At 55.6% G+C, this 57,671-nt stretch carries 56 protein-coding genes and 3 tRNA genes; 39 read left to right on the forward strand and 20 right to left on the reverse strand.

The genetic code is table 11. The features are described 5' to 3' along the window. The 7 genes from H5T64_09695 to H5T64_09725 all read left to right on the forward strand — a co-directional run. The coding region (locus tag H5T64_09695; protein MBC7264608.1) for a hypothetical protein at positions 1–1,238 on the forward strand (1,238 nt) is incomplete at its 5' end. Between the two features lie 133 nt (positions 1,239–1,371). Continuing rightward, positions 1,372–1,560, forward strand: coding sequence for a hypothetical protein (locus H5T64_09700; GenBank protein MBC7264609.1), 189 nt, complete (start codon positions 1,372–1,374; stop codon positions 1,558–1,560). 199 nt (positions 1,561–1,759) lie between these two features. Continuing rightward, on the forward strand, positions 1,760–3,082 hold the full coding sequence (locus H5T64_09705; protein MBC7264610.1) for a hypothetical protein: 1,323 nt from the start codon (positions 1,760–1,762) through the stop codon (positions 3,080–3,082). A 53-nt stretch (positions 3,083–3,135) separates the two neighbouring features. Beyond that, entirely contained in the window at positions 3,136–4,938 is a 1,803-nt protein-coding gene (locus H5T64_09710; GenBank protein MBC7264611.1) for a hypothetical protein, read from the forward strand. After that, the gene (locus H5T64_09715; protein MBC7264612.1) at positions 4,935–5,375 is read left to right on the forward strand and encodes a hypothetical protein; all 441 of its coding nucleotides are present in this window, start codon (positions 4,935–4,937) and stop codon (positions 5,373–5,375) included. Before H5T64_09710 ends, H5T64_09715 begins: the two co-directional genes overlap by 4 nt. 123 nt (positions 5,376–5,498) lie before the next feature. Then, a complete protein-coding gene (locus tag H5T64_09720; GenBank protein ID MBC7264613.1) occupies positions 5,499–6,824 on the forward strand; it encodes a nodulation protein NfeD in 1,326 nt (441 codons plus the stop codon). Positions 6,825–6,852: 28 nt separating this feature from the next. Then, positions 6,853–7,920 (forward strand): GNAT family N-acetyltransferase, encoded by a 1,068-nt coding sequence (locus H5T64_09725; GenBank protein ID MBC7264614.1) that lies wholly within the window; start codon positions 6,853–6,855, stop codon positions 7,918–7,920. A 36-nt stretch (positions 7,921–7,956) separates the two neighbouring features. Here H5T64_09725 and H5T64_09730 read toward each other — a convergent pair whose 3' ends face one another. Both H5T64_09730 and H5T64_09735 read right to left on the reverse strand, forming a co-directional pair. Further along, positions 7,957–9,786 carry a VanW family protein gene (locus H5T64_09730; protein MBC7264615.1) on the reverse strand — a complete coding sequence of 610 codons (1,830 nt, stop codon included), beginning with the start codon at positions 9,784–9,786 and terminating at the stop codon, positions 7,957–7,959. Positions 9,787–9,810: 24 nt separating this feature from the next. Then, positions 9,811–10,719 (reverse strand): 2-hydroxy-3-oxopropionate reductase, encoded by a 909-nt coding sequence (locus H5T64_09735; protein MBC7264616.1) that lies wholly within the window; start codon positions 10,717–10,719, stop codon positions 9,811–9,813. 201 nt (positions 10,720–10,920) lie between these two features. On the opposite strand from H5T64_09735, the gene H5T64_09740 reads away from it, so the two are divergent. The 7 genes from H5T64_09740 to H5T64_09770 all read left to right on the forward strand — a co-directional run bounded on the left by H5T64_09740 (position 10,921) and on the right by H5T64_09770 (position 15,201). Continuing rightward, positions 10,921–11,337, forward strand: coding sequence for an Rrf2 family transcriptional regulator (locus H5T64_09740; protein ID MBC7264617.1), 417 nt, complete (start codon positions 10,921–10,923; stop codon positions 11,335–11,337). Positions 11,338–11,425: 88 nt separating this feature from the next. Then, positions 11,426–12,613 (forward strand): cysteine desulfurase NifS, encoded by a 1,188-nt coding sequence (gene nifS / locus H5T64_09745; GenBank protein MBC7264618.1) that lies wholly within the window; start codon positions 11,426–11,428, stop codon positions 12,611–12,613. A gap of 76 nt (positions 12,614–12,689) precedes the next feature. Further along, positions 12,690–13,124 carry a Fe-S cluster assembly scaffold protein NifU gene (gene nifU, locus H5T64_09750; GenBank protein ID MBC7264619.1) on the forward strand — a complete coding sequence of 145 codons (435 nt, stop codon included), beginning with the start codon at positions 12,690–12,692 and terminating at the stop codon, positions 13,122–13,124. Between the two features lie 99 nt (positions 13,125–13,223). Further along, positions 13,224–14,276: a tRNA 2-thiouridine(34) synthase MnmA gene (gene mnmA / locus H5T64_09755; protein ID MBC7264620.1), complete on the forward strand. Its 1,053-nt coding sequence runs from the start codon at positions 13,224–13,226 to the stop codon at positions 14,274–14,276. Positions 14,277–14,279: 3 nt separating this feature from the next. Next, positions 14,280–14,543, forward strand: a complete 264-nt coding sequence (locus H5T64_09760; GenBank protein MBC7264621.1) for a hypothetical protein — start codon at positions 14,280–14,282, stop codon at positions 14,541–14,543. Between the two features lie 26 nt (positions 14,544–14,569). Then, a complete protein-coding gene (locus H5T64_09765; GenBank protein ID MBC7264622.1) occupies positions 14,570–14,857 on the forward strand; it encodes a hypothetical protein in 288 nt (95 codons plus the stop codon). A gap of 32 nt (positions 14,858–14,889) precedes the next feature. After that, on the forward strand, positions 14,890–15,201 hold the full coding sequence (locus H5T64_09770; GenBank protein MBC7264623.1) for a YtxH domain-containing protein: 312 nt from the start codon (positions 14,890–14,892) through the stop codon (positions 15,199–15,201). Positions 15,202–15,282: 81 nt separating this feature from the next. On the opposite strand, the gene H5T64_09775 is transcribed toward H5T64_09770, so the two are convergent. The 3 genes from H5T64_09775 to H5T64_09785 all read right to left on the reverse strand — a co-directional run bounded on the left by H5T64_09775 (position 15,283) and on the right by H5T64_09785 (position 16,189). Then, positions 15,283–15,792 (reverse strand): HNH endonuclease, encoded by a 510-nt coding sequence (locus H5T64_09775; protein ID MBC7264624.1) that lies wholly within the window; start codon positions 15,790–15,792, stop codon positions 15,283–15,285. A gap of 130 nt (positions 15,793–15,922) precedes the next feature. Beyond that, positions 15,923–15,993, reverse strand: a tRNA-Gln gene (locus H5T64_09780). A gap of 123 nt (positions 15,994–16,116) precedes the next feature. After that, positions 16,117–16,189: transfer RNA gene (locus H5T64_09785), tRNA-Lys, on the reverse strand. Between the two features lie 267 nt (positions 16,190–16,456). Between H5T64_09785 and H5T64_09790 the strand changes: the two genes are divergently transcribed. From H5T64_09790 to H5T64_09810, 5 genes are read left to right on the forward strand one after another with little or no spacing between them, the layout of a single operon-like run. Then, positions 16,457–16,819 carry a divalent-cation tolerance protein CutA gene (locus H5T64_09790; protein ID MBC7264625.1) on the forward strand — a complete coding sequence of 121 codons (363 nt, stop codon included), beginning with the start codon at positions 16,457–16,459 and terminating at the stop codon, positions 16,817–16,819. Between the two features lie 25 nt (positions 16,820–16,844). Next, a complete protein-coding gene (tilS, locus tag H5T64_09795; GenBank protein ID MBC7264626.1) occupies positions 16,845–18,302 on the forward strand; it encodes a tRNA lysidine(34) synthetase TilS in 1,458 nt (485 codons plus the stop codon). Next, positions 18,299–19,495: a class I SAM-dependent methyltransferase gene (locus tag H5T64_09800; protein ID MBC7264627.1), complete on the forward strand. Its 1,197-nt coding sequence runs from the start codon at positions 18,299–18,301 to the stop codon at positions 19,493–19,495. Before tilS ends, H5T64_09800 begins: the two co-directional genes overlap by 4 nt. 52 nt (positions 19,496–19,547) lie before the next feature. Continuing rightward, positions 19,548–20,105 carry a hypoxanthine phosphoribosyltransferase gene (gene hpt, locus H5T64_09805; protein MBC7264628.1) on the forward strand — a complete coding sequence of 186 codons (558 nt, stop codon included), beginning with the start codon at positions 19,548–19,550 and terminating at the stop codon, positions 20,103–20,105. Positions 20,106–20,137: 32 nt separating this feature from the next. Further along, on the forward strand, positions 20,138–21,268 hold the full coding sequence (locus tag H5T64_09810) for a DNRLRE domain-containing protein (protein ID MBC7264629.1): 1,131 nt from the start codon (positions 20,138–20,140) through the stop codon (positions 21,266–21,268). Positions 21,269–21,385: 117 nt separating this feature from the next. On the opposite strand, the gene H5T64_09815 is transcribed toward H5T64_09810, so the two are convergent. From H5T64_09815 to H5T64_09855, 9 genes are all read right to left on the reverse strand, one after another. Next, positions 21,386–22,558 (reverse strand): pyridoxal phosphate-dependent aminotransferase, encoded by a 1,173-nt coding sequence (locus H5T64_09815; GenBank protein ID MBC7264630.1) that lies wholly within the window; start codon positions 22,556–22,558, stop codon positions 21,386–21,388. Positions 22,559–22,646: 88 nt separating this feature from the next. Further along, positions 22,647–23,774 (reverse strand): glycosyltransferase family 4 protein, encoded by a 1,128-nt coding sequence (locus H5T64_09820; protein ID MBC7264631.1) that lies wholly within the window; start codon positions 23,772–23,774, stop codon positions 22,647–22,649. A 174-nt stretch (positions 23,775–23,948) separates the two neighbouring features. After that, positions 23,949–25,376, reverse strand: a complete 1,428-nt coding sequence (locus H5T64_09825) for an O-antigen ligase family protein (protein MBC7264632.1) — start codon at positions 25,374–25,376, stop codon at positions 23,949–23,951. Between the two features lie 76 nt (positions 25,377–25,452). Continuing rightward, complete coding sequence (locus H5T64_09830) at positions 25,453–26,673, reverse strand: 2,3-bisphosphoglycerate-independent phosphoglycerate mutase (protein ID MBC7264633.1); 1,221 nt, start codon at positions 26,671–26,673, stop codon at positions 25,453–25,455. A 28-nt stretch (positions 26,674–26,701) separates the two neighbouring features. Further along, positions 26,702–27,679 (reverse strand): 6-phosphofructokinase, encoded by a 978-nt coding sequence (pfkA, locus tag H5T64_09835; protein ID MBC7264634.1) that lies wholly within the window; start codon positions 27,677–27,679, stop codon positions 26,702–26,704. Between the two features lie 29 nt (positions 27,680–27,708). Then, the gene (locus H5T64_09840) at positions 27,709–28,884 is read right to left on the reverse strand and encodes a phosphoglycerate kinase (protein MBC7264635.1); all 1,176 of its coding nucleotides are present in this window, start codon (positions 28,882–28,884) and stop codon (positions 27,709–27,711) included. 133 nt (positions 28,885–29,017) lie between these two features. Then, entirely contained in the window at positions 29,018–30,778 is a 1,761-nt protein-coding gene (pyk, locus tag H5T64_09845; GenBank protein ID MBC7264636.1) for a pyruvate kinase, read from the reverse strand. Positions 30,779–30,836: 58 nt separating this feature from the next. Beyond that, complete coding sequence (locus H5T64_09850) at positions 30,837–32,225, reverse strand: glycerate kinase (GenBank protein ID MBC7264637.1); 1,389 nt, start codon at positions 32,223–32,225, stop codon at positions 30,837–30,839. Then, on the reverse strand, positions 32,207–33,427 hold the full coding sequence (locus tag H5T64_09855) for an acyl-CoA dehydrogenase family protein (GenBank protein ID MBC7264638.1): 1,221 nt from the start codon (positions 33,425–33,427) through the stop codon (positions 32,207–32,209). The genes H5T64_09850 and H5T64_09855 overlap by 19 nt, the downstream gene beginning before the upstream one ends. A 317-nt stretch (positions 33,428–33,744) precedes the next feature. Here H5T64_09855 and H5T64_09860 point away from each other — a divergent pair, with 317 nt between their 5' ends. After that, positions 33,745–34,359 carry an MBL fold metallo-hydrolase gene (locus H5T64_09860; GenBank protein MBC7264639.1) on the forward strand — a complete coding sequence of 205 codons (615 nt, stop codon included), beginning with the start codon at positions 33,745–33,747 and terminating at the stop codon, positions 34,357–34,359. A gap of 40 nt (positions 34,360–34,399) precedes the next feature. Here the strand turns inward: H5T64_09860 and amrA are convergent, their stop codons facing one another. Genes amrA through H5T64_09875 form a run of 3 tightly spaced genes read right to left on the reverse strand, consistent with a single transcriptional unit; the run spans position 34,400 to position 36,871 of the window. Then, positions 34,400–34,930, reverse strand: a complete 531-nt coding sequence (gene amrA, locus H5T64_09865; protein MBC7264640.1) for an AmmeMemoRadiSam system protein A — start codon at positions 34,928–34,930, stop codon at positions 34,400–34,402. Between the two features lie 46 nt (positions 34,931–34,976). Further along, the gene (locus tag H5T64_09870; GenBank protein ID MBC7264641.1) at positions 34,977–36,116 is read right to left on the reverse strand and encodes a M28 family peptidase; all 1,140 of its coding nucleotides are present in this window, start codon (positions 36,114–36,116) and stop codon (positions 34,977–34,979) included. Continuing rightward, complete coding sequence (locus H5T64_09875) at positions 36,113–36,871, reverse strand: glycerophosphodiester phosphodiesterase (GenBank protein MBC7264642.1); 759 nt, start codon at positions 36,869–36,871, stop codon at positions 36,113–36,115. The genes H5T64_09870 and H5T64_09875 overlap by 4 nt, the downstream gene beginning before the upstream one ends. A 137-nt stretch (positions 36,872–37,008) precedes the next feature. Here H5T64_09875 and H5T64_09880 point away from each other — a divergent pair, with 137 nt between their 5' ends. The 9 genes from H5T64_09880 to vanZ all read left to right on the forward strand — a co-directional run bounded on the left by H5T64_09880 (position 37,009) and on the right by vanZ (position 46,133). Beyond that, a complete protein-coding gene (locus tag H5T64_09880; protein MBC7264643.1) occupies positions 37,009–38,076 on the forward strand; it encodes a D-alanyl-D-alanine carboxypeptidase in 1,068 nt (355 codons plus the stop codon). A gap of 22 nt (positions 38,077–38,098) precedes the next feature. Then, positions 38,099–38,887, forward strand: coding sequence for an rRNA pseudouridine synthase (locus H5T64_09885; protein ID MBC7264644.1), 789 nt, complete (start codon positions 38,099–38,101; stop codon positions 38,885–38,887). After that, positions 38,880–39,587, forward strand: coding sequence for a (d)CMP kinase (locus H5T64_09890; GenBank protein MBC7264645.1), 708 nt, complete (start codon positions 38,880–38,882; stop codon positions 39,585–39,587). Before H5T64_09885 ends, H5T64_09890 begins: the two co-directional genes overlap by 8 nt. Continuing rightward, entirely contained in the window at positions 39,548–40,195 is a 648-nt protein-coding gene (locus tag H5T64_09895; GenBank protein MBC7264646.1) for a 1-acyl-sn-glycerol-3-phosphate acyltransferase, read from the forward strand. The genes H5T64_09890 and H5T64_09895 overlap by 40 nt, the downstream gene beginning before the upstream one ends. Before the next feature lie 56 nt (positions 40,196–40,251). After that, positions 40,252–40,950, forward strand: a complete 699-nt coding sequence (locus tag H5T64_09900) for a 1-acyl-sn-glycerol-3-phosphate acyltransferase (protein ID MBC7264647.1) — start codon at positions 40,252–40,254, stop codon at positions 40,948–40,950. Continuing rightward, positions 40,947–42,239: a DUF512 domain-containing protein gene (locus H5T64_09905; protein ID MBC7264648.1), complete on the forward strand. Its 1,293-nt coding sequence runs from the start codon at positions 40,947–40,949 to the stop codon at positions 42,237–42,239. The genes H5T64_09900 and H5T64_09905 overlap by 4 nt, the downstream gene beginning before the upstream one ends. Positions 42,240–42,578: 339 nt before the next feature. After that, on the forward strand, positions 42,579–44,420 hold the full coding sequence (gene glmS, locus H5T64_09910) for a glutamine--fructose-6-phosphate transaminase (isomerizing) (GenBank protein MBC7264649.1): 1,842 nt from the start codon (positions 42,579–42,581) through the stop codon (positions 44,418–44,420). A 143-nt stretch (positions 44,421–44,563) separates the two neighbouring features. After that, entirely contained in the window at positions 44,564–45,745 is a 1,182-nt protein-coding gene (locus tag H5T64_09915; protein ID MBC7264650.1) for a glycosyltransferase family 4 protein, read from the forward strand. Continuing rightward, positions 45,735–46,133 carry a VanZ family protein gene (vanZ, locus tag H5T64_09920; GenBank protein ID MBC7264651.1) on the forward strand — a complete coding sequence of 133 codons (399 nt, stop codon included), beginning with the start codon at positions 45,735–45,737 and terminating at the stop codon, positions 46,131–46,133. The genes H5T64_09915 and vanZ overlap by 11 nt, the downstream gene beginning before the upstream one ends. On the opposite strand, the gene H5T64_09925 is transcribed toward vanZ, so the two are convergent. After that, positions 46,080–46,832 carry a segregation/condensation protein A gene (locus H5T64_09925; GenBank protein ID MBC7264652.1) on the reverse strand — a complete coding sequence of 251 codons (753 nt, stop codon included), beginning with the start codon at positions 46,830–46,832 and terminating at the stop codon, positions 46,080–46,082. The two genes, vanZ and H5T64_09925, sit on opposite strands and share 54 nt — an antisense overlap. 82 nt (positions 46,833–46,914) lie before the next feature. On the opposite strand from H5T64_09925, the gene H5T64_09930 reads away from it, so the two are divergent. The 8 genes from H5T64_09930 to H5T64_09965 all read left to right on the forward strand — a co-directional run bounded on the left by H5T64_09930 (position 46,915) and on the right by H5T64_09965 (position 54,071). Continuing rightward, positions 46,915–47,643: an ABC transporter ATP-binding protein gene (locus tag H5T64_09930; GenBank protein MBC7264653.1), complete on the forward strand. Its 729-nt coding sequence runs from the start codon at positions 46,915–46,917 to the stop codon at positions 47,641–47,643. Between the two features lie 21 nt (positions 47,644–47,664). Beyond that, entirely contained in the window at positions 47,665–48,657 is a 993-nt protein-coding gene (locus H5T64_09935) for a peptidylprolyl isomerase (GenBank protein MBC7264654.1), read from the forward strand. A gap of 13 nt (positions 48,658–48,670) precedes the next feature. Beyond that, on the forward strand, positions 48,671–49,447 hold the full coding sequence (locus H5T64_09940; protein MBC7264655.1) for an AAA family ATPase: 777 nt from the start codon (positions 48,671–48,673) through the stop codon (positions 49,445–49,447). Between the two features lie 18 nt (positions 49,448–49,465). Beyond that, positions 49,466–50,104: an MBL fold metallo-hydrolase gene (locus H5T64_09945; GenBank protein ID MBC7264656.1), complete on the forward strand. Its 639-nt coding sequence runs from the start codon at positions 49,466–49,468 to the stop codon at positions 50,102–50,104. 44 nt (positions 50,105–50,148) lie between these two features. Then, the gene (locus tag H5T64_09950) at positions 50,149–50,802 is read left to right on the forward strand and encodes a tetratricopeptide repeat protein (protein MBC7264657.1); all 654 of its coding nucleotides are present in this window, start codon (positions 50,149–50,151) and stop codon (positions 50,800–50,802) included. Between the two features lie 122 nt (positions 50,803–50,924). Further along, positions 50,925–52,139, forward strand: a complete 1,215-nt coding sequence (locus H5T64_09955; protein ID MBC7264658.1) for an insulinase family protein — start codon at positions 50,925–50,927, stop codon at positions 52,137–52,139. 68 nt (positions 52,140–52,207) lie between these two features. Next, a tRNA-Val gene (locus H5T64_09960) sits at positions 52,208–52,281 on the forward strand. A gap of 107 nt (positions 52,282–52,388) precedes the next feature. Further along, positions 52,389–54,071, forward strand: coding sequence for a cyclic nucleotide-binding domain-containing protein (locus H5T64_09965; GenBank protein ID MBC7264659.1), 1,683 nt, complete (start codon positions 52,389–52,391; stop codon positions 54,069–54,071). A gap of 42 nt (positions 54,072–54,113) precedes the next feature. Here H5T64_09965 and H5T64_09970 read toward each other — a convergent pair whose 3' ends face one another. Together H5T64_09970 and H5T64_09975 are read right to left on the reverse strand one after the other, a co-directional pair. After that, a complete protein-coding gene (locus H5T64_09970; GenBank protein ID MBC7264660.1) occupies positions 54,114–55,013 on the reverse strand; it encodes a DUF4349 domain-containing protein in 900 nt (299 codons plus the stop codon). Between the two features lie 88 nt (positions 55,014–55,101). Beyond that, positions 55,102–55,830 (reverse strand): metallophosphoesterase family protein, encoded by a 729-nt coding sequence (locus H5T64_09975; protein ID MBC7264661.1) that lies wholly within the window; start codon positions 55,828–55,830, stop codon positions 55,102–55,104. Positions 55,831–56,103: 273 nt separating this feature from the next. Here H5T64_09975 and H5T64_09980 point away from each other — a divergent pair, with 273 nt between their 5' ends. Both H5T64_09980 and H5T64_09985 read left to right on the forward strand, forming a co-directional pair. After that, on the forward strand, positions 56,104–56,445 hold the full coding sequence (locus H5T64_09980) for a hypothetical protein (protein ID MBC7264662.1): 342 nt from the start codon (positions 56,104–56,106) through the stop codon (positions 56,443–56,445). Positions 56,446–56,688: 243 nt separating this feature from the next. Beyond that, positions 56,689–57,666, forward strand: coding sequence for a branched-chain amino acid ABC transporter permease (locus H5T64_09985; protein ID MBC7264663.1), 978 nt, complete (start codon positions 56,689–56,691; stop codon positions 57,664–57,666). The last annotated feature ends 5 nt before the right edge of the window (positions 57,667–57,671 follow it).

Genomic DNA, 57,671 nt, shown 5'->3' on the forward strand with positions numbered 1-57,671 from the left:
TTCTCCTGGTGTTTGGCAGCGTGGCGCAGCGTGCTCAACAGCAGATGGCGCTGGCACCCACCCCCTTATTGCCTGTGCCCACTTTGACATCGGAGCCATACCCGCCGCCGATACGAACGCGTCCGCCCACTATAACGCCCCAGCCCTATCCCCCACCCCAAACCCCGACGGTGATCCCACCTGCTACGCCAACAACTGAGCCTCCCACTCCGATTGTTACACCACCGGTGCCCATTACCTCCACTCTTGAGATCATCTGGGCCGAGACGACCTGGATTCGCGAGGAAAACCGGCCGGTGAGCATCACCTTCTGGCGGGCCAACGTGGCTGACCTGGCCAACCGGACCGAGATTGGCACTTTGCCTATAGCCGAGTGGTTAGGGAATGCCAAACTATCACCTGATGGAGACAAGATCGCTTTCACAACATGCTCTGGAAGCTGTGGCCCTTGGGACGGGAGCCTTTGGGTGATGAATACCGATGGGAGTGGGCTTAGAAAGATAGCCCAGGGCATAGAGGCAGTGGATGCCCGAGGGCATTCACCAGCCTGGTCTCGCGATGCTCAAAACTTGATCTACCTCAGAGTGGTGCCAAAGGAACCCCTGGAATCTAAGGAGTCAGCCGATATATGTGAGTTGCACTCTATTTCAGCCGATGGTGCTAAAGACAAAACCCTGGTAACGGAAGCCATGGTCAGTATTTATCCCCTTGGCTGGTCTGCTGATGGGAAACTAATCTATTATGACCGTATTAGTCGGGGGCATGAGCTTTGGGCCGTGGATGCCAATGGTGAAAGGCCACCGCAACATATAATGCCCTTACCTGATCAATACAAATTCTCGCCAGATGGTACAAAGCTCATCATATACACTCCGGAAGAGGGCCTTGTCATTCTCTCTACCGATGGGAGGGAGAGAAGGACGTTCGTGCCACCAGAACAAGCTTTTGGCGGGATTTGGTCCTCAGATGGCACTGAATTTATTGGGCGTCGAGGATGGGAACTGCAACTTCGAGCAGCCAATGTCGCCACGGGAGCAACTAGAGTTCTTGTAACGGCACAGCTAACGGATATATCTGACGACCTCCTTGCCATCTCTCCCGACCATCAATGGTTAGCCATTCAAGGTTACGGGAAGGGCGAGATTTATCTTCTGTGGATCGGCACCGATCTGCGTCTCGAGGTGCCTAAGATGGGTATCGCCACCTTCGTGGGCTGGATAGCTCGTAGACCATATTAAGAGAGGATGACCAGTAAAGTTCTGGTTAGGAACCTGATCATCAGGTTTTTATGTTTGTTCCTCGTCCTCGCTACTCCTGCCCAGCCGGCCTGGGCTCAATGTTTCAGACCATCTCTTTGAAAAGGAGGCATCTATGGAGGAGTGTTCGCCTGCGAGCGAGAAGTGGGCAACGGCCCTCTCTGGTCTGATAATTGCTTTTGCGGTTTTCGCCTTGTTGGCCAATTCTCTCACTTTCCTGCCATCGGTTTCGGCCTATCCTCAGGCCCAGGCCACGCCAACAACTGTGCTCTGCGCCGATCACCTGAGCCCACAAGAATTCTGAAACTGCCTTGACGCGAGGCTTCTTCAGTGGTATTAATATAATTGCAGGGCGATGGCGTGGTGAAGTTGCAGGCAGATCACTCTAGTCCTTCTTCTAATGCCTGCTCCGGAACGATGGGCTCACAGCCCAAGGATAACGTGGGGGATCGGTCGACTCTATCCTTCTGAGTTTTGACTGAACCCCCAAGGAGGGATCAGTGATGGAGGAAAAGAAGGACCTTTTTGAGCAGGTGGAGCGATGGCTCGTGGTGGGCCTATTGACGTTGGCCATTCTCCTGGTGTTTGGCAGCGTGGCGCAGCGTGCTCAACAGCAGATGGCGCTGGCACCCACCCCCTTATTGCCTGTGCCCACTTTGACATCGGAGCCATACCCGCCGCCGATACGAACGCGTCCGCCCACTATAACGCCCCAGCCCAATCCCCCCCCCCAAACCCCGACGGTGCCCCCACCTGCTACGCCAACAACTGAGCCTCCCACTCCGATTGTTACACCACCGGTGCCCATTACCTCCACTCTTGAGATCATCTGGGCCGAGACGGCCTGGATTCGCGAGGAAAACCGGCCGGTGAGCATCACCTTCTGGCGGGCTAACGTGGCTGATTTGGCCAACCGGACTGAGTTGGCCACTTTATCCATAGGCCACATGATATGCCGTGCGAGTATATCCCCTAATGGTAATCATGTTGCTTTCACCACCTGCCCAAGCATTGGTGGTTGTGGTCAGGGGGACGATGTTCTGTGGGTGATGAATATTGATGGCAGTAGGTTGAAGCAATTGGCTCAAGGCCTTGTTGGAGGTACCCACTGGTCGCGCGATAGCAAAACGGTGACTTACAAGAAAGAAGTGCTCAAGCAACCACCTCCGGCCAGCACTGACGTTTCTCCTTTCATTTACGAAATCCATACCATTGCCACCGATGGCACTGATGATAAGGCCCTGGTTGTAGATGATACTGCTGACAGCGTCGCTCCATTGGGCTGGTCACCGGATGGCAGACAGCTTTTTTACCAGCGTAGTACGCCAGGCATAGGCTATGAGCTTTGGGCCGTGGATGCCAATGGTGAAACGCCTCCGCAGTTCGTGAGCTTTTTGTTCCCTGGCTGGGGCGTGGTGAGATTCTCCCCAGACGGCGCCAAGCTAACGATTTACACTCAGGAAGAAGGGCTCGTTCTGCTTTCCAGTGATGGAAAGGAAAGAAGAGTCCTGTCGCCGCCGTCAGAACCTTTCGGTGGCATCTGGTCTGCAGATAGCACAGAAATCATTGGTAGCTACGTGTACAAGAATGAGCTCCAGCTTCGAGCTCTCAACGTGAACACAGGAGCAACCAGAGTTCTCGTAACAGCCCAGCTAACGGACATATCTGATGACCTCCTTGCTATCTCTCCCGACCACCAATGGTTAGCCCTTAAAGGCTACAGGAGGGGCGAGATTGATCTTCTGTGGATCGGCACCAACCTGCGGGTCGAGGTGCCTGCGAAAGGCATCGCATCCTTCGTGGGCTGGATAGCTCGTAGACCTTGAATGCTCCTCTGCAAAGCTTTGCATAAGAGACCACATCATTGGAGGTCATAAACATGGCTATGAAAGTTCTGGTTAGGAGCCTGACCATCGGCCTTTTATGCTCGTTCCTCGTTCTTACAACTCCTGCCCAGCCAGCTTGGGCCCAGTGTTCCGGATCATGTCCCACCAGTTGCGCTCAGGCAGCCAGGTGTGGCCAGCAGCCAAATCGCATCACGATGGGCCCGACTTTTGACAATGCGGCGACCAACAGCTTGGGCAGCGCTGGCCCTACCTATAGTCAAATACGCCGAGGTATTTGCCCCAATACCTACAACGTGACCGTATCTACCTCCAATCCCATCCCGAGCGTCATCTTGAAGGCTATCGGGCTAGTGGAATCCAGTTGGCGACAGTTCGACTGCGACGGCGATTTTGCCAGCGAGTGGGATTGGACTCTTATCACTGGAGACTGTGGTTATGGGGTAATGCAGGTAACCTCCTGTATGGATACCGGCTGTGGGTGGTTCACTCCCAGCCGCGTGGCGGGGGAGATCGCCTACAACATCGGCACAGGCACCAACTTTCTCATCCGGGATAAGTGGAACTGGCTGAGCACACCGACCTGCCGGCAGATCGGAGGGAACAACCACACCTACGGTGAAGACTGGTACTACTCAGTCATTGCATACCATAGCTGGAGCAACGTGAACGATCCTAATCGCAATGATCCCGCGAATCCACCATATTATAATCCGGAGCGTCCACCATACCTTGAGAGCAATTATACGGAGTTCAGTTATCCCTACCAGGAGCGGGTTTGGGGATACGTGGCCCACCCAGTCAATATAGGTGGGCTGTGGTGGCAGCCGCAGCGAATTCCCTGGGTCCCCAGGGGCATCTTCGGCACCTGGCAACCGGGAAATTGGCGACCGCCCGAATGGACGCCTCGCCCGACCTTTTACTACCTGCCCGACATCAAGGCCAACTATAACGGTTGGAACTCCTACATCACCCTCTTTAACCCTCGCAGTGACCTCACTCTGGCTGTGGACATCGCCCTGTACAATCAGGACGGCACCTTCAACAAATGGTGGTTGGACCCCCCTCCTAGCAATCCACCTCCTTACATCCGCCTTGCCCCACGTGCCTCCCGCACCATTGCCGTGGCTGATCGTTTCCCTGGCAGCAGTTTCAGCGGCTCCGCCGTGATTGCCGCCAGCCAGGACATCGCTGTCTCCGTGATCCGTGTCTATCAAGGAACACCTTACACCTGCGCCATCTACAACGCCGTCGAGACTGTTTCGAACAAGGTCTACGTTCCCCTCCTGCACCGCAACAACAACTATTGGAACTCCGAGATCATCATCCAAAACGCCGGCAGCCAGTCCGCCCAGGTCACCGTGTATTACCACGCCCGCACTGGCTACAGTTGTAGTACCAGCGTGACCATTACAACGCGGGGTTCATACACATTCGACCTGAAAAATAACCCCGGCTGTGACATTGGCTCGCCCTTCGTGGGCGCGGCTACCATCTCGAGTACTCAGCCCATCGCGGTGGTGGCCAATCAACTGCGCGACGACGGCGCTAACGGCACTGTCGAATCTCTGATGAACTACGAAGGCTTCGCCACCGGGGCCGTGTACTTGTTTGCCCCTATGCTGATGAGGGGCAACAACGACTGGGATTCGGGGCTGGCCATCTACAATCATAACGCCAGTTCAAACTCCATTCAGATTGGGTACAACGCACAGCAAGGTGAATCGTGGTCGGGTAGCCAGACGATTGCTTCTGGGGCCAACGGGATCGTAACCATTCACCCCGCCCCGCCGGACAGTGTGAGCCCCCCATCCCCTTTGTGGGATCGGCCGTTTTGAGTGCGCAGGTTGGGAAGCCCATCTCGGCTATTGTCAACGAGATCAGGTCCACTGCTAACAGTTACCCGGCCATGTGCTATCGGATGGCCACGGAAGGGGGCAGGAAGTTCGTTGTGCCCCTGGCCTTCAAGGACAAGTTGAACTGGATGGGGCGGAGTTACTGGTCCACCGGGCTCATGGTACAGAACCTGAACACTACTTCCAACGCCAGCGTGACCGTGACGTGTTACGCTGCCGATGGCACTCAGGCGGGGAGCGCCAGTTATACAGTCTCGCCACAGAGATCCAAGGTAGTGTTCCCGTTACCTATTACGACCACCGACTTCCTCGGCTCGGTGGTGGTGACAGCGGATCAGGATGTGGCCGTGGCGGTGAACCATATTGTGTCGGGCAGCACGGAAGACACGGCGATGAGCCACACTGGCATCAAACGCTGAGATCATGGCAAGACCAGGCCCAAGAGCCCTGCACTAACGTAGCGGGTCAGGCGGTGGGCGATGCAGCCCGCCGCTTTCCATTGCCCGCAAACCCGCTTATAATAGAGGCACGAGGTGATCAGTATGCGCAAACGAAAGTTCTTGCGCGCTCTACTGTGGCTGGCACTCGCCTGCACCGTGCTGGCAGGGACAGCCCGCGGTCAGACACCGACGATCCATCTGCTCGATATCAAGGGTCCCGTCACCCCCATTATGCAAAGCTACATTGACCGGGGCATTCAGGCCAGCGTCGAGTCGGGCGCGGTGTGCCTGATCGTGCAACTGGATACCCTGGGCGGTTCGGTCAATGTAACGGGTGAGGTGGTCAAGGAAATCCAAAATGCCGATATACCGGTGGTGATTTACATCGCCCCCGCCGGAGCGACGGCCGCCTCTGCCGGGACATTGGTTACACTGGCCGGACACGTCGCAGCCATGGCTCCCGGCACAACCATCGGCGCTCTCAGCCCGGTGGGACCACAAGGCGAAGAACTGCCTGAGACCGCGAAGACCAAGGAGGTCGAGTGGCTGGTGGCCAATGCCCGCAACCTGGCGGCGCGGCGCGGGGAATCGGCGTTAGCCTGGGTCGAGAAGGCCATTCGCGAGAGCGCCGTGGCCACAGCCAACGAGGCTCTGAAACTGGGCGTAGTGGACATCGTGGCCACTGATCTCAACAACCTGGTAGCACAATTAGACGGGCGCGAGATCCAACTGGCTTACCGAAAGGTTACACTACGCACTTCCGGAGCGCAGATCAACCGGCTACCGATGAACCTCATCGAGAGTTTCCTTCACGTCATCACCGACCCCAACATTGCCTTCATTCTCATGACCATTGGCATCAATGCCGTCATCTTCGAACTCTCCAGCCCGGGCGGCTATGTACTGGGTATTATCGGCGTCATCTGTCTGGTGCTGGCCTTTTATGCTTTCGGCGTGCTCTCCGTTAACTACACGGGCCTGGCCTTTATTGCCTTGTCATTTGTGTTGTTTGCTCTGGATGTGATAACACCCGGCCTGGGCGTCCTGACAGTCGGGGGTGTAGTCGCTTTGGTGCTGGGAGCGATGGTGCTTTTCAACACTAGCATATATCCTGTCTCCCGACCTCTGATATTTACGGTGGCCTTAGCCACAGGCATGTTCTTCGCCTTCGTGGTCTCCAAGGCCATCCGCGCCCAATCGCGGCCTGTGGCGGTCGGCGCCGAGACGCTCGTCGGTCAAATTGCCACGGCCCGTTCGCGGCTCGATCCACAGGGTAGGGTGTGGGTAGAAGGCGAACTGTGGGACGCAATCGCCACTGACGGGCCCATCGCTCCAGGCGAAAAGGTGAAGATAGTGGGTGTCGAGGGCCTGCACCTACACGTACAGTCGCTTACCCACGAGAGTCCTACACGGGCTGCCCAAAATTGAGGGCTAGGGACCCAGAGGTGTATCCACCATGCGGATTGAGGTTCACGACGGTGTCACCGGCTTCGACACGCTGAAGGAAGAGTGGGGAGCGTTATTGCCGCGTTGTCCCAAACCGACCATCTTCTTGACACCAGAATGGCAGCGTGCCTGGTGGGAAACCTTTGGGATGGGACGCGAGTTACACCTCTTGGCCATACGCGATGAGGATGGGAAACTGACCGCAGTTGCACCGCTCTTCAGGCAACAGACCGTAGTCGATGAGAGCCCTTGGCCTACGATCAGCATCGAACGCCCAGCATTGCCCGCAAAGGGGCAAAAGATGTGGACAGTGCACTTCGTGGGCGGCACAGAGGTTTCAGACTATCTAGACCTCATCGTGGACTGTGAACGGGTGGACCAGGCCTGCGCCGCAATGATGGATTACCTGTCGGGCGAGCAGTGGGAGATCCTAGACCTGCATAACATCCCAGGTGATTCGCCAACCATAGAGGCCTTGATTTCAGAGGCGCGCAAACGAGGCTACGAATTTAGTGTGGCGAGAGAAGATGTTTGTCCTTTCATAGATCTGCCGCCTACCTGGGAACAGTACCTTGCTGCTTTGACCAAAAAGCAGCGGCATGAACTACGCCGAAAAAGGCGAAAGGCTGTGCGTGAGGCGCTGGTAGATTGGGATTTAGTGCGTGATTCGTCAGACTGCGAGGCGAACTTAGCCGTATTCTTCGACCTTCACATCCGCAGCGATCCTGATAAGGCGGACTTCCTCGACGCTCAGATGCAAGACTTCTTTCGACGTGTGGCAACCTTTGCCTTACAACATGGCTGGCTGTGGTTGGCATTCATTCACATAAACGGTCAGCCAGATGCCAGCATTCTCTGCTTCGATTACAATCACGAGATTCTGGTCTACAATTCTGGCTACGACCCCCACACTTATCCCATGCTGAGTTCTGGCATGGTGCTAATGGGCTATCTCATCCAGCGGGCCATTGAGACAGGCCATCGGCGTTTCGATTTTATGCAGGGTGGCGAGCGCTATAAATACGATTTTGGGGCTAAAGATGCGGAAGTAAAACGGCTGTGCATACGCCGCCCGTAACTGGAAAAGGGGTTTCGATGAAGATGGCCTGCCTTTTTATGGGTTGCTGCCGCCCGTTCCCACTTTATAACGTGCTGGCCAGGGCACAAAGCGGCTGAAGAAGCGTTCGCGGGCGATGATTTCACCATCACGGCGAATGATGCGGTAGATGGTCACGTCCGCGCCGTCATGGGCCAAATCAGTCTGCACCGTTTTACCAGTGGGCAGAGAGGGGTCATTCTCATAGATTGGCGGGCCAGCGGGCACGACATTCTCCACGATGGGCCCTTCTATTTCCACTGTGCGGTTGGGCTTGCGTCCATAGAATCGGAATGTCAGTTTCCCGGAGACCTGATCTACCTCGGTCTGTATTAAGATAGGGGTGTCCGTGTCATTCTCGAAGCGGAAATCCACGTCTGGCACGAAGACGGTGGCGTCCAACCCCATCGGTGGCTCGTACCATCCAACGCGGTAGGTATGAGCATGGCGTTCCACGATGGGGAATCCGCCCCAGAAAGCGGCGCGGAAGCAGGTGGTGGAAACCTGACAAATACCACCCCCAGGGCCTAATACCGTCCGATCACCGAAAATAACATAAGCCTCAGCGTATCCGGCTTCTGCGCTTACCTCTCCTAGGTGCTCGTTGAATGAGAAAATGGTGTGTGGCATCACCACAACACCGTGGAAACGTGCGGCAGCGATGCGGATATTCTGTGCCCGCGCTGCAGATGAGCCGGTAAAGTAACTGACGCCCTCCGAGATCAGGTCTAATGGCAATGTTATGCGACTGGTGAAATCTTCCATGGAGACCGTTGGCGCCTGCACAGATATAGGCAGGGTTACTATACGTTCGGTTCCCATAGCCGCCTGTTTGATGAGTTGTATTGACTGCTCGATGTCCAGGGTAAGTCCTTTTTGATCTTCGAGTATGTAAGAAAGGCTGCCATCGAGAGGGTCGTATTTGAGTAGGGCGTCCCGAGAGGGTCGGTTGATCTGCGCTGCAATAGGTGTTAGGAACGCACGCAGGGGAGATCCATCCAGGTCAACAGCCAGTTGCACCGCTGATGCGTCAGATTTTACTTGGCTGAGCAAGATCGCTTCAGCCAATTGAGACGGTTCTAACATCCAGGTTGGGTCGGAATGGAGAATGGCACTGACCTCCGGAGGCAACTTCACGTGTATTGGAGCAGAGAGGATGTGCTGTACCAAAGTCGCCGCTTCGCCCACCTCGGAGATGGAGGGGTGCACCTCTTTCACTATCAGGTTTACATTTAGGGGACCCTGATTGGCTACCGCTGTGCGGATGGCGGCGATGGAGGCCGGGACATCCAATTCGCACCCCATCACCGCTGGTGTGGTGATGACCTGGGTGCCGGAGATTTCCACGCTGGCATTGCGCACCGCGATGTTGATATCACGGGCTATGCGCCCTAAGAGCAAGGCACAAGCACCTTCATCCAGACTTGGCTGTAGCGGAACGTCTACGTGGTAAACCAGGGCGCTGATACGCGAGCGCCAGGCGTCTACCCATGAGCCCATCCGCCCGATCCGATAGGCCTCCGAGACCGCCTTGGACACATCTAAACCGATACCCAATTCCCTTCCAGAAACCGTCCAGGTTCGATCACCATAGTAGAGGTACACTTGTGCGGGCAGGAGGAGGGGGCGGACGGCATTCACCCGCGCGGTAGCCTCTTGTGGCGTCAGCCCACCGACATCTATGCCGCGGATAGTCACGCCACGATAGATTCGGCCTGCGTATCGCGCTTGGTAATCAGAAGCAATCGTGGCAAAGGCTAGGATGAGCATGAAAAGCAGGATTTCGATAACCACGAAGGGGGCCAGTGAAATTCTCGTTTTGCTCCTAACCTCAGGGTGGTCCGTCATTTATGCATCTGCATTCTCTGCCTTTTACTCTGCTTTGCTCCTCGTGCGTGCCTCAACCCTGGCCAAATCCTCTATCACCGTGATGATGGCAGAGTGATCCAATTCCCCGCCTCCCTTCGCCAGTAGTGCAGCGAAGAACTCGCGCACGAGGCTGGTCACTGGCAGCGGCACCTTATAATCCCGGCCCGTCTGCATGGCAATGCCAAGGTCCTTGTAGTGCAATTTGCTCTTGAACCCTGGTACGAAGGCACCCCGAATCACATGGGGTGCCCGTACTTCCAGTGCCCAGCAACGTGCAGCACCCCCGCTGATGGCTTGCACAATCACCGCCGGATCCACGCCCGCCTTCGTCCCCAATACCAACGCCTCGCTCATGGCCGCTAACGTTCCGGCTACTACAATCTGGTTGCACGCTTTTACCGTCTGGCCTGCACCGCTTTCACCCACGTAAATGATGGTCTTGCCCATTGCTTGGAAAATGGGTAGGCAACGCTGGAAAACTTCTTCTTTGCCTCCCACCATGATCGAAAGCGTCCCCTGAATGGCACCTACGTCCCCGCCACTGACTGGGGCATCAAGCATCTCTACACCCTGCGCGGCGGCCTTTTGAGCCAGAGAAACGGCGACTGCCGGAGCAATCGTGCTCATGTCAATCAGGATCAGACCCTCGTGTGCGCCAGAAAGCACGCCGTCTGGCCCGGCTACCACAAGTTCTACATCGGGTGAGTCGGGGAGCATCGTAATCACTACTTCGCTTTTGGTCGCAACCTCTTTTGGAGTGCGTGCCGCGATGGCTCCCTCTGCCGCGAGTTCATCCACCGGGCCTCGACTGCGGTTATGGACTACCAGCGGGTAGCCGGCTTTCATGAGATTGCGAGCCATTGGCTTGCCCATGATGCCCAGGCCAATAAAGCCAATCATTGTCTTTGACATGATCCAACCTCCTGCAGGAAGAGTTTCGTTGCACTGATGACATTTTACCCCCTCTCACGCGTAGGGGCAATTGGGAGAACACCGGTCGTGCACACCCGTCATCGATGAATGAAAGTGTCTCAGTGTCTCGACTCGCCTTGACAAGAATCTCGTTCTATGCTATGATAATTCCGAATTTTTAGTAGGAATTCTGGATTTGCCATGAAATTATCGGCGCGTGAAAGATATGGCCTGCGGGCTATGGTGGAATTTGCCAAGCGTTACGGGTCGGGTCCTGTGACTTTGGGCGAAGTCGCTGCAGCGCAGGATATGTCATTGTCCTATTTGGAGCAGATTGTGGCACCATTGCGCCGGGCAGGATTGCTGGATAGCGCTCGCGGTGCACGTGGTGGCTATGTTCTAGCCCGGGCACCCGAAGAAATCACAGTTGCCGACGTGCTGCGTGTTTTAGAGGGCACCATCTTCCCTCTTAGTTGTGTGGGTGAAGAGGAAACCTGTGCACCGTGTGCCCGGGAGGCAGTCTGCACGGCGCGCACGGTGTGGCAGAAAGTGCGAGATGATCTCTTGCTCACACTAGATTCAACCACCTTGGCCGATCTCGCAGCACGACCTGTTTAGAAGCAGCGATTTCAGATCACTATTGCTCTGTATGAATGGGGAGCTACTTGCTCTCCGTAACAAATGACTTGTTGCGAGGAGAAGAAGGATGTCGAGACCGAACAAGACCATCTATATGGATCACGCTGCCACTACACCCGTTGACCCACGGGTAGTGGAGGCAATGCTGCCTTACTTCACCCAGAAATATGGCAATGCGTCCAGCATTTATGCACTAGGCCGCGAGGCTCATGCGGCGATGGAGGAGGCGCGAAGCCGGATCGCCGCCATCCTGAATGCCGACCCGAAAGAGATTATCTTTACCAGTTGCGGCACGGAGAGCGACAACTTGGCCATCCGCGGTGTGGCCTGGGCCAATCGGGATAAGGGCAACCATATCATCAGTTCGCCCATCGAGCATCACGCTGTTGGGCACACTCTGGAACAATTACACAAACTGTGGGGCTATGAGATCACCTATGTGCCTGTGGACAGGTACGGCGTAGTGGACCCAGACGATGTAGGCCGTGCCATCACTGACAAGACCGTACTTATTACCATTATGTACGCCAATAATGAAATAGGCACTATTGAGCCCATCGCGGAAATAGCGAAAGTTGCCCAGGCCAAAAAAATCCCCTTTCACACCGATGCCGTACAGGCTGGTGGGGCGCTGGACCTCGACGTCAAAAAGTTGGGCGTGGATCTTATGTCTCTCTCCGCTCATAAGTTCTATGGACCTAAAGGGATCGGCCTGCTCTACGCTAAGCGCTTCACCAAGCTCGTCCCCACTCAGACTGGCGGATCGCACGAGCGGAACCGCCGAGCAGGAACGGAGAACATACCGTACATTGTCGGTATGGCCAAGGCGCTGGAACTTGCCCAGAACGCGCGTGAGGAGATCAACCGGCATGTCCAGGCGCTGCGCGACAGACTCATCCAAGGTGTACTTTCGACGATACCAGATGTGCTGCTCACCGGGCATCCAACACAGCGCTTGCCCAACAGTGCCAGTTTTGTGTTCAAAGGCGTTGAGGGCGAGTCAATCCTGTTGAATCTGGATTTGCAGGGCGTTGCGGCGAGCAGTGGGTCGGCTTGCACCTCCGCATCACTGGAGCCCTCACATGTACTGTTGGCCTTGGGCTTACCACCGGAGATTTGCCACGGCAGTCTGCGCCTAACACTGGGCAAAGATAATACGGAGGCAGACGTGGAATATGTCCTCTCGATCTTGCCCGGCATCGTGGAAAAGTTACGGGCTATGTCGCCGGTATACCAGCAGATGAGGAGCCAATGATAAATGAACGGCACTCGCGCCCCTGTTGGGGCGCGCTGTGTATGTTGATAATTAAGGTGGCAGAGGATGCACATTCATGTATAGCGAACTCGTCATGGAACACTTTCAGAATCCACGCAACGTCGGCGTGATCGAAAATCCGGATGGGGTGGGCAAAGAAGGCAACCCCATCTGTGGGGACGTCATGGAAATGTTTATTAAGGTGAGGGATAACATCATTGAGGACGTCAAGTTCCGCACTTTCGGCTGTGGCGCGGCAATTGCTACTAGTTCGATCGCCACTGAAATGGTGAAAGGCAAGACCTTGGAGGAAGCCTGGCGATTGAGCAATCGTGCTGTTGCAGAGGCTCTGGGTGGTTTACCCAGCAACAAGATGCATTGCTCGAATTTGGCCGCCGATGCCATGCATCGGGCCATCTGGGATTATTATCAGAGACACCCCGAATTGGAGCGCCCGGACTGGCTGGTGGAGCCGAGGGGACACCCCGAGATACACGCCGAGGATGAATAGAGGGAAGAGGAGATATCTCACGCAACTGACTATCTCTCGGAAGGTAGGTCTGTGAGCGAATTGTCGGCACATTTGGGCAGGACACGGGTCGTGGTAGCGATGAGCGGCGGCGTAGATAGTTCGATGGCCGCCGCGCTGCTTGTAGAACAAGGCTACGATGTCATAGGAATCATGATGCGTCTCTGGGCCGAAGACTATGCTGGAGAAGGAGCGGGGAATCTTTGCTGCTCGCCTGAGGCTGTGGATGATGCCCGAAGGGTTAGCCAGCGCTTGGGCATACCCTTTTACCTCACTAATTTCGAGCGCGAGTTTGAAGCCCGCGTAGTTCAGCAATTCTGTGCCGAATATGCCAGAGGACGCACTCCCAACCCCTGCATAGCCTGCAACCGTTACATTAAATTCGACCTCCTGCTCAGACGCGCCCAGTCGCTGGGTGCCCACTACCTGGCCACCGGCCACTACGCACGCATACGACAAGTGGACGGACGATACCAACTTCTGCGTGGTGCGGACCCTCAAAAAGATCAATCCTACATGCTATATATGTTGGGACAGGAGCAACTGGGCCGGGTGCTTTTTCCAGTAGGCGAGTACACGAAGGCTCAGGTGCGCGAGATGGCTGCTCGCCGCGGATTGATCACGGCCAGCAAGTCCGACAGCCAAGAGGTTTGCTTCATCCCAGATAACGACTATCGCCGTTTCTTACGCCATCGCGACCCCGATGTCGCTCGGCCTGGCCCTATCGTGGACATCGACGGCAAAGTCCTAGGGCAGCACGGGGGATTGGCCTTCTACACCATCGGCCAGCGCCAGGGATTGGGCATTCCTTATCATTATCCGCTCTATGTAGTGGACTTGGACCCCGTTCGCAACGCAGTGGTGGTTGGACCAGCCAAGGGGCTCGAACGTCGGGAACTCGTGGCTGAGGATACAAGTTTTGTGTCAGGTCATGCCCCCGCCGATCCAATGGAGGTCACAGTCCAGGTGCGCTATCGTGTCGAAGACGCACCTGCCACATTGATCGTCCTGCCCAATAACCAGGCGCGTGTTATTTTCAAGCAGCCGCAGCGTGGTATCGCACCCGGACAGGCGGTGGTGTTTTATGAGGGAGAGGTCGTGCTCGGTGGCGGAACAATCTGCCAGACAAGGTGAGATATGACACCCGCATTCCTTTCACCAGCGCTGGTCCTTTCAATCGTCATCGCAACAGCCTACGCAGCGCTTTTCCATCTCCTGTGGGGGAAGAGGGCACAAGAGTTGCCCATTTATTGGTTAGGAGCACTACTGGGATTTGGCTTGGGTCAACTTGTAGGGAGGCTGCTCAACCCAAGACTATTGCATCTGGGTGATGTCTATTTTCTGGAGGGATCTGCGCTTTGTTGGTTGTTTTTGCTACTTGTCAAATGGCTGAAGAGATGATATAATCTCTACAAAGGAGGTCGCTTATGTGGTTAAGCAGCCTTCGGGATGTGGCTATTATTCTACTGGCTGTCGAGTCTCTGGCGATCGGTGTGATTCTCTTCGTGCTGCTCGTAGAAATCCGCAACTTAGCCCGGCTACTGCAGGAGGAAATAGAGCCACTCCTGAATTCGGCAAATGAGACGGCGGATACAGTGCGAAGTACAACAACATTTGTGAGTCAAAAGGTTGTGTCCCCCGTGGTGCGGGTGTATAGCCTTGCTTCAGGCATTCGGCGTGCTCTGGCCGTTTTTGTATTGAGGAACCTGCGGTGAAACAAGTGTGTGAAGAGTAAGGAGGGATTCAAATGAGCAGGGAACCCAGAGGTGGCGAATTTTTGGCTGGTTTGATCCTCGGTGGTTTGGTGGGTGCAGCAGTGGCTTTGTTATTCGCCCCCCAGCCTGGCGAGGAGACCCGGACCCGCCTCCGCGAGAAGGGCATTGAACTACAAGAGCGACTGGCTGAGGTTGGGGAACGAAGCAAAGAAGTGTTCCAGGAACAGCGTGTCCGTTTGGAGGAGGCTATTGAGGAGGGCAAGGAGGCGGCCGAGAAAAAGAGGGAAGAGATCTTAGCGCAACTTGAGGCAGAGAAAAAGGGCCGAGCCAAGCAGAAAGCCTGATATGTGGGTCCAATATCACAAATACAACAAGGGTAAGGGTGTAATATCCCCTTACCCTTGTTATTGGCCTCAGATGCTCTCTTAGAGCAGGTATTTCTGCCAAGCCTTCTCCATCGGTCCAGGACCGAGCAGAACAATGGCAATGTACTTGGGCCGTGTGGGCTCAGCGAGCAGCCTCATGCCTGCTTCGGCAGGCGTGCGTTTCCCTTTCTTCTGGTTGCAGAGCAGGCAAGCCGTGACTACATTCTCCCATGAGGTCTCGCCACCTTTAGACCGAGGGATAACGTGGTCCACAGTAAGCCCACCCTTACCAGGCTGGGCACCACAATACTGGCACGTATACTGGTCGCGGGCTAGTACCGTCCGACGGTTCACAGGCAGGCTCCACCGATGCGGCACGCGCACGTAGGTCACTAGGCGGATTACCAGAGGTACCGGCAATGAGACACTGGCTGCACGCAGATAGGCATTGGTTGCTTCCACCACTTCCGCCTTTTCTTTGAGAAGTAAAATGATAGCCCGGCGTACTGAGACTATGTTCAGTGGCTCATAAGTAGCGTTGAGAACCAGCACGCGACTCAAGACGATCATCACCTCCGTCCAAGGTTTCCCCTTAGATTGAAATTATTGTTACACCACAAAGCGCGGACCGTCTGGCCGCGCTTTTTACGTACCCCTATCCCGGCTCCCTGGCACGGAGAAATCGTTTTCGATCTAGAGGCTCGGGGACCAGGATTCGAACCTGGATCGAGGGATCCAAAGTCCCTTGTCCTACCATTAGACGATCCCCGAACGCACCCGCAGGGCCAGCCGAGATCGTTTGTAACTGCGGGCCAAAGACGGTAAGAGATAGCCGGTGCTGCCCCGGCCCCAAGACAATCGCTACCTTGGTCGAGACTGCTCGCCTCCTCCGAATGGGCCGCGCGGGACTCGAACCCGCAGCTCACGGATTAAAAGTCCGTTACTCTGCCACTTGAGTTAGCGGCCCTTGCATGCCCCATGCCAAGACATACGGGCATTCGGGCCGCTAGGCCCACGCCCATGTCCTCTGAGGCTCACCCTTCTCAGCATTATTATATTATGGCTTCCCCTCAAATGTCAACTTAAGGTGAAACGATGTCCCATCCCTTCACAGACAGTGGATGCGGGGGTAAATTGGGATTTCTGGCTTGCGAATCGTCATCCTCCCCGGCTAATTCGCATTCTCTGACATTTTCAGATACAATAACGTCGTCTCGTGGAGGGGGGATTATAAATGACAACGCATGCGGTCGTGTTAGTGACTACCTCGTCTACTGAAGAGGCGGAGCGCATCGGACATACCTTAGTGAACCGGAAATTAGCCGCCTGTGTTAATATCGTCAACCCTATCCGTTCGATCTACCGCTGGCAGGGCCAAGTGGAAGACGGCCAGGAAGTGCTTCTGATCATCAAGACCACTGCCACGCATTTGGATGCGGTCGCCGCCAAGGTCACTGAATTGCACTCCTATCAGGTGCCAGAGATCATCGCCGTGCCCGTTGTCGCTGGCTCTCAGGCTTATTTGAAATGGATTGATGAAGAGACACAATATCCATCTGGCAGCGTCAAAATCTCCGTCACGCCGAAAGAGGATTAGCACGATAGCCAGCCTGCAGCAGTCAGTGGAGGAATTCATTCGCCGCCACAACTTGCTGCGGCCTGGAGAGACGGTGGTGGTAGGAGTATCTGGTGGACCCGATTCTCTTTGCCTGGCCCACTTGTTGTTAGGGCTGCGTGAACGCTACCCGCTGGCTGTTCACTTGGCCCATCTTCACCACGGTATCCGCGGTGCCGAAGCAAATGCAGATGCGGCCTTTGTAGCCGAGATCGCTCATCGGTGGAAAGCACCGTTGACAGTGGAGAGAATAGACGTGCCAGCCCTGGCGAAGGAACGTCATCTTTCCGTAGAGGAAGCGGCCCGCACGGCACGATACGAATTCCTGGCTCGGGTAGCCCGGGCCGTCGGCGCGGAGACCATCGCTGTTGGCCACAACGCCGACGATCAAGTGGAAACCGTAGTGATGCACTGGTTGCGTGGGGCTGGGTTGGCTGGCCTGCGTGGGATGCAGCCACTATCGCCAATGCCGGGCGCCGAGGAGAGCGGCCTGCGCCTCATCCGACCGTTACTGAGCACATACCGCGCCGACATCGAAGCCTATTGTATGGAGGTGGGCATCACCCCGCGCTTCGACCGCTCCAATCTGGATACCACCCTCTTCCGCAACAGACTGCGCCACGAATTGCTCCCTTACCTTGAGGAGTATAATCCCAACTTCCGTGAACTGGTACGCCGAGCGTCCATTGTATTGGCTGACGACTACGACTATCTACGCGCAGCGACCGAGTCCGCTTGGACCAATACCGTGTTGGAAGAAAGCGAGACCTACGTGGTCTTCGCATTGGCACCATGGCGGGCATTGCATCCCAGCCTGCAACGTGGCCTGTTGCGGAGTGCAGTGCAGCGACTTCGCCGCTCGTTGCGCGATGTGGGCGCGGTGCACGTAGAAAATGCAATGGAGATTGCTCGACTAGGTCATACTGGCCAGCGGGCTACACTTCCTGCCGGACTCGAACTTATATTAGACTACAACCAGTTGGTTATCGCCGAGGCGGGCCACGAACCCCGACCGACATCGGGGACCTACATCTACATGGGCACAGATTCAGTGCCTGTGGTACTCCCTGGCCAGACACCGTTACCGGGTACACCTTGGCTGCTAGAAACACAGTTGATCCCGCGGGATGAACTAGTCATCGATCCCAAACGTAACCAGGACTCCCACCAGGCCTTTCTGGACTACGACGCTATCCCCACCTCGATGATGTTGCGTCGGCGCAAGCCGGGAGATCGCTTCTGCCCCCTAGGATTGGGAGGCCATGAGAAAAGCCTGACCGAGTTCCTAATCGGCGCCAAAGTTCCTCGCGCTCTCCGTGATCGCATCCCATTGCTCGTGGCCGCTGAGCAAATTCTGTGGGTCTGTGGTTTGCGGCCGGACGAACGGGCAAAAGTGAAACCGGAGACTAGGACCGTCTTGCATCTGCGCTTTATTCGTCACCCCATGGCAGAGGAGAGCGCATGAAACGGATCATCCTAAGGCCGGGCCGAGAAAAACCAGTGCATAACCGTCATCCGTGGGTTTTTTCAGGCGCGATTGCGCGCGTAGAAGACTCTCCCAATGACGGAGACATCGTGGTTGTCACGGACCAAGACGGCAATTTTTTGGCGCAGGGCTATTACAATTCCCACTCCCAGATCGCAGTGCGCTTGCTCTCTTGGGATGAGAGCGAGCCCATTGACCGGGCATTTTTCCGTCGGCGGTTGGAACGTGCCATAGCCGCCCGCCAAGACCTCGCTGCAGATGAATCCACGACTGCCTACCGTCTCGTCTTCGCTGAATCCGATGGGTTGCCAGGATTAGTTGTGGATCGTTACAACGACTATCTCGTTGCCCAGTTTCTGACCTTGGGGGTGGATTGCCAGAAATCGCTTATCACCGGGCTATTGGCCGAGATGTTGTCGCCGACGGGCATCTATGAGCGCAGTGACGTGGATGTGCGCCAATATGAGGGGCTGGAGCCAAGCACTGGTCCCCTTTGGGGTGAGACGCCACCAGATCTCATGGAGATACAGGAAAACGGATATCGTTTCTTAGTAAATGTGAAAACTGGCCAGAAGACAGGGTTCTATCTGGACCAACGCGAGAACCGGGCCCGGGTACGAGACTTCAGCGCCGGGCGCGAAATGCTGAATTGCTTCGCCTACACTGGCGGGTTCGCTGTTTACGCCGCAGCGGCTGGCGCAGGGCCAATCACCAATGTAGAATCATCCGCTGAGGCACTTGGCTTGGCGCAGCGCAACATGACCCTGAATGGATTGGAGTCAGGACGTGAGGATATAGATACATATGAAGAGGGCGACGTATTCACAATCTTGCGGCGTTATCGTGACCAAGGGCGGTCTTTCGATCTGGTAATACTGGATCCGCCTAAGTTCGCTCACACCCAGGCACAGATTGCCTCCGCGGCGCGGGGCTACAAAGACATTAACCTGTTGGCTCTGCAGTTGCTCCGACCAGGTGGCATCCTGTTCACTATGTCCTGCTCCGGCTTGGTAAGCGCGGATTTATTCCAAAAGATCGTATTTGGCGCCGCCATAGACGCAGGGCGCGATGTGCAGATCATTGGCCGATTGACACAAGGGGTGGATCACCCGATCCTGCTTTCCTTCCCAGAGGGGGAGTATCTGAAAGGATTGATCTGTCGCGTGTTATGAGGGAGTTCATCGAAATAGACTTGCCTTTGCATAAGGAGGCATATTCATGGGAATGACGGATGATGTAGCGAAGATCCTGATCTCGGAAGAGGAAATACAAGCCCGCATAGCCGAGTTGGGCAAGGCCATCTCCAGAGACTATGAGGGAGAGGACCTGGTTCTGGTGTGCATCCTCAAAGGCGGTGTGACATTTCTTGCTGACCTGATGCGGAACCTGACTATCCCTCACGAGGTGGACTTCATGGCCATCTCCAGTTATGGGCGGGGCACGACCTCCAGCGGCGTCGTACGCATATTGAAAGACTTAGATACGAACATAGAGGGCCGCAATGTGCTGATTGTAGAAGATATCATTGATACTGGCCACACGCTAGAGTATATCATCGCCAACCTGCGGACGCGCCGCCCGAAAAGCCTGCGTATCTGCACACTGTTGAGCAAGCCGTCACGCCGCGAGGTGGATATCCCACTCGATTACGTGGGTTTTGAGATCCCTAATGAGTTTGTTATTGGCTACGGGCTGGATTTTGCCGAACATTATCGCAATTTGCCCTTCATAGGCGTGCTCAAGCCGGAGAAATACGGCCCGCTCCTGGAGGAACTGGATTGACGAACCACAACCCCTATTTCAAGGAGGCCAAAGTGAGCCGAAAGGGATTCCTGATCGTTGTTACTGTATGGGTGGTTTTGATCGCCATGTCAGTAGCACAGACCAAGAGAGAAGTTCTGGCCCTGCCATCCCGGATGGACTTCGTAGAGGTGTTCCAGCAAGGTCATCAAGGATACACTGGCGCGACGGACACTTATCTCGTCTATGAGGATAACACGTCCCACGGCAGCGAGCAATTTCTGTATCTGCTGGGCGGCGGGACGGAGGGGGCTATTGTCAGCCTGTTGCGGTTCGACGTCTCCCGGCTCCCACCGAACACCCGCGTTACGTCCGCGACGTTGGCCCTCTATTGCTATTATATAGAACGTGAGGCTCTCCCTGACTTTCGGGGATATTTGTACTGTGTGAAGAGACCGTGGGACGAAGGCAGCGCGACGTGGTACATGGCCACAGCCACTACTTGGTGGACGCTCCCCGGTTGCGCCGGACCCGGCACTGACCGTTGCGACCCGGCCAATGATACCACTGACCTTTACGCCGGCGGCGCGCCAGAGGGTAAGTGGTTCGAGTGGGACGTCACCGAACTGGTCCAACAGTGGGTTGATGATCCATGGCATAACTTCGGCGTGGTCATCAAAAGCAACACGGGCCCCTATTGGTTTCCCTCTTCCAATAGCGCGATGGGTTTTTTCGATCAGCGCCCTAAGCTGACGGTGCACTATGTTCTCCACACGCCTACACCCACTGCCACTCAGACGAACACCTCAACCCCGACCCGCACGCCCACTGTCACCCGCACGCTCACGCTTACCCCGACTCCTACTTTAAGTACTGGCACCATTCGGGGTATGGTATGCGAGGACTTGAATGCCAATGGCGTGTGCGACACCGGTGAACCACCTCTCCCAGCCGCAACTATCCGTTTGTGGGATGCTCAAGGGGTGAAGTTGAGCGAGATAATCACCCTGTCCGATGGACTTTTTGTCTTCTCCTACATCCCTCCGGGCCAGTACACGGTGGAGGAGATTGACCCACCAGGCTACACCTCTTATCCTGATCAAAACCGGGTAGAAGTCTATGTCGCCGCGGGCACAGTGACCACAGTGAATTTCGCCGATAGGCGTTTGAGGTGGCTCTATTTGCCCATCGTGTGTAAGAATTAGCGAGCGACACGCAAAGAACCCCGGAGGAGAATCTCCGGGGTTCTCATATCAGGTCAAGCGATGCCAAGCCTGTCAGGTGCTGAAACAGCATAGCCCTGGGTTGAGTGAGCGGTGCTTCTACTTCACACCCAACTTTGCTACTGCCGTGCGTATGCGGTCCAATGCCTTGCGGATGTTCTCGATTGAATTGGCGTAGGAAAGGCGAATATACCCCTCGCCGTAGTCCCCAAACGCCGTTCCAGACAGAGCCGCCACCCCAGCCTCGTTGAGGAGATAGTCGGCGAACTGTTTGCTGCTCATGCCGGTGCCGGTGATGTTGGGGAAGACATAGAATGCGCCCGCTGGTTTAGCACAGCGAATACCAGGGATGTCGCATAAGCCCGGCACGATGACGTCGCGGCGTTGGCGGAAGGCCTCCACCATCTTCTCTGACTCGGTTTGCGGACCGGTGAGGGCCTCGATGCCCGCCATTTGAGTGAAAGCCGCGGTACAAGAGTTGGAATTGGTCATCAAACGTGCCACGTGATTTGCCAATTCCGTTGGCATCACCCCGTAACCTAATCGCCAACCCGTCATAGCGTAAGTTTTGGAGAAGCCATCGAGGATAATGGTTCGCTCAGCCATTCCGGGGAATGTGGCGATGCTGACGTGTTCACCCTCGTAGATGATTTGGCTATAGATCTCATCTGAGAGCACAACCACGTCATTTTTCACTGCCGCCTCCGCGATAACCCTCAAGTCGTCGCGGGTGAGCACACTGCCGGTTGGGTTGTGGGGCGAGTTGATAATGATCATCTTGGTGCGTGGCGTTATCTTGTCGCAGAGTTCCTCCGCATCCGCGCGGAAGTCGTTTTCTTCGCGCAGCGGGATGGGAACTGGGGTCGCGCCGGTAAAATTAATCATAGACTCGTAGATGGGGAAACCAGGGTTGGGATAGATGACCTCGTCGCCCGGCTCGCACAAGGCCAGGATAGTGAAGAACATGATAGGCTTGCCGCCCGGCGTCACCACCACCTGATCGGGGGTGAATTTCATGCCCCTGGTTTTGCTCATGTAGTCAGCGATGGCCTCTCGCAATTCGGGGATGCCAGCCGAGGGGGTATAGTGGGTGTGCCCGCTGCGCAGCGCCTTACACGCCGCTTCAATGATATTGGCCGGGGTATCAAAGTCGGGCTCACCGATCTCCAGGTGGATGATCTCCCGCCCCTGCGCCTCCAGTGCCTTGGCCCTGACTAACACCTCGAAGGCGGTCTCCGTCCCCAGCCGACTCATTCTTTTTGCCAGTTTCATCATTTCCTCCTTGTATGGAAATGCTCACAAGTTTCGCTTTCGATTTTACTATGCAATTGGGAGAAACAACAAACGCTATATCTACTGGTTACAAGACCAGATCCTGATACAACCTGACCAACTTCTCTGCCGCTGCTTTCCAGGTGAAGGTCGCTGCCCGCTTTTTTCCCGCCTGTATCAATCGTTCCCGCAGGGGTGCGTTCTCCAACGCATGCCAGATAGCCTCCGCGATAGCCTGCACATCCAGGGGATCTACTGTAAGCGCTGCATCTCCCACCACCTCTGGTAATGAGGAAGTGTTCGATGTGACCACTGGTGTCCCGCAGGCCATTGCCTCCAGCGGAGGTAAGCCAAAACCTTCATAAAGGCTTGGGAAAGCGAAAACATCCGCTGCTGAATACAGGGCGGGTAAATCCGTATCCTCAACATAGCCCAAAAAGAGCACGTCATCTCCGATGCCGAGTTCGTGAGCCCGGCGTGGCATATCCTCGTATAACCACCCCCTTTCGCCTGCGATGACCAAGCCGTGTGGCAGCCCCTTTTCTCGTTTCAGCCAAGCGAAGGCCTCGATGAGCCGGGTGTAGTTCTTGCGCGGTTGCAGCGTACCCACCGAGAAAATAAAGGGCCGGGCCAGGCCGTATTTTGCTCTGATCTGCTCTACCTTTTCCTTTCCCACAGGGTGAAAACACGCCTCGACCCCAGAATAGAGCACTTGAACTTTCTCCGGCGGAACATCTAATAAGGTTACCAAATCCTCCTTTGCACTCTGTGAGTCGGCCAACACGAGATCGGCGCGGTAGACGGCGGGAGGCACAACAGCCAGCAGGTAAGCGCGCAGGTGTTCGTCAGCGCAGTCGGGTGTGCGAATGAAGGAGAGGTCATGGACAGTGACAATTCGCGCCCCTTGCCGTAGCGGTGGCAGGGCGAAATCAGGGGAATGGAATAGATCTAACCGGCCGGTGCACCAGTCAACGGGCAGAGGGAGTCGCAGACGATACCAGAGAATAGCCATCCAACGATCAGATAAGGGAAACGTGCGCAGCGCAAAGTTCCCTTGAGTCGGCAGCGGCGCATCGGGCGGCACCTTCCCTGCTGCGAAGAGGACATACTCGTTCGTGTGATCTAACTCGGCCAGTGCCGACACGAGACACCGTGTATAGCGCCCTATGCCTGCCTTTTGGCATAGAGCAGGAGTTACATCAATGCCTATACGCATTGTGAGAAGCCCTCACCAGTGGCGGAAGGTTCACAGGCGGTTGTCACCAAGGTTTGGAAAGAGGACGATCACCGTCGCCAAAGCTTTCGCCAATTGTATCACATCCCAGAACGTTCGCCGTCGCCCGGGCGGTGAAGTGAGCTGCACAGTTTTACGCCCTTTTAGGCGCAGATGTCACGTCTCGGCTCTGCGGCAGATCAGCCAGATTACTCCCAGTAGCAGGCCTACCTGTACCCCCATACTATGGACGTACAGATTGTCGAAGAAATTATGCACCGACAGGTGCATGAACATACCAAATGCGCCTAATGCTACACCGTGCCAGTAACCCTGACTACACCGCACGGCTTTCCAGGCTGTGGCAAGAGCGGCACCAACGAAAAGCACATAGGCTCCTAATCCTACCAGACCCATCTCCGCTAACGTGTTCAAATAGTAGTTATGGGCGTGGCCTAAGGGATCCTGCCACCGAGGGATGGCGTAACGCTCGTAGACCACTGGGTAGTTGCCAATCCCCACGCCGAACCAGGGGTGATCACTGAACATATCCCAGGCGGCTTTCCAATGTGCGAGGCGCTCTAGGATAGCAAAATTGGCGTCTGTCACTTCCACAGCCTGGATGTCAACGCCAGAGAGATAGGGCACGAAATCAACCACGCGTTGGATGAGAGATTCTGGCAGCAGTGCCGCATCACCTAGGAGGAGGAAAAGGCCGATGAGCACCAGTCCTAATAAACCTAATAGAAGCGTCCGGCGACTATGGGCCAACGTAACAGCCAGTGCCGCCACTCCAAAGCCCAGCCATGCCCCTCGGGACCAACTCATCACCAACGCCGCACCCATAACGGTGCACCCTACAACCGCTGCGGCCCAGGTCACTGCTGTGGGGCGCCCCTCGTGAGTAGTTGATAGACCGGCCAAAAGCAAGCCGTAGGCTAAAGGCAGGGTGAGACCCATATACCCGCCGAAGGGATTAGGCTGGTAGAAATGCCCGGATGCTCGCATGAAACGTCCGAAAAGCACGAACTCTTCCGGTCCAATACTGCGCCCGAATTGGTAGATGCCGTACAACCCTTCTAACGTTCCGGCCACCAGGAGGCCTAGCACCAGCCAGCGTGCTGCCTCGCGATCCACTACATTTGCTACGAACAGGCAAACGAATAGCACCTCACCCCATTTGATAATTTCTTTCACCGCGGGTTCAGCGGCAGTGGAGGCCAGCACCGAGGCCACCATAATCACAAGGAGAAAAACGAGCGGGAAAGCGATGGGCGGGCAAACGATGCGGATTTCACGGTCGGCAACCATGCGAGCGTACCACGCAAAGGCAAGCAGGGCAATCAGCATTTCGGTCCCGCCGACGGTGAACCCACTGACGGTCATACCGCGTAGTGTGCCGAAAGGCACCATGAAGGCTAATAAGGCTACTGCGTACTGCGGCCGCAATAGTACGAAGGCAAAAAGGCCGGTCCCGATCATCCCCAGCACTATCCAGGCGGTCGGCAAAAGAGCAATAGCCAGCGCTACTGGGATGACTAGTACTGCCAGGACCAGGTCGCCGCGCGTGATATATAATTTACCTATCTTAATCTCAGCCGACAACGGAGCACACACCAAAAGGGATCAGAGCATAGGAGTCCGAGATCCTGCGCGACGATCATCCGAGGCATCGGCTCTGTTATGCCCCGAACTTGGTCAATCGCAAGGCATTGGCGAGAGCCAGGGGCATGATATCTGTGGCTGGGAACTGTCCCAGCGCACCGCGGGCACACCCTCGCTCAGAGAATTCCGTCACCTCATCGCTGCGGCAATAAGGCGAGTAGATAAGTGTTGGAATAGGATGCCAACTGTGGGATCGCAGGAGCGCTGGTGTGGAGTGATCCCCCGTAACAACGACCACATCCGGTTTGAGGGTCATCAATCGCGGAATGTAAGCGTCCACCTGTTCAATGATGGAGACTTTGCGATCGAAGTCACCGTCTTCACCAGCGCTATCAGTCCACTTGATGTGTACGAAGAAGAAATTGTACTCCTCCCAGTTGGACTCTAACGCTGCGAACTCGTCCTCCATTGTCTCGCCAGGGTGCAACACTTGCATCCCCACCAGTTTCGCCAGTCCACGATACATGGGATAAACCGCAATGGCCAGTGGATTAAGCCCATAAACCTCCTGCATCGTGGGGATAGATGGGCGCTTAGAGATGCCGCGCAATAAGAACATATTGGCGGGGTACTGGTCGGCCAGAAGGGGCTTTGCTTGGCGCACGAACTCGTTGATGAGGTCGGCGGTGCGGTGCGCAGCGGCAGGGTCGGCAGCATCCGATAACGGCTCTATCTTGTGGGGCAATGCTCCCAATTGTTGAGGGTCAGATTCGGTCAAGCCATCACCCAATCCATCGCCCCGGAGCACCAGAATAAAGCGGTAATCTTTCACCGGCTCCACGAAGATTTCGACACCCGGGAGTTTGATAGCGCGCAATCGGGCACAGAGTTCCGCATTCACATCGGTTGAGATGCGTCCTGCTCGCCGGTCCGTGACCCGGCCCTCGCTGTCCACGGTGCAAAAATTGCCCCGGGCTGCCACATCCTGCGGCTGGAGATCGAAATCCACGCCCAGTGCCTCCAGCACACCGCGGCCGATCTCGCAGGCCAGCGGGTCATAGCCGAAGAGCGCTAAATGCGCAGGGCCGCTACCCGGAGTAATGCCGGGAGCGACGGGCACACTTAATCCGCAGACAGATTGGGAAGCCAAAGCATCCAGGTGTGGAGTCGTGGCTGTCTCCAGTTCCGTTAAGCCACCTGGTTGAAGAGGCAGTCCTCCCAGCCCATCCATCACCAGGAAAACGATCTTAGTCTCAGCGGGTATCACCAGTGATTTCAATCGCGAGAAAGGAATCATCATTGTTGCTCCGCTTTGGCATCGGGGGCTATTGAGCCATGATTTCGGCTAGATTGTACAAGTTTAGGTCGGGCATACGCTTTTGAGCCACCACCTCGTCAATCGGCGTAGTCACGATTTTATTAGATATTAGGCCGACCATCACGCCGCTTTTGCCTTCGCGCAAAGCATCCACTGCCGCCGCGCCCAGACGTGTGGCTAAGAGCCGGTCAAACGCCGACGGTGAGCCACCGCGCTGTACGTGACCCAGAATTGTCACCCGCACTTCGAAGCCGGTCTCTTCATGGTGCTCGCGCAGATAATCGGCAATGGCGGTGGCGTTGTATCTTGCGCCCTCGGCCACGGAGATGATGCAATGTGCCTTGCCACGCAAGTAGGCCTCATTGAGTGTGCGGGCGACATCTTCCAGTTCGAAGGGCACCTCGGGGATACAGATCATCTCTGCGCCGCCTACGATGCCAGCAATTAAGGCCAGATATCCACAGTCGCGGCCCATAATCTCCACCAAAAACGCCCGTTGATGGGAGGAGGCGGTATCTTTGATGCGATCGATGGCTTCCAGTGCGGTATTGAGCGCAGTGTCGACACCGATAGCAATATCCGTTCCACAAAGGTCGTTGTCGATCGTACCCGGCACGCCGACCACCTTGATGCCCAGGTCATGGAGGAGCTTCGCCCCGCGTAAACTGCCATCGCCGCCGATGACCACGAGGCCATCAATCCCCGCCTCGTTCAGATGACGGACAGCCTGGACCTGGCCTTTCTTGGTCATGAACTCGGGGCAGCGGGAGGTACCCAGAAAGGTGCCGCCACGACCAATGATGCCGCCTACTGAACGAGCATTGAGGGGGATCATTTCGTTGTAAACCATCCCCATGTATCCCCGCTTGATGCCCACGACTTCGAGCCCGTGGTGGAGAGCATTCCGTACTACTGCGCGGATGCAGGGGTTCAGTCCCGGGCCATCGCCACCGCTGGTCAATACTCCGATCCTGTTAACGCTCATCATCACCCTCCCGCGCTCTCTTCCAAGCGCTATTTGTCGTTCAGGGCCGCCACCCCCGGCAGTGTCTTGCCCTCAAGGAATTCCAGCGATGCACCACCCCCCGTAGAAATGTGGGTCATTTTGTCAGCCACGCCAGCCTGTTCGACCGCGGCTGCAGAATCGCCACCACCGATGATAGTTGTTGCCCCGAGTTTAGCCAGTACATTGGCTATGGCTACTGTGCCTGTGGCGAAGGCCGGGAACTCGAAGACACCCATAGGACCATTCCACACCACTGTTTTCGCACCCTTCAACGCTGTCTCGAAACGTTTGATCGTCTCCGGGCCAATGTCCATAATGCGCCAATCGGTAGGTACCCGATCGGCCAGTACGGTGCGATAGGTAGCATCTGCAGCGAACCTGTCGGCGATGACTACATCAGTGGGCAGAAGGATCTTATCCTTGCCCCGGGCCAGCAAATCTCGGGCCACATCTAACCGGTCGTCCTCGACCAGTGATTGGCCAACCTGGCAACCCTGGGCCTTGAGGAAAGTGTTGGCCATGCCGCCGCCAATGAGCAGTCGGTCCACTTTGCCCAGCAGGTTCTCGATAACTGCAATTTTGTCTGATACTTTGGCCCCGCCCAAAATAGCGACGAATGGGCGCTCTGGCGTAGCCAGGGCTTTCCCGAGAAAGGTCAACTCTTTCTCCATCAGGAACCCGGCTACCGAGGGTAGATAGTGGGTGACCCCTTCGGTGGAGGCATGGGCCCGGTGAGCCGAGCCGAAGGCATCATTCACGTAGATGTCGGCCAATGAGGCGAGTTTCTTAGCAAAATCAGGGTCGTTGGCCTCTTCCTCACTGTGGAAGCGCAAATTCTCTAGCAGGAGAACATCGCCAGCCTTTAGTTCCCTTACCGCTTTCTCCACCCCGGGCCCAATGCAATCCTCTGTCTTGTGGACCGTGACGCCAAGGAGTTCAGAAAGCCGCAGGGCCACCGGGGTCAATCGCATGGACTCGACAACTTTGCCCTTTGGTCGGCCCAAGTGCGAACACAAGATAACCTTGGCTCCCTGCTCGCGCAGATATCGGATGGTCGGCAATGCCTCTTGGATGCGCCGATCGTCCGTGATTCTACCGGACTCATCTAATGGCACGTTGAAATCCACACGCACGAGGACGCGTTTGCCCTTGGGATCAATATCGCGAATGGTCTTCTTTTCCATAGGTTACCTCCTCTATAAGTGTATAGGTGCTACTTGCCCCGACCTCGCGGGCTTGCGAGAAAGATTCTATCTCGATTTCGCATGCATGCCAAGCACGAATACTCTCGAGGGGTGTGTGTGCAGACCTCGGTTATCAACTGACCGACACTTGTCCTTCGTAGACCAACCCACGTCGTGTATCCATTGTGATTTCCTGACCCTCCTTTAGAATCGAGAGGGCGTTTTCGACCCCGACGATGGTCGGCACACCTAGTTCCAATGCCAGCAATGCCGCATGGCAAGACTCACCTCCTAATTCCGTGATGACACCTGCTGCCTTGCGCACGAGTGGGACAAAGAGGCGCGTTGTGCACTCGGTGACAATGATATCGCCAGGGTGTATCACTGTGGAAGCCACCGTCTCCTCGGTGATGATGCGCACCCGTCCGGTTACCACTGCTGTGCCAAAACCCTGGCCCTGGCCCAAGACTTTCTCCACCACATGCACGCGGATCAGGTTTGTGGTACCTGGTGCACTGCCTGCGGCCCCTCCGGTGATGACCAGCAGATCACCCGGCTTGACAAGCCCGTGCTCGAGGGCGGTACGCACGGCATCCGCGATCATCTCATCCGTGTTGTCCGTGCGCTTCGCCAGTAGTGGATACACACCCCAGTATAGCGCCAGACGGCGTTGCACCATCGGGCTGGGCGTGACCGCAATGATAGGAGCCTCAGGACGAAAACTGGACACCATGCGCGCAGTGTATCCCGAAACCGTGGGCGTGATGATGGCGGCGGCATTCAGGTCACGGGCTGTCTCACAACTGGCGTGAGCCACCGCCTCGGCGATACCGCACTTCCGTGGTTCAGTGACGGAGCGGCGTGCACCAGAACGGCGTATCTCTTCCTCAGCCCGTGCTGCTATTCTCACCATCGTGGCCACAGATTCCAGAGGATATTTGCCTACCGCTGTCTCACCAGACAGCATAATAGCATCGGTGCCATCTAAGATAGCATTGGCAACATCACTTGCTTCGGCGCGGGTGGGCCGTGGATTGCGTATCATGGATTCGAGCATCTGAGTGGCTGTGATGACGGGCACGCCGGCCATATTGCACTTTTTGATAATCATTTTCTGGGTCAAGGGCACTTCTTCAGGGGAGGTCTCGATGCCCAGATCACCTCGCGCTACCATAATGCCATCGGAGACAGCAATAATCTCGTCAATGTTCTCTACCGCCTCTGGTTTCTCGATTTTGGCAATCACCGGAATAGGCTCACCGAGGGGAGAACGCTCCAAGATAAGTTCCTTGAGTTTCGAGACCTCCTCGGCCTGTCGTACAAAGGAAAGGGCAATCCAGTCCGCCTGGTGTTCGTGGATGAAAGCGAGGTCCTCGATGTCTTTCTCTGTGATGGCAGGTATATCACGAGGTACTCGAGGCAAGTTCATGCCTTTGTTGGTTTCTAAGAGGCCCCCGGTGATCACTAAGCAGCGGATATCCTCCTCATACACAGAGAGAACCTGCACTTCCAAAAGGCCATCATCAATCAGGATACGGTCGCCGGGTTCTACGATCTGGGGCAACTTAGGGTATTGCACCGGGATTTCGCCGGGGTGACCAATGATATGGCGGGTGGTGAGGATGATTTCTTGTCCCTCCTCCAATGGCACTCCGCCTTCCTGCATGGTGCCCACACGCAGTTTGGGCCCTTGGAGATCCATTAGGATAGCGACAGGCTTACCAACTTCAGCCGAGGCCGCGCGGATGCGCTCCACATTCTCCGCGTGGAAAGCCAGATCACCGTGAGAAAAGTTCAACCGAGCCACATCCATACCAGCCTTGATGAGGGCGCGTAGCATTTCTGGTGAGCGGCTTGCTGGCCCGATGGTGCAAACGATCTTCGTCTTCAGCATACAATTCCTCCTCTGACGGCTGTCAAAAGTTCACGAATTGCCGTCCTTGCGCTCGGGCTCAAAAGGCGAAGATGAGCGTCAGATCATTGACATTAGTGCGCGTCGGGCCGGTGACCCAGAGTTCGCCCAGATCGCGGAAAAAAGAGTGAGAGTCATTGTTCTGCAAATAACGCTCCGGGACCAATCCTCTTGACCTTGCCCGGCTCACAGTTCCTCCATCCACAATGGCCCCAGTGGCTACAGTTGGTCCGTCACCGCCATCGCTCGCCCAGGCTACAATCAGCGTATTCGGTAGCCCCTCAATACCCAACGCTGCAGCCAAGGCCAATTCCTGATTGCGCCCGCCCAACCCGCTCCCCCGTACTGTAACAGTGGTCTCGCCGCCAGCGACAACGCAAGCCGGGCGGGGCGATGGTTCACCACGCTCATGGATAGTTCGGGCGATGCCAGCCAGGAAGTATCCTACCTCCCGCGCCTCACCTCCCAGCCGGGTTGTGAGCAAGAGGGTGTGAAATCCCAGCCCTCGCGCCCGACTAGCCGCAGCCTCGGCAGCCATTGCTACGTCGGCAATGACTACATTCTGAGTATGCGCAAAAACAGGGTCGCTTGGTTTGGGCGTCTCAGGGACCTCGCCGGTCAATCCGCGTTGCAAATGCTTTTCAACTGATAAGGGGATGCGTCCCAAAAGTTGATACTTCTCCAAGACAGCCCAAGCATCGGCGAAAGTGGTGGGGTCAGGCACAGTAGGGCCGGAAGCGATGACGTCTAGTGGACTACCCACTACATCGGAAAGTATGAGGCTTACCACTGGCCGAGGATGGGCCACTTTGACGAACTGCCCTCCTTGTACCTGTGAAAGGTGCTTGCGCACCGCGTTGAACTCGTTGATGGTCGCCCCTGACCTTAGCAAAGCGTCCGTGAGTGTCGCTATGTCTGCCAATGACACACCCTCCACGGGCAGCGTCCATAATGCCGATCCCCCACCAGAGATAGGGCATAGTATCAGATCCTCTTGGCTAGTTTGGCGCAGAAGTTCGAGCATCCTTCTCGTACCAATCAAACCCCGTTCATCTGGCAATGGGTGGCCAGCCTCGTGAACGGTCACCCGGCGCGTGGAAACAGCATGGCCGTACTTTGTGTTCACCCAGCCAGTTGCAATGCGCTCGCCGATTATCTCTTCCAGTGTTGCGGCCATCACCGCACTGGCTTTGCCCGTCCCGAATACGCACACCTTGCGTCCTGGCGGAAGCGCGTATTCGGTGTTATTCACGCGCAGGGCGTTTCCATGCCACGAGACGTGAGCGCGAATAGCATCCACCGGATCAGCTGCCCGGAGCGCTGCTGTAAGCACGTCATGGACGCAATTCCTCGCCTCGGTGGGAATATCCGTACCAATGGGAATGGTAGCGAAGAAATTGATGCTACCTCTTATGACTCGCTCTGCCATATCTCTGGGTCATATGCAGGCAGTTCGCAGCGCAGAGGCTTATCCTCGCGGAAGCCCAGCGCATACTGGGCCTGTATCAACGTCTGAATCTCCCGGCTGCCCTCGTAAATCACGGCGCCCCTCGAGTTGCGCAAGTAACGCTCTACGTCGTATTCGTCGCTGTAGCCATAGGCTCCGTGAATCTGTATAGCGTCGTCTGCCGACTCGAACGCGGCATCACAGGCCAGCCATTTAGCCAACGAGGTCTCCCGTGTGTTACGGATGCCCCGGTTCTTGAGCCAGCCTGCTCGGTAAACAAGCAAACGGCAGTAGTCGCGACGCGCCGCCATTTTGGCAATCATTTGTTGTACCAATTGGTGCTGAGCAATGGGCACGCCAAAAGTATGGCGTTCCAGCGCGTACTTCACTGACGCCTCTAGGCACGCTTCAATGAGGCCTACCGCTCCTGCTGCCACCGTGTAGCGTCCATTGTCCAATGCGCTCATCGCAATTCTGAAGCCTTCACCCTCATATCCCAGCAAGTTTTCCGCTGGAACGCGCGCATCCGTCAATGTGATGCTGCCCGTATTGCCAGCCCGCACGCCTAACTTACCGTGGATGGTACCCGTGCTCACTCCAGGAAATTCTCGTTCGACAATGAAAGCAGATAGACCTGTATGGTCACGGGCTTTTTTCTTTTCCAGATCCGTCCAGGCAAAGATAAGGAACTGATCGGCCACATCGGCCAGAGAAATCCACATCTTTTCGCCATTGAGCACGTACGTATTACCATCGCGGACTGCGGTGGTCTGCAACCCTACTACATCTGACCCTGCGTTAGGCTCGGTGAGACCGTAGGTGGCGATGCGCTGGCCCATCGCCTGAGGTACCAGGTACTTCTGCTTCTGCTCCTCGGTAGCCCATTGGAACAGAGCAAGACTGTTTAACCCCACATGCACGGACATGATCACTCGTGCTGCGGTGTCCACACGTTCCAATTCTTCACAGGCGATGGCGAGCGAAATGTAATCCATCCCTGCGCCGCCGTACTTCACCGGGATACAAATGCCCAGCAGGCCTTGAGCGGCCATCTTAGGCAGAAGGGACTTGTCGAATTCGTGCCTACGGTCGAATTCCTTGATGGTGGGGGCAATCTCGCGTGCCGCAAATTCACGTACCATCTTACGCACCATTTTATGTTCGTCGGTGAACTCGAAATCCATTCATCTCCCTCCAAAAGTTTCGAATTCCATTCCTCTTGAATGAGGCGGGGTTATTTCTATTCTATCACAAGATATAGACAAAAGCACAATCGAGGTATCTGGCACTCCGTTTGCGGCCCTTTGTCATTCGCCCGTGAAAGGCCTATAATTTGGGGTGGCTGTTGTCCGTGTCTGGAGGATGTGCTATGCGCGTGCTGCGATTTGCATTCTTGTGGGCGGCTACGCTCGCGCTGGTGTCTTGCGGCAAGGCCACGACACCAGCGACATTGCCTGTCACAGTACTGCCGACAGCGGAAATCCCCAAGGAGGTGATTCAAATGTTGGAAGGTATTACGTGGCTAGGCCATGCTAGTTTTCGCATTGAGGGGCCGGAAGGCGTGGTCTACATTGATCCTTGGAAGTTGAAAGATGGTCCGAAGGCCGATCTTGTCCTCGTCACGCACGATCACTACGATCACTGCGTTCCTGAGGACATCCAAAAGATCGCCAAAGCCGAAACGTCCATTGTCACCACGGCTTCTTGTGCCAACAAACTGACTGGTGATGTCCATACGGTCAAGGCGGGGGACAAGATCACTGTGAAAGGGGTTGCCATCGAGGTCGTGCCAGCCTACAACATCGGCAAAGACTTCCATCCCAAGGCGGCTGGGGGTGTAGGTTACATTATCACCGTAGGTGGACGGCGCATCTACCATGCCGGAGACACGGATCTCATCCCGGAGATGAGCACCATCCGAGCCGATGTGGCACTGCTACCCGTTGGTGGTAAATACACGATGACTGCGGAAGAGGCGGCCGAAGCAGCCAATCGCATTAAACCCACGGTCGCGGTGCCCATGCATTGGGGTGACATCGTAGGCTCACGTGCCGATGCCGAGCGCTTCAAGACTCTGGCAAAAGTGCCCGTGCAAATCCTGGAACAGCAGAAGTAGGCGGCCCCTATTCTCTTGATGAAGTAGAGCGCAGTAGGATCTAATGATATCGCTTCACTTCGAAGCGAAATAGTTGCACGGGTTCTCCAGGTGCGATGCCAGCCTTTTGTCGGGCGATGTCCACCTGATATTCGACGGTATCCACACCTTCCAGGTCGGGCAACAACAGTCCACGCCGCCAACCCGATTGCACGATGACGCCATAACGCTTCGGGTCTAGGTCTTCTAAAGATTCGACGGGCTCTGGTTCAGTAAGCACGTCCACGGAGATATCTAAGTCTGCCAGTTCCTCAGGGCGTACGGGCGGGAAGCGCGGGTCGCGAGTGGCTGCGCTGATGGCATTCTGTATAACTTCTTGGGCCACATTAGGCTGCGTGGGTTCGATTGTCCCAATGCAACCCCGCAGGTTCCCGTGCCTATGCAAGGAAACAAATGTCCCTGCCCGGCTCTTCATTTCCGGCGTCATTTCATCGGGCGCTGGCGGCCGTATGCGCTCCCCTCGCTGGACGTAAGCCTCTATTGTTTTCCGTGCTAATTGTACCAGAGGATGGGCCTCTTTTCCCTCAGTCATAGTCCTTCTCCTTGTAACCTCAACACTGAGCCTTTCCTTTTGCTCCTCACCGCGCGTCCAGTTTGTGCGCGATGCCGATGAGCAATCTGTAAGCCGTCTCCACCGTCGTAGGGTCAATGTTATCTGGTGTGTCAGTCTCCCAATGCCAATTGGGAAGCACGCCCCGCTGGTCGAAGGCCATAATGCTCATAGCCTTGTATCCACGGCGCAAGGGTATTTGGCTATCGGTGGTCAGAGCGCGATAGGGACGAGACTCGGCATCCAATCCTTGCTCCGCGACCACTTCACCTGCTATTTTGAGCAATGTAGGGTCAGAAGGATAGAATCGCAGGATGCCCTCGCCAGTGATGTAAGCGGTTTTCCCGGCACCTAGGTTATCCAGATTGATGAAATAGGTGTGCTCTCTGTCAAAGTGATGGGCTTCCATGAACCGCTGCATCCCAAATAGTCCTGCCTCTTCACACCCTGTAGCCACAGCCCATAACTCCGTTTGCTGGAGATCTGTCAACGTTTCAGCGGCAGCAAGTAGCACCGCTACTCCTGAGGCGTTATCGTTCGCGCCGGGGGTGTGCTTCATAAATAGCTCACGATGCACCATGATGAGCACGCTCACTGTCAGATAGAGGGCGCAGGCCACTTGCACGAGCCATAGTGACCGTAGGGGCACCATCAGTCCCACTAGGCTGAGGGCAACAATCACAAACATGGCCGCTGTCATGAGAATTAACGAGCGTCGGAATCCTGCCACCATGCTAGGGTGCCAGAGCAACGCTGCTCGGGATGAGTCCATGTGCGCTGTGATGATTAGCCGTTGTTTGGGCTTGCTCGATGGAGACCGTATGCCCCGTACGTTCTGGCTGGGACCCTTGGGCATCACGCGACTCAGTGTTTCCACTCCATCCTGCTCAGCGACGAAGAGAAGTAGCGAAAGCATAGCCAGAATGCACGAGGCCAGTGGACTGATGTGGTACAGTGCCACCGCTACAATAAAGCCCAGATAAATCAGGCTGAAAGTCAGACTGAATGTACCAGGGGCTTGGAAAGGCTGGATATCAGTATCCATTCCTGCCTCACTCAGCCGCTTGGCGATGTATTCGGCGGCCTGCTTTTCCTGTGGTGTAGCAGACCCCCGGGGGCCGATTTCTTTCGCCAGATAGCGTATGGTATCCATCAATGGGCTCATCATTCATCCTCCTTCCCGCTCAGTACTTTATGTAAGACATCCGGCTGGTTGGTGATGATGATATCCACGCCGAGTCGAGTCAACCGGCGCATCTCGGCAGGCTCGTTGACTGTCCAGGTGTTCACACGGTAACCCCTATTCCGGGCCCACTGCAGGTAGTCTGGTGAGACCATAGTATGGTGCGGGTGCAGGGCGTTGGGATGGGCGAGGGGCCGGAGCCAAGCCCGGCGAAGTGGCATAGGAAGAGCAGGGGCATACAGCAACCCCGTTTGTATCCCCGGATCCAGCATCTTGACTCGACGGATAGCAAATGGATTGAAGGAAGAGATAATCACGCGCTCAGTCAGTTCATACTGATACATAAGATGCAACACTGCTCTCTCTAAACCCTCATCTCGTAGCGATAAAGACTTGAGTTCGATGTTCAGGAGCATGTCATCTCCGGCCCACTCCAAGACCTCCTGAAGGGTGGGTATCCGTTCTCCGGTGAAACTTGAATGGAACCATGAGCCAGCATCCAGTGTTTTGATCTGCTTAACCGTTAGGTCACGGATGCGGCCCGCTCCATTGGTGGTTTTGTCTACCGTCAAGTTGTGACACACGACGGGTACACCATCGGCGGTGAGCAATGTATCGAGTTCGACGCCATCAGCACCCATTTGACGGGCGGCTTCGAAGGCGGCCAGCGTATTCTCAGGAGCCATTTCGGGCGCGCCACGGTGGCCGAAGATGAGGGGCCGAGAAGTGTAGAAAAGCATATCCGGTCGTTCCTGCATAGAAGTGTAACACGGCGTCGCAGGTATGTCAAACGATCGCTCTCTTGGTTGACCTATTGTATCCCTTTGCAGTAGAATTATCGCGATCCTCGTACGCAAGGGAAATGATGCGCCGCTCATTGCTTATTTCAGTCATTGCCATTGGTGCTTGTTTCAACTTGGCCTTTGCGCCTCCGGTGCTCGTCGAGTCTGATACCGCACGCCAGCCGCTTTATCCTCACCAGATCTCTGAACTGGCGAGCACCGCCTTGCCCACTATGCGGGCCGTCGCTGCCATATTGGTGGATGTCCACAGCGGCGAAGTGCTCGTGGCACAAAATGAGCATCAGCGTCTCCCCCCAGCCAGCACCACCAAGATTATGACCGCTCTCCTAGCCCTGGAACGTGGGAATCTAGAGGATGTGGTGACTGTAGGCAACGAGGTATATATTGAGGGAGCACGCGCAGGACTGGTACCGGGCGAAAGGCTCACCCTGCGCGACCTACTTTATGCCTTGCTCTTACCATCGGGCAATGACGCTGCTATGGCCATCGCGCGGCATATCGCTGGCTCAGAGGATGCTTTCGTGGCCTTAATGAACAACCGCGCACAAGAGTTGGGCCTGGCCGACACGCATTTCACCAACCCTCACGGACTCGACGCATCCGACCAGTACTCCAGTGCCTATGATCTCCAGCGCCTGGCTCTCGCTGCCCTTGCCAAACCCGACTTCGCCCGCATTGTGGCTACCAGGGATGTCACTGTAGGCAGCCATTATTGGGTCAATCGCAATGAATTGTTGGGTGATTATCTCGGTGCAGATGGCGTGAAGACCGGTACTACCGAGGCCGCTGGTGAATGCCTGGTTGCCAGCGCAACGCGGGACGGAAGCCAGGCCTTGGTGGTGGTGCTTGGCAGCACGGACCGATATGCCGATGCCCGTACTCTATTGGATTACTATTATGCTCATTACGCATGTGTTCCACTCGACGCGGGTCCCCAGATTATGAATCGGATCCGCAGCTCGGATGGTGAATGGCGAGCCCTTGTGGGCGGAAAGCCCCCCATGGTTCTTCTGGCACGGTGGAAAATACCCCTTTTGCGCTTTTACAGGAAAGTGAGCGGAGCAGATGCAGTACTCTTGTGCTTCATTGCTGATCAACTCCTGATGGAGATACCACTCGCTATCGCACCGTCTAGTTATTAAATGTGTTTTATTGAAGTGTGAGATGCGTAAACGCTTACAAGTTGTATTGGCCGAAGCGGGGGTGGCCTCTCGCCGCCGCAGCGAAGCACTGATCCGCGCTGGGCGGGTGCGCGTGGACGGTCACGTGGTTACGGAAATGGGTGTGCGAGTGGATCCTGCTATCCATCGCATTGAGGTAGACGGCCAGCCACTACCTCCGCCTCAAAAGAAGGTCTACCTGTTGGTGCACAAACCTCGCGGCTATATTTCTACATGCTTTGACCCGCAGGGTCGTCCCACAGTCCTTGACCTAGTGCCATCCGACCTGGGACGGCTCTACCCTGTAGGTCGGTTGGATTTCGAGAGTGAGGGACTCCTGATTCTGACCAATGACGGTGAATTCGCGTTGCGTCTGGCACATCCTCGCTACCACCAGGAGAAGGAGTACCGCGTTCTCATCGCAGGCCACCCCAATGAGGAGACATTGCGCCGTCTGCGCCAAGGGGTGACCTTAGATGATGGTTTAGCCATGCCGACGAAAGTGGAGAACATCGGCAGGGAACGTGAAGGCACTTGGCTAAGTATTACTTTGCACGAAGGACGTAAGCGACAAGTAAGACGGATGTGTGAAGCCGTAGGATGTGCAGTGCGGCGGCTTATCCGCGTGCGCATGGGACCATTGGAATTGGGGGATCTTGCGCCGGGTCAATACCGGCGGCTCAACGCTGCCGAAATCACCACTCTCATAGAAATCCCTGGCCCACTTGAGCGAGGAGCACTTGATAACGCCCTCGGCGAGGGCGCTTCTTGCGAGGCGGGTGAACTTGTCTAACGTATTGACTATCGCGATCGATGGACCGGCGGCTTCTGGTAAAAGCACCATTGGCGCTGCCATCGCCGAGAAACTGGGTTACATTTATCTCGATACCGGAGTAATGTATCGTGCGGTAACGTGGGTTGCCCTGCAACGCGGAATCCCTATTGCCGATGAGACCGCTATCACGGCTCTGGCTGAGGCGTTGGTCATCCGCGTGACTCGACCTACAATATGCGATGGCCGCCAGTACACCGTTTACGCTGATGGTGCGGATGTGACCTGGGATATCCGCCGTCCTGAGGTAGATGCAAATGTCTCGCCTGTGTCGGCTTATCCGGGCGTACGGACCGCGCTCACTGCGCAGCAGCGCGCCATTGGCCAACAGGGACGTGTAGTAATGGTAGGTCGTGACATCGGTACCGTGGTCATGCCCGACGCGGATCTCAAGATATATTTGGATGCCACTGTGGAAGAACGCGCTCGTCGCCGCCATCGGGAAAATTTGGCCCGCGGCCAGCCCAGTAGTTATAGGAAGATCCTGCGGGCTATGCGCCAACGGGACAAAATGGATAGCGAGCGGGAGGCAGCACCGTTGCGCCCAGCCAAAGATGCCGTGGTGATAGATACAACTCACATGACTATCCCTGAAGTAGTGGCTGCAGTGGAGTCGCTGATATGGGAACGGTCTACCGATTGCGACGCCAAATTCCCTTAGCCATCTTTCGCGGTCTACTGCGTCTTTTCACCCGTTGCGAAATACACGGGCGAGAGAATATCCCTACCAGTGGCCCGCTGATTATCGCGTTCAATCACCTGGGCCATCTGGATGGGCCGTTAGTGATATCCGCGATGCCATTCAACGTTGAGGCCATTGCCCTTTCAGATCTATACCGGGTGCCGGTGACTGGGCAACTCCTGCGTCTTTATGGAGTGATACCCGTGCACCGGGATGCTTTTGACCGCGAGGTGCTACGTCGCGCGTTGGAGGTGCTTGGGAATGGCGGTGTGTTGACGTTAGCGCCTGAAGCGCGGCAGAGCCCTACAGGCGCCTTAGTAAAGGCGCGGGACGGTGTTGCTTATTTGGCGATGCGCTCTAGGGCACGAGTACTACCCGTCGCGTTGACCGGGACGGAGAAAGTATACTCTGAGTGGAAACAGCTACGACGCCCACGGCTCACTCTCACTATCGGTGAACCGTTCTCTTTGCCGCAACTGACTGGCGTTGGGACCGAACGCCGCCGCCAACTGAGTGAGGCTACCGACATGGTCATGCGACGCATCGCTGCGCTCCTTCCACCAGAGTACCGTGGTGTTTACGGTTGATTATGGGATGGGGGTGGCCTCCTAATACAGGATATTGCTTGTGAGGGTGGGTCGGTATGTGGTGGTTCTATCATCTGGCAAATGCAGTTTTAGGCATCTTGTTCCGCTTGCTCCTGGACGTGCATGTCACTGGGGTGGAGAATGTCCCACGTCATGGTCCGTTTATTGTTATTATGAATCATCTTTATTTTCTCGACCCGGTGCTGGTGGCGGGTTACGTCCCCCGAGAGATTGTCATGATGAGCAAGGTGGAGAACTTCTTCAACCCGCTCTTCGCGTTAATCATTACCCTTTATGGCGCATTCCCAATTCGCCGGGGAGAGGTGGACCGCCGGGCACTACGTCGTTCCGTCGAAGCGCTCAAGTCTGGGAGAGGATTACTCATTTCGCCGGAAGGTACGCGCAGCAAGGTCACACGGGCCTTGCAAGAAGGAAAGGACGGCACCGCTCTTTTGGCTCTTAAAACTGGCGCGCCAATTCTCCCCGTTGCTCTATCGGGCCAGGAACACTTCCTCACCAACCTCCGACGTTTGCGCCGAACACCTGTCCGTATTGCCATCGGCCGTCCTTTCCGATTACGTCCACCAAACACCAAACTGGAACGCCATCATTTGCACGAAATGACCCAGGAGATCATGTACATCCTCTCCGCACTTTTGCCGCCTCGCTACCGCGGCGTCTACGCAGATTTGGAGAAGGCTACTACGCAGTACATTGAATTCCTCACCGCCCCAGCCGAGGGTGGAATCACTTGAGCATCCAGGGCATCGGGGTCATCGCCAATGTAGAGTCGGAAAGCATTGCAGCAAGGGCTGGATTGCGTTCCGGTGACCACATAGTCATGGTCAATGGCCGCTCCCCGCGTGACGTAGTGGACTTCCAGTTCTATGCCGCCGAAGAGGAAGTCGAGTTCCTAGTGTCGCGCGGTGATGAACGGCTTACTATCAAGTTCCAACGGCCTTATGGAGAGGACTTAGGCATCGCTTTCACCGAGGACTTGTTCGATGGCATACGCCGCTGCAACAATCGCTGCGAGTTTTGCTTTCTCCATCAAATGCCGCCGAACTTGCGCCCCTCCCTGTGTGTTAACGATGACGACTACCGCCTCTCTTTCCTCTACGGCAATTTTATTACTCTGACCAACCTGACCGAAGCGGACTGGGAGCGGCTGGCTGAACAGCGCCTCAGCCCGCTCTATGTTTCCGTACACGCCACAGATCCCGAACTACGTCGACGCCTTCTACGCAACTTTGCTGCACCTGATATCTGCGAGCAAATCCGTCGCCTGGGCACACTGGGCATTGAGGTGCATGCCCAGGTGGTAGTGATTTCAGGTGTGAATGACGGTCCGGCGCTGGTCCAGACGGTAAACGAACTGGCGGCGCTTTACCCTACTGTGCAGTCTATCGCTTTGGTGCCGGTGGGTCTGACCCGCTATCACCCTCGTGATCTGCGCGCTCTCACGCCCAGAGAGGCTGCTTTTATCGTGGATCATTTCTCGTCGGTGCAGCGACGATTTCGCCGTACTCATGGCCTGGGCCTCCTCTATTTTTCCGATGAGTTCTATTTGTTAGCGGGCCTGCCTATGCCCCCAAGCAAAGAATATGATGGCTATCCCCAATTGAAGAACGGCGTCGGGCTCACCCGGCTCTTGCTAGATGACTGGGACAAGGCTCAGGAAGAGCTGCGTGGTGTAAGGGTTCCTTACAGTTGCATGACCCTGGTCTGTGGGGCGCTCATCGCCCCCATTTTGACCCAATTGGCGGTAGAATGCAGCGATCTGATAGGGGCGCAAGTGAGAGTCCTACCGGTGATAAACCAGGCGTTGGGGGAGACGGTGACGGTATCGGGTCTCCTATTTGGTAAAGACGTAGTATCGGCCCTACAGGCTCAAGCCCTGGGTCAGGTAGTGATCCTGCCCCGCGTAATGTTCGATGCTGCGGGCGAGCGGACCCTCGACGATCTCACTGTGGATGTCCTGGCCGAGCGGGTGAACGCTCGGGTTGCCCTGGCGGATATGCTCTCGGAAGTCGCCTATCTCTGAGCGGCGCGTTTTCATCTAGATTTCATCTAATTATGCTACTATATTGCTTGTCAAGGAGGTGAGGCTACCTGAGAAAATAACTAGTGCTGGGAGGATTGAAGCGCACGGACTGCTCTTCGGGGCAGTTGACGAGGTGGAGGTTCCCTACCGCAGGGTGGGGTTAATCCCGGCGATACCATCGTCGGGAGAAAATCGAGTGGTCAGCGGAAGCCTCCGGGGATGGCCGCATCCCCCCTTACCTCCGGGTTTAAAGCCCCTCCACAACGCCCCCGGGCGACCGGCGGGACAAAAGAGAGTGCGGCGGCAAACCGAAAAACTATCCCCAAGGAGGTCATTTCCATGTGCGGCATCGTTGGCTACATAGGGCCGCGCCAGGCGTCATCCCTGATTCTGGAAAGTCTGCGTCGGCTGGAATACCGCGGCTACGACTCAGCGGGCATTGCCACCCTTGCTGAAGGGCGTATCGCTCTTCGTCGCTGTGTGGGCAAATTAGATGGCCTTGCTCACATTCTCTCTATCCAACCCCTCTCTGGCACTGTGGGCATTGGCCACACACGTTGGGCTACTCATGGAGATGTGACGGAAGCAAACGCTCACCCCCACACTGATTGCACAGGCCAGATCGTGGTGGTCCACAATGGCATTGTGGAAAATTGTGGCGAGTTAAAAGAGGCTCTTCGTATTAAAGGGCATGTTTTCCGCTCGCAAACCGACACCGAGGTCATTGCACATCTCATCGAAGAGCACTACTCTGTTACCGCTGACCTGGTGGCCGCTACCCGCGCTGCCTGTCTTGAACTCAAAGGAGCGAATGCTATCGTTGTGCTCAGCACTATCGCCCCTGACCGGCTGATCGCTGCTCGCCTAGGTAATGCTGGGGCCATAGTCATCGGTTATGGTCAAGGCGAAATGTTTGTGTCCTCCGACATCCCCGCTATACTGGATTACACGCAGCGGATGGCCTTCCTCGACCATGGTGATGTGGCGCTCGTCAGTGCGGAGAGCGTGGCTTACGAAAACCTGAGAGGGGAGGCAGTGAGTAAGGAAATTCACACCATTCCTTGGGATCCCATCTCGGCGGCGAAAGGCGGCTACAAACACTTCATGCTCAAGGAAATACATGAGCAGCCTCGCTCCGTGGCCGATGCTATTCGGGGCCGATTAGACTTGGATAGACATCGCGTGGTGCTGAACGACTTCCCTTTCACCGAGGAGATGTTGCGCGGCGTGGAGCGCATCTACACTGTAGCCTGTGGGACAGCCTGGCACGCAGCACTCGTGGGTAAATTTCTCATCGAGGGCCTCGCTGGGCTGCCGGTGGAAGTAGACTATGGCTCCGAGTTCCGCTATCGCAATCCACTTCTCCTGAAAAACTCATTGCTCTTGGCCATTACTCAGTCGGGCGAAACGGTGGACACCTTGGCGGCGATGGAAGAGGCCCGAGGAAGAAATATCCCCACCATCGCAGTCGTTAATGTGGTGGGTAGCCAGGCGGCCCGGCTGGCTGATGGAGTGCTCTACCTGAACGCTGGACCGGAGATCGGTGTGGCTTCCACCAAGGCTTTCACCTCCATGCTAGTAGCACAGTACTTGTTCGCCCTCTACCTGGGCCAATTGCGCGGCGTCATCTCCTCAGATCAAACGAAGCGGTATGTGCAGGATCTGGTCGAATTGCCAAACCTGATTGGCCGCGTGCTCGAAAACGGGGATAACTACGAGGCACTGGCGCAGACGTACTTCGAGCGCGCTCATTTTCTCTACCTCGGGCGGGGTATCAACTACCCCATTGCTCTAGAGGGAGCGCTGAAGTTAAAAGAAATCTCGTATATCCATGCCGAAGGCTACCCCGCTGGGGAGATGAAACACGGGCCTATTGCGTTGATCGACAAGAACATGCCAGTGGTGGCCATAGTGGTGCGCGATCGAGTACATGATAAAATGGTTAGCAACGTGGAGCAAGTGAAAGCCCGAGGCGGCACCGTGATCGCAATTGCCAACGAGGGCGACGACAAAGTAGCGGAGAAAGCCGATCACGTCATCTGGGTGCCGGAGACTTCGCCTTGGCTCACGCCAGTATTGACAGTGTTGCCACTGCAGTTATTGGCCTACCACATTGCGGTGCGACGCGGTTGCGATGTGGATCAGCCGCGAAACCTGGCCAAAAGTGTGACTGTGGAGTAGCGGTAGACCTTGCACTACCCGTTTGCCTACTGTATAATGGCGCCCGAGAACAGTTTCGGGCGTCATTTTCTTGGAGGAGTATAGCCGTAGCGACCATGCGCATTGCCATGATTGGCCCCTTCGGGCTGTGTTCCAAAGGCACCATGGCGGTTCGTGCACTGCCGATGGCCCAGGCTTTGTGTGCCCGTGGCCACTCAGTGCGCATAGTGCTGCCACCATGGGATTGCCCTGCAGAGGCGGGGCAGGAGCGGGAGTTGGGTGGTGTTCACGTGATCAATGTACGGCTACCGCCGAATATTCCACTGCTCCGGCATCTTTGGCTCACCTGGCGGTTGGTGAGAACAGCGATAGCCGGCGGTGTGGACGTTGTGCATTGTTTCAAGCCCAAAGCCTATTCCGGACTGGCTGCGCTGCTGATCGGGTTTGGCCAGCGGCTGCATCTCATCCGCACTCGCCTGATCGTGGACACGGACGATTGGGAGGGCCCGGGCGGCTGGAATGAGATCGGGGGCTATTCCCGATTGCAGCGTCGCTTGTTTGCCTGGCAGGAGCGCTGGGGTCTGACTCACTGTGATGCTGTCACCGTCGCCAGCCGGGCGCTACAGACACTGGTCTGGGCCACAGGTGTCCCACCAAAGCAGGTGTATTACGTGCCCAATGGCGTTGTGCCGGCGGGACAGGGCATCCGTCGACACCCGGGCGCTTCGAGCGGGCCGTCATTGCCCGAGGATGGCTCCCGCGAATTGCGCAAACGCTACGGCTTGGATGATCGCCGCGTTCTCTTACTCTACACTCGCCTCTTCGAGTTTGACGTAGGGCGGCTGTTGGATATCCTCGAAGGCGTCGTCCAACATCTGCCCGCAACCCGTCTCCTTGTAGTGGGACAGGGTCTCTTTGGCGAAGAAGAAGGCTTGCAGACCGCAGCACGAGCACGTGGCTTGGGATCACATCTGGTCTATGCCGGTTGGGTAGAGCCGGAGGATTTGCCCGCTCACTTTGCCCTGGCCGATCTGGCTCTCTACCCTTTTGATGACACGCTCATCAACCGTGCCAAGTGCGCAGTTAAACTGATCGATCTTTTGGCAGCAGGGGTGCCCGTTGTCGCCGACCGGGTTGGTCAGAATGCCGAGTACATCGAGCACAATATCTCGGGCATTCTGGTGGAGCCTGGAGATACGATGGCTTGGGTGGAGGCAGTGACGCATCTCCTTAACGAGGACGCATTGCGCAGGAGGATAGGCGAGGCAGCGCAGCAACGTGTGAACGCTCTCTTCTCCTGGGAGCGATTAGTCGCGGGTGTGGAGGCTGCCTACCGTGGACACTGAACGGCACAGGTGGCAGCATCGGCTCCTCATATACTGGCTACCCCTTGCTCTTTGGATGGCATGGATCTTTTTCCTATCGTCACGGCCACAGTTGCCCAGCATCCCACAGGATTGGCTTGATACCCTGCTTAAAAAATTGGGCCATACAAGCGAATACGCGATACTAGCCGTGCTGTGGTGGCGGGCGTTAGGCTCCACACGGCTACCGGGACACAGGATGTCCATGGCTTGGGGGTTGTCGGTGCTCTATGCTCTCTCAGATGAGTATCACCAGACCTTTGTGCCTGGGCGGAATGGTACATTCGTGGATCTTCTGATTGATGCCTCCGGCGCGTTAGTGGGTCTGCTCTTGTTCTGGTGTTGGGGGCAACGCGCTAAGCGGTGCTGAGGTCACGATGATCTCACCGAAGAGACTATCCTGCTGTACGAGCACTTCGCACCGTTTGATGAGTTCCAACAGAGCCAAGAATGTTACAATGATCTCTAATCGCGATCGGGACTCTCGGAGCAAGACGGTGAAACTCACACGCTCATGGTTGTGCACCGAGGCGCGGATGTGCTCGATCCGCTCATCTACAGATACCTTGAGCGGAGTGACTATGTGGTTCACATCAGGCAGCGGGGGCAGGAACTCCAGTGCCTGTTGTAGAGCCGAAACCAGATCCACAAGGGTTATGTCGCTGAGGCCCAGCTGGGGATGAGGCCGAGGGGGCGGAGCGACTCGCAAATAGGTGCGCAAGCCCGCCGCCTCACGCCGCCGTAATTGCAATGCTGCTTCTTTGAAACGCTTGTATTCGATGAGCTGGCGTGCCAACTCATCGCCTGCGTCTTCCTCCTCTTCTAAGGGTGGTGGAGCAGGTAGTAAGGCACGCGATTTGATGAGCAACAATTTCGCTGCGACGACTAAGAAATCCGCTAAGTACTCTGCCGATGTCTCTCGTAGCCTTTTGATGTGTTCCAGGTACTGATCGGTGACTCGTGCGAGTGAGACTTTAGTAATATCTAGTTCTGCCTTTTCAATGAGGTGTAACAAAAGGTCCAGTGGCCCTTCGAACACCTCTAATTGTACTTGGTACGACGTAGCCACACCTCCGCACCGATTGGCTGATGAGATTATAATAGCCGTGATGAGAGAACGCCAAGTCTGAAAGTCAACCTCTGGGAAAAACATGATCCGTCTCGAGAATGTTTCCCGCATTTATGGTCTGGGCGATAAGACATGCGCTGCTTTGTGCGATGTGAGTCTGGCTATTGAGCGAGGCGAGTTCGTCGCTGTGGTTGGGCCATCGGGCAGTGGCAAGACGACACTGCTCAACATGATCGCTGGGATTGACAAGCCTACTTCTGGCCAAGTTTGGGTAGACGGCGTATTAGTCAATGCTCTGGATGAGAACCGTCTGGCTCGCTGGCGTGGGGGGACGGTGGGGATCGTTTTTCAATTCTTCCAATTGTTGCCCACTCTGACTGCATTGGAGAACGTGATGCTGCCAATGGAACTGCGTGGCTCCTATTCCGATACACGTCGTGAGCGGGCGATGGAAGCATTGGCGCGGGTGGGGATGGCAGATTATGCCCATCGTCTCCCATCCGAACTCTCCGGAGGCGAACAGCAACGCGTTGCTATCGCCCGCGCTCTGGCCAATGACCCGCCTTTGCTCCTGGCCGATGAACCAACAGGTAATTTGGACACCGACTCGGGATTAAAAGTGATCGAATTGCTAGCCGAACTCAATGTGGCGGGCAAGACCGTCATCTACGTCACCCACGAAGAGCGTTTGACCTCTCGCGCTCGGCGCATTGTGTTTATGCGCGATGGGAGGATCGTAGGCGAGCAGTCTGATCCGGCAAGCCAGCCTTGCGCGAACCGTCGTTTCGGGTATAATATCGAGGAGATTTGACCAACCATCGCAGGAGGCTATATGTCCAAACGCATCGTCGTTGCCCTGATGCTTACATTGACATTAATGGCATCTTGTAAGCCATCACCAACCCCACTACCCACATCCACTGCTGTCAATATGGCATCTACTCCAACAGTTGCACCGCTGACCATGCCAACTACTGGCCCTCAACCCACCTCCACCCCGACTGAACTCCCTACTGCCACCGCCATACCACCTGACGTCATCGCCATCGTCAATGGTGTGCCTATCCTGCGGTCGAGGTTCGATGCCCAAGTCGCTCAGGCGCAGGCTTACTTTCAACAGCAAGGCCTCGATCCAACGAGTGAGGAGGGAAAGGCGGTCCTCCTGCAACTGCGTTATCAAATTCTAGATTGGATGATTGACCAGGAGTTAATTGCGCAGGCAGCCAGGCACGCGGGGATCAATATCACGGATGAGGAGGTGGATGCAGAAATAAACAAGATCATCTCCAGTTCTAGCGCTGGAGATGAGGCGGCATTTGACGCTTGGCTGACAGAGAACGGCCTTACCCGTGATGGTTTCCGCGAGCAATTGCGCTCCGAACTACTCAGCGCAGCGTTACAAACCAGAGTGGTGGCCGGTCTACCGACCACTGCCGAACAGGTACATGCCCGTCATATTCTAGTGAACTCAGAAGAACAGGCTATGGAAGTGCTCCAGAAACTACTTTCGGGCGAGTCCTTCGCTTCTCTTGCCGCTCAATATTCGCAAGACCGTAGCACCCGCGAAGATGGCGGTGACCTGGGCTTCTTTCCCCGAGGAGTGATGGAACCGAACTTCGAGGCGGTGGCATTCACCCTCCAGCCTGGACAAATCAGCGGCATCGTCCAGACCCCCTTTGGCTATCACATCATTGAGGTGTTGGAGCGAGATCCGGACCGACCCATCCCCGAGGATATGTTGGTCACGATGCAACAGACAGCCTTTGTTCACTGGTTGGAATCGGAGCGGAGCAAGGCAGATATCTGGAAGGCCCAACTTGAGTAGAAGAGGGTCTGGGATGACAAAATTAGCCATTACTGGGAAGGGAGGGGTCGGCAAAACGACCTTGGCCGCACTACTGGCCTATCTGTACGCCGAAGAGGGACGTACAGTTATCGCCATTGATGCAGATCCCGATGCGAATCTGGCCTCTGCTTTGGGTTTCCCTGCCGAGATCACCGCGAATATTATCCCTATTGCTGAAATGAAAGAATTGGTTGCCGAACGCACCGGCGCGCAACCCGGCACTATGGGTGGCTTTTTCAAAATCAATCCGCGCGTGGATGACATTCCTGATCGCTTTGCTGGCACACATCGCGGAATCAAACTCTTGATGCTTGGCACTGTGCAGCGAGGTGGAGGAGGATGCATCTGTCCGGAAAGTGCGCTATTGCGAACGTTGATGCAGGAGCTCTTGGTGCGCCGCCAGGAAGTCGTCATTCTAGACATGGAGGCCGGACTGGAACACTTAGGGCGCAGCACGGCCGCTGCGGTAGACGCATTTATTGTCGTTGTCGAGCCCGGGTTGCGCAGCATCCAAACTGCGAATAGTATCCGCCAACTGGCGCAAGACATCGGTGTCAAGAGAATTTACATTGTCGGCAACAAGGTGCGGGGTGAGGCGGATCGCGACTTCGTTTACCAAAACCTGCCTGGCTATGATGTAATAGGTTTTCTTCCCTACGATGAAAATGTCATAGAAGCCGATTTGCGCGGTGAGGCAGTGTTCGATCTGGCCCCGGCCCTAGTTGCAGAGGCACGCCGGATCAAATCCCGCCTCTGTGAGGCCGTATAAAGGAGGGTGGAGAAACGTATGGACATCCAATGGTTTGGACACTCGTGTTTTCGGCTCCGCACTCGCGGCGCAACGGTGATCACCGACCCTTGTGGGCCTGAGACAGGCTATGAAATACCCCGCATGCGGGCGGATATTGTAACAGTCAGCCACGAACACGAGGATCACAACTACTGTCGTATCGTTGCAGGCGATCCCAAAATCCTCCGCGGACCGGGAGAATACGAGATCAAAGGGATCTTCATCGTCGGTATTTCCACCTACCATGATCGGAAAAAAGGTCAGGAGCGGGGCAAGAACACAGTTTTTACGTTCGAGATGGATGGCCTTCGCATCTGTCACTTAGGCGACTTAGGACATGTGCCTTCTCAAGAGCAGATTGAGGAACTGAGTGATGTGTCGGTGCTACTCATCCCAGTGGGCGGTGGGACCACGATCAACGCAGCACAGGCTGCTGAGGTGGTGAGTCTGCTGGAACCCAATATTGTCATCCCAATGCACTATTCTACCAAAGACCTGGCCATGAGACTAGATCCAGTGAGCAAGTTTCTGGCAGAGATGGGCCAGGAAGGCGTAAAGCCTCAGGAGATGTTGCAAGTGCAAGCGGGAAACATGCCAGAGGAGACCCAGGTCGTTTTGCTGGAATACAAACATTAGCGATCGTCACATCTTACATCCAGGCGGAACAGGGAGGAGAACCTTTGAAGCGGGTCAGCATAATCATAGGCTTGGCTGTGCTCCTGTTGGCTCTTAGCGCCTGTGGAGGCGAACCGTCCCCGACGCCTGAGGGCGACCCTCAGGCCTATATCCAGCAGGGCAAAGCATTGTTGGACCAGGGGAAGGTGGAGGAGGCCATTGCTCTGTTTGAGACGGCGGTGAAGATTGATCCTAACTCCATCGAAGGTCATTTTCGACTAGGCAATGCCTATTATGAGCAAGGGCGTCTGAACGACGCTGCAGCTCAGTTCCAAGCGGCTATCCGCCTCGACCCAAACAGGGCCGACGCTATCTCCAACTTAGGGGTGGTTTACTATCAGCAGGGACAACTTGATAATGCCATCCGTGAATTCAAACGGGCTTTGGAAATCACTCCCAATGACGCTGAAATACACTATGATTTGGGCGCAGCATACGTGCAGCAACAGCGATTGGATGACGCAGTGAGCGAGTTTCAGGAGGCACTGCGCATAAACCCAAACCTGCCGGAGCCCTATTTTGGGCTGGGGACCGTTCACAAGTTGCGAGGCGAAAAGGAGGAAGCGATCGCTGCGCTCCAACGGTTCATAGAACTCAGTGATAGCCCACAATTTCGCGCTGCGGCGGAAAGTATGCTCAACGAGTTGCGTAGCCAATAGCCTCTTCTACTTTTGCTGTCAGCACTCATTAGGAAAGTCAATGCTGGCTTTCTGAGGTTGCGATGGATGCAATGCCACAAAAGACAGTCTTGCGTAATGGTCTTCGGGTATGGATAACACCGATGCCACAAACTCGCTCCGTGAGTGTAGCGGTCTTCGTGGCGGTGGGTTCACGCTATGAGCCCGACGAAATGGCCGGTGCTTCACATTTCGTGGAGCATATGCTCTTCAAAGGCACAGAACGCAGACCGAACGCCCAGGATATCGCGAAGACTATCGAGGGTGTCGGTGGGATGATGAACGCTAGTACAGGTCGTGAATTGACCGTCTACTGGACCAAGGTCACACCATCCCATTTCCCTCTGGCCCTAGATCTACTCATTGATATGCTCCGCCATTCGCTCTTCGACGAAACCGAGACGGAGAAAGAGCGGTCTGTCATTATTGAGGAGATCAACAACACCCTTGACACACCCAGTGAGTGGGTGGGTGATTTAGTGAATGCGCTCCTCTGGCCGAATCATCCTGTGGGGCGGGATGTGGCTGGAACACGAGAAAGCGTTAGCAGGCTTTCCAGAGACGCTTTGCTGAACTATCAAGCCAGCGGATATGTGCCGGCCAACGCTGTAGTAAGTATCGCAGGAGCCATTCAGTATGAGGATGCTGTAAAGGAGGTTGAAACCTTCTTGGGCGACTGGTCCGGCATGCCCACTTGCTCTGCGCCACCAGTCACGGATGCTACGGGAGGGTTCCGTCTAAAGATCGGACACAAGGTGACGGAGCAAGCGCACTTCTGTCTCGGCGTGCGTGCACTACCGCGTCTTCACCCTGACCGTTTCACTTTGATGGTGTTGAACACCATCCTGGGCGAGGGCATGAGCTCACGGCTTTTTGTCGAAATCCGGGAAAAGCGAGGTCTGGCCTATGACGTTGGCTCTTATGTCAATTATATGAGTGACACGGGGTCCCTTGTGATTCACGCTGGTGTCCCTGTACCAAAGGCTCCTGCAGCAATAGAGGCTTGCATTCAAGAGATGGTTAGGCTCAAGGAGGAACTCGTTACACCGACCGAATTGGAGCGCGCTATAGAATATGCAAAAGGGCACCTGTTGCTCAGTCTGGAAGATACCCTCGCTAATGCCTCCTGGGTAGGCCGCCAAGAAGTACTCGACCACGAGGTACTTTCTGTAGATGATGTGGTGGCTCGCATCCAAGCCGTGACTGCTGAGGAGATCCACCGCGTGGCCACAACCCTATTCACGACCGAAGCGCTCCGGCTCGCCGTGGTCGGACCCTTCGAGGATGAAGCGCCTTTCTACGCCGTATTGGGGTTGTAGAGACGGACCCGCTCGATTCGGATGGATTTGCAGAAAGCAACAACTATTGGTATAATATTTCTGAAAAAGGGCAAGTAGCTCAGTTGGTCAGAGCGCCACGTTGACATCGTGGAGGTCGTAGGTTCGAGTCCTATCTTGCCCACTCATTGGATTGATCATGAGCCACCGTCCTAACTGCGGTGGTTTTTCTTCTAATGGGCGTAAGGCGAAGGAAACAATGCCCACGGCACTTCGGAAGGTTGGCGACCGATGAATATCCTAGAGCGGTTGGCAAGCATCCCTCTTTTCCAGGATTTGACGGACGAGGAACTTCGCCTGCTTGCCTCCATTGCCAGAAGAGAGAGATACGCCAAGGGCAGTAAACTCTGTCACCAGGGCGAACTCGGCACAACGTTCTATATCTTCGATTCTGGGGAGGCGCAAGTGCGCCGCTTTGACATCCAGACAGGCGCTGAAGAGCCGGTGGGCTATAAGCGCCCTGGCGATTTCTTTGGAGAGACCTCATTGCTGCTGGGTGAGCCCCGTGATGCTACTGTGCGCATCACGGCTGACGCTGAGGTCATCTGCATCAATAAGACAGAGTTCGATGCCTTGCGGGAAGAACACTCCCGTCTCTTTAAGAATTTGCGGCTGAGCCCCTCGGTACGCAGGAAATTGGAATTGCGGCGTTTCCCTTGGATGGAACCTGGCGAGACCACGGCCGAATTCGCGCGAAAACACTGGTGGGTTCTCGTTCAGTTGTTGTTCAAGCCCCTGATTGCGCTGCTTTTGACTGCGATTGTTCTACTCCTCCTCAGTCACATTGTCCCCAGTTGGTCTGCAGCGTTTCTCGTCCTTCTCCTCATCTCTGCGGCCGTATTGTTGGGGTACCCAATATTAGACTGGCGAAATGATTACTACGTGGTGACAAACAAGCGGGTTGTACACGAGGAAGTGCAGTTGTTCGTCTCTCAGACGCGTGACGAGGCTCCGCTGGATAAAATACAAAACGTTACTGTGGAGAGGAGGGCTTTGGGGAATCTGATAGGGTTCGGCGATGTGGTCATCCAGACTGCTGGGCCTCGCGGACTCATTATGTTTCGCTATCTATGCAAACCCGAGCAGATGATGCAAAGCATCTTTGAGGAGATGAACCGGGCCAAAGCACGAGCTCGGGCTGAGGAACGACGGGAAATCCGGCAGGAACTGCAACGGCAATTCGGTTGGTCCGAAGAGGCTCCTCCGGCACCTATCGAACCACGTAGGCGATATGTAAAAGAATTGAGCCCGCTAGGACGTGTTCTCCTGCGGATACCGCACCCGTGGGTCCGTTCAGAAGTGGGAGAAACTGTGACTTGGCGCAAGCATCCCGTCTTTCTCCTACAAAACATCGCCTTTCCTCTGCTGGGTTTAGTAGCGCTTGTAGCAGTGGCGGCTTTGGTCGGGAAGATACACGACTCACCTGGACCAGGCTTCTGGCTGGGTTATATGTTGGTGGTGGCTATTGTAGTCTTTCTGCTGTGGTATCAATATGTGGATTGGGGCAACGATATTTACATGGTCACCGCTGATGCGCTGATCGATGTGGAGAAAAAGCCGCTCTTTGGAGCGGAACAGCGCCGACGCGCTGGTTTGGAAATGGTGCAGAATATCTCTCTCGATATACCCGGTGTATGGGGTATGCTCCTCGATTTTGGCGACGTCGTTATTCAAACGGCGGGAGTAGAGGGATCGTTGATTTTCACCCGGGTTTCGAATCCTCGCGAGGTCCAGGCTGATATCGTCAGTCATATAGAGGCCTTCCGCGAGCGGCAAGCGCGTGCCGAGGCAGAGCGGCGTCGGGCAGAATTATCGGATTGGTTTGTTGCTTACCGAGAAATCTTGGAACAGAAAGAACGAAGTCAAGCGTCCCAGGCGAAGGACAAGAGGAAGTCTGACATGGAAAGAAAATGAGGGGATCACTGCACCTGATCCCCTCGCTTCTGGGCCCGTATGTTAGCCTTTCGCTACCCGCCGTCGCTGCCACCAACGCCAAACCGACCAGAGGACCAAGACAGGCACGAGCAGTATCAGCAGAATTGGTACGCCATAGACCAAGGCCCATATCACCACGTTCGCGAGAACTTTAAGGGTGTTCACCAAAGCTCGGGCCGCATTACGTAGCGTGCGCCCAGGGTCCCAGCCGGGCTCCACCACTGGCTTTTCCAATTCCTCGGGAATGAGATCCACAGTGATAGTTGCCAAGGCCGTCATATTCTCCAAATACTGCTTGCGTCCTTGGAGCGTCTCAATCTGGCCGCGAATGTTCACTAGTTCGCGATGGACAGCCAGAATATCCTCAGCCTTGGTAGAACGTTCGCGCACGGTGCGGAGCAGTTCCAGGAGCTCGTTCTCTGTGGCTTGTAGATTACGCAACTGGGACTGTAAGTCGGTGTACTCCTCGGTAACATCTTGACCGGAGATATTCTCCTGTTCTACTCTAGTTGCCAGTGCTTTGATGCGATCCAGGGCTGTATCCAGTGACTTGGCGGGCACGCGTATGGTCACTTGGGCCCGTACCACTTCGCCTTGGTACCAGGAATTGGATTGCGAAATGTAACCGCCCAAGTTGACAGCAATCTCCTTGACGTTGTCGAGGGCAGCCATCGCATCTTTGACCACGATCGAGAGATTGGCGGTACTCACGATCATCCGCTCCTCGGACGGCGGAATGGCTCCGGCGTCGTAGGAGATCCCAGGCTTGGGCGCAGTTGCGGCCTGCTCCGCTAAGCCTCTTGCGGCGGGCGGCGCTGGTGTAGGCACCGCCACGGACTTTGACAACAGAGGGGCGCACGACGCCATTCCCAGGATTAGAGCCAACGTGATACCAAGATAACCCCATTTCTTTGCGTGCATGTTGCTTGTTTCCTTTCCCCTATGTAGTTGTTCGTCACAGGTGTATTAGGGACGTCTGCAAGATGGAGAGTGTTCCTGTGAAGGCCATTTACCAGCCAAAGGTAAGCCGCATGGCCAGCCGATGGGGCAGGCCAGACTCTTTCATTTTCCGCTGGGTGCTCTCGATATCATAGGGGACACGGCGGTATTCCACGGTGCACGCGTCCATATCCAAGAGCATATAACTGGCGCGGGGATCTCCATCTCGCGGTTGGCCCACGCTGCCGGGATTGATGATCCAACGTCCTTCTGCAAGGACAATAGGCTCACCGATACTGGGTATGATCACCTCAATATCTTCCCCTTCTGCTCGGTGGCGAAAAATCAGGGGCACATGGGTGTGCCCTACCAGGCAATAGGGCGTGGTGAAATAGGCGAAGTTTTGCTCAGCAGAATAAGGATGAGATATGTACTCCCAGATAGGGTATCGAGGGCTGCCGTGCACAATAGTGAACCCTTTTTCAACTACACGTTCTCCCAGATCTGTCAGAAACTGCCAGTTAGCGGCGGAGAGTTGCTTTCGTGTCCACAAACAGGCACGCATGGCGTCAGGATTGAAATCGGAGATGTCCAGTTTGTTGATAGCGGCCCAATCGTGATTGCCAGCTACGCAACGGAGTGACAATTCTTTGACCATCTCTGTGCACTCATTTGGATCCGGACCATACCCTACCACATCGCCCAGACACCAGACTTCATCAAAAGGGGGTGTATCAGCCAAGACAGCCTGCAGAGCGGCCAGATTGGAATGAATATCCGAGATGATTAGATAGCGCATTCAAGACCTCTTTTGAATTCTGCAAAGTGGTAAATTATGATACTGCCGGTTGCTTTCTATGGCAAGATAGAGTTCTGCTTTGTACTTAGAGCACCGGCCGGTTCGATTGTTTCCAGGCATGACTGGAATGGTGATCTCTTGGCGCAGTACGAGTTGATTTTGACAATAACGCGTATTTCGATTATAATTAAAAATCATTGTAAAAATAACACATTTCTAGCCAGCGGCGAGGGGATCCAAGCAAAAGTGAACCCGACTACCAGGCGAATCTACATGATTGCTATCTTTCAGATCATCCCGTTGCTTATCCTTCCACCCGATCTGTTTCGCACTGCGAGCGTGCGTTTTCTGATCCTGCCGCTCGTCCTCTTCGGTTTGCTAGCCTGGGGTCTTGTGACTTATCGGAAGTGGGCCCGTCGACTGAGCATCTTCGTTCAAGGGTTCCACATCATTATCCGGTTGCTCACCCTTTTGCCGCGAGCGTACATACCACATGCCGCGGGCGGTGGGCCTAACTGGCCGTGGATTCTCACGAGTGTGGCTGCAATCCTCCTTTCGGGCCTCTTTCTCTACATTATCGACCAGCCCGAGATCCAGTTAGTGTTCGAGGCATAGCCAGCGAAATCCAGCGGGTACCACGCGATGCCCAGTGGTCCGAGTGAGGATGGATCATGACACCACAATGACCCGTGGTGTCAGTGGCAAACGGCTCATTACCCTCAGCAGGCTTGAAAAGGGCCTCTTGCTATTAGGGTCGTTTTTTGGTATATTGAAATGGGCTTAGTGTACTGCCCAGGGAGGAGAGAGCGTGTGAACGATACTGTTATGAAAGTCACCCTACGCCTGATTACATGGGCGATGATCGTTGCCCTCGCAGCCGGGTTTCTCTACAGACTCCTCGCCCTAATTCTCTCGAATCCGGCCTACTTTTTCGAACAGGTGCGCAATGGGCTGCAGTTAGGATTCGTCTACGCCCTCATTGCTTTGGGCTACACCATGGTGTACGGCGTCGTGCGGCTCATCAACTTCGCTCATGGTGATGTGTTTATGGTGGGCGCTTTCACCAGTTTTTATGCTATCACCCGCTATGGATGGGGTTTCCTGCCGGCCATCTTGCTTTCCATGATCATCTGCGCTGTTTTGGCTATCACCATCGAACGGGTGGCCTACAAACCGCTCCGTGATGCGCCACGTATCTCCGCCCTCATCACGGCCGTTGGCATGTCCTTTTTCCTGGAGTACTTCTCCGCTCTGGATTTCGTGTTCACTCCCGACTATATTACGTACAAGCGCCCATTTGAGGTAAGGGTGTGGGAAGTCGGCGGGGTGACGATCTCCAACATCATGATCATCATCGTTGTAGCCGCCGTTTTGTTGCTGGCCTTCCTCCAGTACGTGGTGCGGCAAACGAAAATTGGCAAAGCCATGCGGGCTACCGCAGCCGATAAACCCACCGCCCGGCTGATGGGTATCAACATTGACTTGGTCATCTCGGCTACCTTCGGATTGGGCGCCCTGTTCGCTGGGGCAGCGGGTGTGCTTTACGCTATCGCTTATCCGCAAATCATCACTTTCGTTGGCATCTTGCCCGGCCTCAAGGCCTTTGTCGCTGCGGTGCTGGGTGGTATTGGCAGCATCCCGGGCGCATTCCTGGGCTCGCTTATCATGGGACAAGTAGAGGTGCTCACCACTGCTTTCTTTTCCGTGCCGTTGCCCTCCGGTGAGGTGTTACGAGGTTCCACCATCCGGGACCTCATTGCCATGGCTGTCTTGATCCTTATTTTCCTGGTCCGACCGCGTGGTCTGCTGGGTGAACCAGAGGCGGAGAAGGCATAGGGGGC

The organism is Chloroflexota bacterium (genome assembly GCA_014360825.1).
Lineage (GTDB): Bacteria > Chloroflexota > Anaerolineae > UBA2200 > JACIWT01 > JACIWT01.

Coding starts and splice junctions, on each gene's coding strand:
- H5T64_09945 (MBC7264656.1), top strand. CDS start 49,466: ATGGACATCCAATGGTTTGGACACTCGTGTTTTCGGCTCCGCACTCGC.
- H5T64_09970 (MBC7264660.1), bottom strand. CDS start 55,013: ATGCACGCAAAGAAATGGGGTTATCTTGGTATCACGTTGGCTCTAATC.
- H5T64_09765 (MBC7264622.1), top strand. CDS start 14,570: ATGTGGTTAAGCAGCCTTCGGGATGTGGCTATTATTCTACTGGCTGTC.
- H5T64_09855 (MBC7264638.1), bottom strand. CDS start 33,427: ATGGATTTCGAGTTCACCGACGAACATAAAATGGTGCGTAAGATGGTA.
- H5T64_09725 (MBC7264614.1), top strand. CDS start 6,853: ATGCGGATTGAGGTTCACGACGGTGTCACCGGCTTCGACACGCTGAAG.
- H5T64_09940 (MBC7264655.1), top strand. CDS start 48,671: ATGACAAAATTAGCCATTACTGGGAAGGGAGGGGTCGGCAAAACGACC.
- H5T64_09850 (MBC7264637.1), bottom strand. CDS start 32,225: ATGGCAGAGCGAGTCATAAGAGGTAGCATCAATTTCTTCGCTACCATT.
- H5T64_09930 (MBC7264653.1), top strand. CDS start 46,915: ATGATCCGTCTCGAGAATGTTTCCCGCATTTATGGTCTGGGCGATAAG.
- H5T64_09840 (MBC7264635.1), bottom strand. CDS start 28,884: ATGGAAAAGAAGACCATTCGCGATATTGATCCCAAGGGCAAACGCGTC.
- H5T64_09900 (MBC7264647.1), top strand. CDS start 40,252: ATGTGGTGGTTCTATCATCTGGCAAATGCAGTTTTAGGCATCTTGTTC.
- H5T64_09885 (MBC7264644.1), top strand. CDS start 38,099: ATGCGTAAACGCTTACAAGTTGTATTGGCCGAAGCGGGGGTGGCCTCT.
- pfkA (MBC7264634.1), bottom strand. CDS start 27,679: ATGAGCGTTAACAGGATCGGAGTATTGACCAGCGGTGGCGATGGCCCG.
- H5T64_09875 (MBC7264642.1), bottom strand. CDS start 36,871: ATGCTTTTCTACACTTCTCGGCCCCTCATCTTCGGCCACCGTGGCGCG.
- H5T64_09870 (MBC7264641.1), bottom strand. CDS start 36,116: ATGATGAGCCCATTGATGGATACCATACGCTATCTGGCGAAAGAAATC.
- H5T64_09935 (MBC7264654.1), top strand. CDS start 47,665: ATGTCCAAACGCATCGTCGTTGCCCTGATGCTTACATTGACATTAATG.
- H5T64_09735 (MBC7264616.1), bottom strand. CDS start 10,719: ATGTCAAAGACAATGATTGGCTTTATTGGCCTGGGCATCATGGGCAAG.
- H5T64_09730 (MBC7264615.1), bottom strand. CDS start 9,786: ATGACGGACCACCCTGAGGTTAGGAGCAAAACGAGAATTTCACTGGCC.
- H5T64_09895 (MBC7264646.1), top strand. CDS start 39,548: ATGGGAACGGTCTACCGATTGCGACGCCAAATTCCCTTAGCCATCTTT.
- amrA (MBC7264640.1), bottom strand. CDS start 34,930: ATGACTGAGGGAAAAGAGGCCCATCCTCTGGTACAATTAGCACGGAAA.
- H5T64_09790 (MBC7264625.1), top strand. CDS start 16,457: ATGACAACGCATGCGGTCGTGTTAGTGACTACCTCGTCTACTGAAGAG.
- pyk (MBC7264636.1), bottom strand. CDS start 30,778: ATGCTGAAGACGAAGATCGTTTGCACCATCGGGCCAGCAAGCCGCTCA.
- H5T64_09980 (MBC7264662.1), top strand. CDS start 56,104: ATGATTGCTATCTTTCAGATCATCCCGTTGCTTATCCTTCCACCCGAT.
- H5T64_09975 (MBC7264661.1), bottom strand. CDS start 55,830: ATGCGCTATCTAATCATCTCGGATATTCATTCCAATCTGGCCGCTCTG.
- H5T64_09800 (MBC7264627.1), top strand. CDS start 18,299: ATGAAACGGATCATCCTAAGGCCGGGCCGAGAAAAACCAGTGCATAAC.
- H5T64_09815 (MBC7264630.1), bottom strand. CDS start 22,558: ATGAAACTGGCAAAAAGAATGAGTCGGCTGGGGACGGAGACCGCCTTC.
- H5T64_09720 (MBC7264613.1), top strand. CDS start 5,499: ATGCGCAAACGAAAGTTCTTGCGCGCTCTACTGTGGCTGGCACTCGCC.
- H5T64_09820 (MBC7264631.1), bottom strand. CDS start 23,774: ATGCGTATAGGCATTGATGTAACTCCTGCTCTATGCCAAAAGGCAGGC.
- hpt (MBC7264628.1), top strand. CDS start 19,548: ATGACGGATGATGTAGCGAAGATCCTGATCTCGGAAGAGGAAATACAA.
- H5T64_09760 (MBC7264621.1), top strand. CDS start 14,280: ATGACACCCGCATTCCTTTCACCAGCGCTGGTCCTTTCAATCGTCATC.
- mnmA (MBC7264620.1), top strand. CDS start 13,224: ATGAGCGGCGGCGTAGATAGTTCGATGGCCGCCGCGCTGCTTGTAGAA.
- H5T64_09775 (MBC7264624.1), bottom strand. CDS start 15,792: ATGATCGTCTTGAGTCGCGTGCTGGTTCTCAACGCTACTTATGAGCCA.
- H5T64_09915 (MBC7264650.1), top strand. CDS start 44,564: ATGGCGGTTCGTGCACTGCCGATGGCCCAGGCTTTGTGTGCCCGTGGC.
- H5T64_09985 (MBC7264663.1), top strand. CDS start 56,689: ATGATCGTTGCCCTCGCAGCCGGGTTTCTCTACAGACTCCTCGCCCTA.
- glmS (MBC7264649.1), top strand. CDS start 42,579: ATGTGCGGCATCGTTGGCTACATAGGGCCGCGCCAGGCGTCATCCCTG.
- H5T64_09965 (MBC7264659.1), top strand. CDS start 52,389: ATGAATATCCTAGAGCGGTTGGCAAGCATCCCTCTTTTCCAGGATTTG.
- H5T64_09860 (MBC7264639.1), top strand. CDS start 33,745: ATGTTGGAAGGTATTACGTGGCTAGGCCATGCTAGTTTTCGCATTGAG.
- nifS (MBC7264618.1), top strand. CDS start 11,426: ATGTCGAGACCGAACAAGACCATCTATATGGATCACGCTGCCACTACA.
- H5T64_09705 (MBC7264610.1), top strand. CDS start 1,760: ATGGAGGAAAAGAAGGACCTTTTTGAGCAGGTGGAGCGATGGCTCGTG.
- H5T64_09710 (MBC7264611.1), top strand. CDS start 3,136: ATGGCTATGAAAGTTCTGGTTAGGAGCCTGACCATCGGCCTTTTATGC.
- H5T64_09700 (MBC7264609.1), top strand. CDS start 1,372: ATGGAGGAGTGTTCGCCTGCGAGCGAGAAGTGGGCAACGGCCCTCTCT.
- H5T64_09770 (MBC7264623.1), top strand. CDS start 14,890: ATGAGCAGGGAACCCAGAGGTGGCGAATTTTTGGCTGGTTTGATCCTC.
- H5T64_09830 (MBC7264633.1), bottom strand. CDS start 26,673: ATGATTCCTTTCTCGCGATTGAAATCACTGGTGATACCCGCTGAGACT.
- nifU (MBC7264619.1), top strand. CDS start 12,690: ATGTATAGCGAACTCGTCATGGAACACTTTCAGAATCCACGCAACGTC.
- H5T64_09955 (MBC7264658.1), top strand. CDS start 50,925: ATGCCACAAACTCGCTCCGTGAGTGTAGCGGTCTTCGTGGCGGTGGGT.
- H5T64_09740 (MBC7264617.1), top strand. CDS start 10,921: ATGAAATTATCGGCGCGTGAAAGATATGGCCTGCGGGCTATGGTGGAA.